The 57,671-nt window shown below is 64.4% G+C and carries 40 protein-coding genes, 1 other RNA gene and 2 pseudogenes (2 of these 43 cut by a window edge); 20 read left to right on the top strand and 23 right to left on the bottom strand.

Going from position 1 to position 57,671, the window contains the following annotated elements; genetic code table 11:
* On the bottom strand, positions 1 to 1,226 hold the 5' portion of the coding sequence (gene egtB / locus XalbCFBP2523_RS12290) for an ergothioneine biosynthesis protein EgtB (protein WP_045766624.1). The gene continues 64 nt to the left of window position 1, outside the view; only the first 1,226 of its 1,290 coding nucleotides appear in the window; it begins with the start codon at positions 1,224 to 1,226; its stop codon lies off the left edge, out of view.
* Between the two features lie 70 nt (positions 1,227 to 1,296).
* Between egtB and XalbCFBP2523_RS12285 the strand changes: the two genes are divergently transcribed.
* Complete coding sequence (locus XalbCFBP2523_RS12285) at positions 1,297 to 2,505, top strand: aminotransferase class V-fold PLP-dependent enzyme (protein WP_045765334.1); 1,209 nt, start codon at positions 1,297 to 1,299, stop codon at positions 2,503 to 2,505.
* A gap of 18 nt (positions 2,506 to 2,523) precedes the next feature.
* On the opposite strand, the gene XalbCFBP2523_RS12280 is transcribed toward XalbCFBP2523_RS12285, so the two are convergent.
* The 3 genes from XalbCFBP2523_RS12280 to XalbCFBP2523_RS12270 form a co-directional block, all read right to left on the bottom strand.
* Entirely contained in the window at positions 2,524 to 3,975 is a 1,452-nt protein-coding gene (locus XalbCFBP2523_RS12280) for an ABC transporter permease/substrate-binding protein (protein WP_104629968.1), read from the bottom strand.
* Between the two features lie 35 nt (positions 3,976 to 4,010).
* Positions 4,011 to 4,748, bottom strand: a complete 738-nt coding sequence (locus tag XalbCFBP2523_RS12275) for an ATP-binding cassette domain-containing protein (RefSeq protein WP_045765336.1) — start codon at positions 4,746 to 4,748, stop codon at positions 4,011 to 4,013.
* Positions 4,749 to 4,933: 185 nt separating this feature from the next.
* The gene (locus XalbCFBP2523_RS12270) at positions 4,934 to 5,809 is read right to left on the bottom strand and encodes an outer membrane protein assembly factor BamD (protein WP_045765337.1); all 876 of its coding nucleotides are present in this window, start codon (positions 5,807 to 5,809) and stop codon (positions 4,934 to 4,936) included.
* 118 nt (positions 5,810 to 5,927) lie between these two features.
* On the opposite strand from XalbCFBP2523_RS12270, the gene rluD reads away from it, so the two are divergent.
* From rluD to XalbCFBP2523_RS17190, 3 genes are all read left to right on the top strand, one after another.
* Positions 5,928 to 6,935 carry a 23S rRNA pseudouridine(1911/1915/1917) synthase RluD gene (gene rluD, locus XalbCFBP2523_RS12265; RefSeq protein WP_045760454.1) on the top strand — a complete coding sequence of 336 codons (1,008 nt, stop codon included), beginning with the start codon at positions 5,928 to 5,930 and terminating at the stop codon, positions 6,933 to 6,935.
* Between the two features lie 64 nt (positions 6,936 to 6,999).
* Entirely contained in the window at positions 7,000 to 7,773 is a 774-nt protein-coding gene (gene pgeF, locus XalbCFBP2523_RS12260; protein WP_045765338.1) for a peptidoglycan editing factor PgeF, read from the top strand.
* Positions 7,758 to 7,910, top strand: coding sequence for a hypothetical protein (locus tag XalbCFBP2523_RS17190; RefSeq protein ID WP_249027727.1), 153 nt, complete (start codon positions 7,758 to 7,760; stop codon positions 7,908 to 7,910). Before pgeF ends, XalbCFBP2523_RS17190 begins: the two co-directional genes overlap by 16 nt.
* Here the strand turns inward: XalbCFBP2523_RS17190 and otsA are convergent.
* The 5 genes from otsA to XalbCFBP2523_RS12230 all read right to left on the bottom strand — a co-directional run bounded on the left by otsA (position 7,886) and on the right by XalbCFBP2523_RS12230 (position 14,536).
* Entirely contained in the window at positions 7,886 to 9,250 is a 1,365-nt protein-coding gene (otsA, locus tag XalbCFBP2523_RS12250; RefSeq protein ID WP_045765339.1) for an alpha,alpha-trehalose-phosphate synthase (UDP-forming), read from the bottom strand. The genes XalbCFBP2523_RS17190 and otsA overlap by 25 nt on opposite strands.
* A complete protein-coding gene (locus XalbCFBP2523_RS12245) occupies positions 9,247 to 11,028 on the bottom strand; it encodes a glycoside hydrolase family 15 protein (RefSeq protein ID WP_045765340.1) in 1,782 nt (593 codons plus the stop codon). Before XalbCFBP2523_RS12245 ends, otsA begins: the two co-directional genes overlap by 4 nt.
* Before the next feature lie 84 nt (positions 11,029 to 11,112).
* Positions 11,113 to 11,865: a trehalose-phosphatase gene (otsB, locus tag XalbCFBP2523_RS12240; protein ID WP_045765341.1), complete on the bottom strand. Its 753-nt coding sequence runs from the start codon at positions 11,863 to 11,865 to the stop codon at positions 11,113 to 11,115.
* 99 nt (positions 11,866 to 11,964) lie between these two features.
* Positions 11,965 to 12,039: non-coding RNA, sX9 sRNA (locus XalbCFBP2523_RS12235), on the bottom strand.
* A gap of 61 nt (positions 12,040 to 12,100) precedes the next feature.
* Entirely contained in the window at positions 12,101 to 14,536 is a 2,436-nt protein-coding gene (locus XalbCFBP2523_RS12230) for a TonB-dependent receptor plug domain-containing protein (RefSeq protein WP_045765342.1), read from the bottom strand.
* A gap of 233 nt (positions 14,537 to 14,769) precedes the next feature.
* On the opposite strand from XalbCFBP2523_RS12230, the pseudogene XalbCFBP2523_RS12225 reads away from it, so the two are divergent.
* From XalbCFBP2523_RS12225 to XalbCFBP2523_RS12175, 13 genes and pseudogenes are all read left to right on the top strand, one after another.
* A pseudogene (locus XalbCFBP2523_RS12225) lies at positions 14,770 to 14,910 on the top strand (IS5/IS1182 family transposase); the annotation flags it as partial.
* Positions 14,911 to 15,234: 324 nt separating this feature from the next.
* Positions 15,235 to 16,491: an efflux RND transporter periplasmic adaptor subunit gene (locus XalbCFBP2523_RS12220; RefSeq protein ID WP_045765343.1), complete on the top strand. Its 1,257-nt coding sequence runs from the start codon at positions 15,235 to 15,237 to the stop codon at positions 16,489 to 16,491.
* Positions 16,492 to 16,672: 181 nt separating this feature from the next.
* Entirely contained in the window at positions 16,673 to 17,362 is a 690-nt protein-coding gene (locus tag XalbCFBP2523_RS12215) for an ABC transporter ATP-binding protein (RefSeq protein ID WP_012915234.1), read from the top strand.
* 15 nt (positions 17,363 to 17,377) lie between these two features.
* Complete coding sequence (locus tag XalbCFBP2523_RS12210) at positions 17,378 to 18,544, top strand: ABC transporter permease (protein WP_045765344.1); 1,167 nt, start codon at positions 17,378 to 17,380, stop codon at positions 18,542 to 18,544.
* A gap of 12 nt (positions 18,545 to 18,556) precedes the next feature.
* Positions 18,557 to 19,882, top strand: a complete 1,326-nt coding sequence (locus tag XalbCFBP2523_RS12205; protein ID WP_104629966.1) for an ABC transporter permease — start codon at positions 18,557 to 18,559, stop codon at positions 19,880 to 19,882.
* Positions 19,883 to 20,238: 356 nt separating this feature from the next.
* Positions 20,239 to 20,721, top strand: a complete 483-nt coding sequence (locus XalbCFBP2523_RS12200) for a DUF3574 domain-containing protein (protein ID WP_045765345.1) — start codon at positions 20,239 to 20,241, stop codon at positions 20,719 to 20,721.
* A gap of 112 nt (positions 20,722 to 20,833) precedes the next feature.
* Positions 20,834 to 22,438, top strand: coding sequence for a hypothetical protein (locus tag XalbCFBP2523_RS12195; RefSeq protein ID WP_045765346.1), 1,605 nt, complete (start codon positions 20,834 to 20,836; stop codon positions 22,436 to 22,438).
* Between the two features lie 185 nt (positions 22,439 to 22,623).
* A complete protein-coding gene (locus tag XalbCFBP2523_RS12190) occupies positions 22,624 to 23,463 on the top strand; it encodes a DUF3014 domain-containing protein (protein WP_045766626.1) in 840 nt (279 codons plus the stop codon).
* A 259-nt stretch (positions 23,464 to 23,722) separates the two neighbouring features.
* On the top strand, positions 23,723 to 26,308 hold the full coding sequence (gene clpB / locus XalbCFBP2523_RS12185; protein WP_045765347.1) for an ATP-dependent chaperone ClpB: 2,586 nt from the start codon (positions 23,723 to 23,725) through the stop codon (positions 26,306 to 26,308).
* 334 nt (positions 26,309 to 26,642) lie between these two features.
* A complete protein-coding gene (locus XalbCFBP2523_RS12180) occupies positions 26,643 to 29,441 on the top strand; it encodes a TonB-dependent receptor (protein WP_045765348.1) in 2,799 nt (932 codons plus the stop codon).
* A 302-nt stretch (positions 29,442 to 29,743) separates the two neighbouring features.
* Positions 29,744 to 29,908 carry a hypothetical protein gene (locus tag XalbCFBP2523_RS16585; protein WP_155394542.1) on the top strand — a complete coding sequence of 55 codons (165 nt, stop codon included), beginning with the start codon at positions 29,744 to 29,746 and terminating at the stop codon, positions 29,906 to 29,908.
* A complete protein-coding gene (locus XalbCFBP2523_RS16845) occupies positions 29,883 to 30,242 on the top strand; it encodes a hypothetical protein (RefSeq protein WP_146084080.1) in 360 nt (119 codons plus the stop codon). The genes XalbCFBP2523_RS16585 and XalbCFBP2523_RS16845 overlap by 26 nt, the downstream gene beginning before the upstream one ends.
* A gap of 271 nt (positions 30,243 to 30,513) precedes the next feature.
* Entirely contained in the window at positions 30,514 to 31,605 is a 1,092-nt protein-coding gene (locus XalbCFBP2523_RS12175) for a sterol desaturase family protein (RefSeq protein WP_045765349.1), read from the top strand.
* Positions 31,606 to 31,754: 149 nt separating this feature from the next.
* On the opposite strand, the gene XalbCFBP2523_RS12170 is transcribed toward XalbCFBP2523_RS12175, so the two are convergent.
* The 8 genes from XalbCFBP2523_RS12170 to ybaL form a co-directional block, all read right to left on the bottom strand.
* Positions 31,755 to 32,966: a type III PLP-dependent enzyme gene (locus XalbCFBP2523_RS12170; protein ID WP_045765350.1), complete on the bottom strand. Its 1,212-nt coding sequence runs from the start codon at positions 32,964 to 32,966 to the stop codon at positions 31,755 to 31,757.
* Positions 32,963 to 34,717 (bottom strand): IucA/IucC family protein, encoded by a 1,755-nt coding sequence (locus tag XalbCFBP2523_RS12165; protein ID WP_045765351.1) that lies wholly within the window; start codon positions 34,715 to 34,717, stop codon positions 32,963 to 32,965. Before XalbCFBP2523_RS12165 ends, XalbCFBP2523_RS12170 begins: the two co-directional genes overlap by 4 nt.
* Complete coding sequence (locus XalbCFBP2523_RS12160; RefSeq protein ID WP_045765352.1) at positions 34,695 to 35,861, bottom strand: MFS transporter; 1,167 nt, start codon at positions 35,859 to 35,861, stop codon at positions 34,695 to 34,697. Before XalbCFBP2523_RS12160 ends, XalbCFBP2523_RS12165 begins: the two co-directional genes overlap by 23 nt.
* Entirely contained in the window at positions 35,858 to 37,651 is a 1,794-nt protein-coding gene (locus XalbCFBP2523_RS12155; RefSeq protein WP_045765353.1) for an IucA/IucC family protein, read from the bottom strand. The genes XalbCFBP2523_RS12160 and XalbCFBP2523_RS12155 overlap by 4 nt, the downstream gene beginning before the upstream one ends.
* The gene (locus XalbCFBP2523_RS12150; protein ID WP_045765354.1) at positions 37,648 to 38,874 is read right to left on the bottom strand and encodes an ATP-grasp domain-containing protein; all 1,227 of its coding nucleotides are present in this window, start codon (positions 38,872 to 38,874) and stop codon (positions 37,648 to 37,650) included. The genes XalbCFBP2523_RS12155 and XalbCFBP2523_RS12150 overlap by 4 nt, the downstream gene beginning before the upstream one ends.
* Positions 38,875 to 39,120: 246 nt before the next feature.
* Complete coding sequence (locus XalbCFBP2523_RS12145; protein WP_230599247.1) at positions 39,121 to 41,151, bottom strand: TonB-dependent receptor family protein; 2,031 nt, start codon at positions 41,149 to 41,151, stop codon at positions 39,121 to 39,123.
* A 121-nt stretch (positions 41,152 to 41,272) separates the two neighbouring features.
* Positions 41,273 to 42,004: an HpcH/HpaI aldolase family protein gene (locus XalbCFBP2523_RS12140; RefSeq protein WP_045765356.1), complete on the bottom strand. Its 732-nt coding sequence runs from the start codon at positions 42,002 to 42,004 to the stop codon at positions 41,273 to 41,275.
* 256 nt (positions 42,005 to 42,260) lie between these two features.
* A complete protein-coding gene (gene ybaL / locus XalbCFBP2523_RS12135) occupies positions 42,261 to 43,940 on the bottom strand; it encodes a YbaL family putative K(+) efflux transporter (protein WP_012915253.1) in 1,680 nt (559 codons plus the stop codon).
* Between the two features lie 441 nt (positions 43,941 to 44,381).
* On the opposite strand from ybaL, the gene XalbCFBP2523_RS12130 reads away from it, so the two are divergent.
* Positions 44,382 to 45,893: an MASE1 domain-containing protein gene (locus XalbCFBP2523_RS12130; RefSeq protein WP_080928044.1), complete on the top strand. Its 1,512-nt coding sequence runs from the start codon at positions 44,382 to 44,384 to the stop codon at positions 45,891 to 45,893.
* Here XalbCFBP2523_RS12130 and XalbCFBP2523_RS12125 read toward each other — a convergent pair whose 3' ends face one another.
* On the bottom strand, positions 45,894 to 46,328 hold the full coding sequence (locus XalbCFBP2523_RS12125) for a hypothetical protein (protein ID WP_045757788.1): 435 nt from the start codon (positions 46,326 to 46,328) through the stop codon (positions 45,894 to 45,896).
* Positions 46,329 to 46,702: 374 nt separating this feature from the next.
* On the opposite strand from XalbCFBP2523_RS12125, the pseudogene XalbCFBP2523_RS12120 reads away from it, so the two are divergent.
* Positions 46,703 to 47,405, top strand: a pseudogene (locus XalbCFBP2523_RS12120) (transposase).
* A 222-nt stretch (positions 47,406 to 47,627) separates the two neighbouring features.
* Here the strand turns inward: XalbCFBP2523_RS12120 and XalbCFBP2523_RS12115 are convergent.
* The 3 genes from XalbCFBP2523_RS12115 to XalbCFBP2523_RS16580 all read right to left on the bottom strand — a co-directional run bounded on the left by XalbCFBP2523_RS12115 (position 47,628) and on the right by XalbCFBP2523_RS16580 (position 52,351).
* On the bottom strand, positions 47,628 to 49,547 hold the full coding sequence (locus XalbCFBP2523_RS12115; protein ID WP_080928045.1) for an alpha-amylase family glycosyl hydrolase: 1,920 nt from the start codon (positions 49,545 to 49,547) through the stop codon (positions 47,628 to 47,630).
* 47 nt (positions 49,548 to 49,594) lie between these two features.
* A complete protein-coding gene (locus XalbCFBP2523_RS12110; protein ID WP_045765358.1) occupies positions 49,595 to 52,060 on the bottom strand; it encodes a TonB-dependent receptor domain-containing protein in 2,466 nt (821 codons plus the stop codon).
* 153 nt (positions 52,061 to 52,213) lie between these two features.
* Positions 52,214 to 52,351, bottom strand: a complete 138-nt coding sequence (locus XalbCFBP2523_RS16580; protein ID WP_155392934.1) for a hypothetical protein — start codon at positions 52,349 to 52,351, stop codon at positions 52,214 to 52,216.
* Here XalbCFBP2523_RS16580 and XalbCFBP2523_RS12105 point away from each other — a divergent pair.
* Positions 52,350 to 53,654 carry an MFS transporter gene (locus XalbCFBP2523_RS12105; RefSeq protein WP_045766629.1) on the top strand — a complete coding sequence of 435 codons (1,305 nt, stop codon included), beginning with the start codon at positions 52,350 to 52,352 and terminating at the stop codon, positions 53,652 to 53,654. The two genes, XalbCFBP2523_RS16580 and XalbCFBP2523_RS12105, sit on opposite strands and share 2 nt — an antisense overlap.
* An 88-nt stretch (positions 53,655 to 53,742) precedes the next feature.
* On the opposite strand, the gene XalbCFBP2523_RS12100 is transcribed toward XalbCFBP2523_RS12105, so the two are convergent.
* Together XalbCFBP2523_RS12100 and XalbCFBP2523_RS12095 are read right to left on the bottom strand one after the other, a co-directional pair.
* Positions 53,743 to 54,774, bottom strand: a complete 1,032-nt coding sequence (locus XalbCFBP2523_RS12100; RefSeq protein ID WP_045765359.1) for a LacI family DNA-binding transcriptional regulator — start codon at positions 54,772 to 54,774, stop codon at positions 53,743 to 53,745.
* 188 nt (positions 54,775 to 54,962) lie between these two features.
* A protein-coding gene (locus XalbCFBP2523_RS12095) for a ligand-binding sensor domain-containing diguanylate cyclase (protein WP_080928046.1) crosses the window boundary here: on the bottom strand, positions 54,963 to 57,671 show its 3' portion. Its footprint extends 405 nt past the window's final position; 2,709 of the gene's 3,114 nt are visible here — the last part of the coding sequence; its start codon lies off the right edge, out of view; its stop codon occupies positions 54,963 to 54,965.

Raw genomic sequence — 57,671 nt, 5'->3', positions numbered from 1 at the left:
TTGCGGTAGCTGGCGCGGATGTGGTCGTGCGGCGTGGCGCAGCTACCGCCACGCAACACCCATTGCGCGTTCATGAACTTGCCGTTGTATTCGCCCAGCGCGCCTGACCACGGGCGAAACCCCGGATACGGCAGATAGGCACTGCCGGTCCACTCCCAGACGTCGCCGAACAACTGTTGCAGCCCGGTTTCCGTCGGCGTCGATGGTTGCGGGTGTAGCGCATCGGCATCGGCGAAGTTGCCCGCAATGGCGATGCCGGCGGCGGCCTGTTCCCACTCCGCCTCGGTCGGCAGGCGTGCGCCGGCCCAGCGTGCGTAGGCATCGGCCTCGAACAGACTCAGGTGGCACACCGGCGCGTGCGGATCGCGCTCGCGCCAGCCGCCCAGGGTGAACTCGCGCATGCCGTCGGTGTGCCAGTACAGCGGCCGCTGCCAGTCCTCGGCGTCGCGTCGCGCCCAGCCGTCGTTGAGCCACAGGCCGACGCTGCGATAACCCCCGTCGGCGATGAACTCGGCGTACTCGGCATTGCTCACCGGACGGCTTGCCAGCGCATGCGCTGGCACCAGCACGCGGTGCCTCGGCGACTCGTTATCGTAGGCGAAGTCCACATGCGTCGGCCAGGCGTCGGCGCCGATCGTGCAGAGCTGCTCGTCGCGTTGGAGCCAGCGCAAACGGGTGGCCGGTGCGCGGTGTACGCGCAAGTCCGAGCGGTATGCCGGACCCAGTGGGTTACGCCAGAACGCATGCTTGATGTCGGTCAGCAGCAATTCCTGGTGCTGTTGTTCGTGCTGCAGCCCCAATTCCAGCGCCTGCAGCGTCTGCGGCGGCAGGGTGCCCTGCTGTAACCGCGCCAGCACGTGCGTTTCGATTTCGCTGCGATAGTCCAGCACCTGCGCCAGCGATGGACGCGACAGCAGGCCGCGGTGCGGCCGTGCGTGCGCCGGGCCGAGGCTTTGGTAGTAGCTGTTGAACAGGTAGTCCCACTGCGGGTCCAGCGGGCGGTAGGCGGGGTCGGCCGCCAATACGAAGCGTTCGAAGAACCAGGTGGTGTGTGCCAGATGCCATTTGGCCGGACTGGCGTCCTCCATGCTCTGCACCATGGCATCTTCGTCGCTCAACGGTGCGGCCAGTTGCCAGCTGCGTTGGCGCACCTTGAGCAGGCGTGCCGTCAGTGTGGCGGTGGAGAGCGTGGTCGAAGTTGATGCCGCCGGAGAGGTTGCTTGCATCGACGCAGTCTTGGGGGACTGCTGTGAATATTTCGTCACGCATGGCGGATTCTGGCGATACGCTTGCACGATGTCTACAGCGGCTTCCAGCATCGAGACGCGCGATCTGCGCACGGCGTGCGTGGTCGATTTGCCTGCGGCGCCGGGTGCTTTCGTGTTGCCGGCCGGGGTGCGCTATCTGGACACGGCCAGCAAGGGGCCGCGCTTGGCTAGCGTGCTGGCGGCGGGTCAGGTGGCGCTGGCCGATTCGATTGCGTCGTGGCGCTTGTCTTTCGACGATTGGCGCGCGCAGATCGAGCAATTGCGTGTGCTGGCCGCGGTCACGGTGTTCGAACACGATCATGATGGTGTGGCGATGGTGCCATCGGCGGCCTACGGCCTGGCCATCGCCGCGCGACAGGTACCGTTAGCCAAGGGCGATGCGGTGTTGCTGCTCGATGGTCAGTTTCCATCGAATCTGTTGGTGTGGCAGCAGCGTTGCACCGAGACCGGCGCGCATCTGGCGGTGGTAAGGCGCGCGCCGGGGCAGGACTGGAACGAGGCGGTGCTGGCAATGCTGGATGCGCAGCCGCGTGTGCGTGTGGCTGCGTTACCTAACGCATACTGGCGCGATGGCGCGCTGCTGGATCTGGACCGGATCGCGCCGCGCGTGCATGCGACGGGGGCGATGCTGGTGCTGGATCTGAGTCAAAGCCTGGGTGTGCTGCCGGCGCGGCTGGCGGCGTGGCGACCGGACTTCGTCGTGGCGGTTGGGCATAAATGGTTGCTCGGGCCGATGGGCTTGGCCTGGCTGTGGGTCTCGCCGCACTGGCGGGCGCACGGCGTGCCGTTCGAACAGCATTGGCAAGCGCGCGATCCTGGTGGCGACTGGGATTTCCCGACTGACGCGCCGCCACGCTACCGTGCCGGCGCGCGTCGCTTCGATGCCGGTGGGGTCGCCGATCCACTGCGTCTGGCGATGGCGCACGCGGCCATGCAGCAAGTGCAGCATTGGCAGCCGACGCGCATCGCCAAGCGGCTGGGCGAACTGAGCGCGGCGTTCGCAGGCGCGTTGTTGGCGCAGGGACTGGGCGACTGGATCGCGCCCGGGCACGCGCCGCATGTGTTCGCACTGCGACCGCCGGCGGCGGCCTTGCAGCGCTTGTTGCCGTGGCGAGAGCGTGCGCAGGTGATCTGCACCTATCGTCACGGCGCTTTGCGCATCGCGCCGTATCTGCACTTGGAGATCGCAACGATGCACGACCTCGCTGTCGAGATGCGCATGGTCGCACGCGCCTGAGTGCGGCCACGCGCGGTTTCAGTGTCGTGCGGCCAGCCGCAGACCGCGTGGGGTCAGCCAGCGTTCCAGTCCTTCGAACAGACCCTGCACCAACAGCGCCAGAGCGGCGGCCGGCACTGCGCCTTCCAGAATCAGGCCGAGGTCGTCCAGGCGGATGCCGGTGAGAATCGGCTGGCCGTAGCCACCGGCGCCGATCAGGGCGCCCAGCGTGGCGGTGCCGACATTGATCACCGCGGCGGTCTTGATCCCGGCCAGGACGGTGCGCAGGGCCAGCGGCAGTTCGATCCGCCACAGCCGTGTGCTCGGTGGCAAGCCGATCGCCGCGGCGGTTTCGCGCAATTCGCGGGCGATGCCGGTCAGGCCGGCGTGGGTATTGCGCACGATCGGCAGCAGGCTGTAGAGGAACAGTGCGGCGATTGCCGGTTTCGCCCCGATGCCGAACAGCGGGATCATGAACACGAACACCGCCAGCGACGGTAAGGTTTGCAAGACGCCGGTCAGTGCCAGCAGCGCCTGACCGAGCCGCGGTCGTTGTGCGGCGAGGATGCCCAGCGGCAACGCCGCCAATAGCGCCAGCCCCAGCGATAATCCGACCAGGGTCAGATGCTCGTGGGTGCGTTGCAGCAGCCGCAACAGGCGCCCATCCTGCGCGGGTGCGGAAATCCCCAGCCAGTCCGCGGCGACCGCGCTCTCGGCGCGCTTGTGTAGTTTGACCTCGGCATTGAGCCGCTGCATCGTCGTCGCGTCGATGCGCCCGCCCAGCCTCTCCAGCGCCTGTACGAAGCGTGGTGCGCGTTGTGCCAGATCCTGGCGGTAAACGAAGACTGCGGCATAGCGCGGAAAGTAATGCCGGTCGTCCTGCAGCACCCGCAGGTCGTGCGCGGGGATGTCGGCGTCGGTGCTGTACAGGTCGGTGAGATCGATTGCGCCGCTGTCCAGTGCGCGGTAGGCCAGGTCGTGGTCCAGGCCGGTGGGGATCTGCGGCAACTGGTAGGCGGCGCGCATGCCGGGCCAGCCGTCTGCACGCGAAATGAACTCGTTGCTCAGGCCGAACTTCAGTGCCGGATGCGCGGGGAGGTCGGAAAGACGGGCGATGCCCAAGGCTTGCGCGCGCGCGCGGCGCATGCCCAAAGCATAGGTGTTGTCGAAGCCCAATGGCGCGCTCATCGCCAGGCCGCGCTGGGCCAGCGCGCGGCGCAGCGTGGCGTCGTCGGCAGCGGGTAACTGCAGCAGTTCCGTCGCCAGGGTGCCGGTGTATTCGGCGTAAGCGTCGATTGAGCCCTGTTGCAGCGCGCGCCACAGGATGCGGGTGCCGCCGAGTTGACGCCGATGCTCGACCTCCACCCCGGCCTGACGCCCGGCGCCGGCGGCGATTTCCCCCAGGATCACCGCTTCGGTGAAGTTCTTGGAGCCCACCACGACCCGTTCCGGCGTCGCCTGGGCCGGAACAGCCAGCCGTGCGAGCACCATGCCGAGCAGGGCGCCGCGGGCCAGCCACAGCGTGATCATCGCGCCTCCAACAGGGTGCGTTGCGCGTGCAGGAACTGGCCGACGAACGGATCGACTGGAGACTCCAGCAGGGTGCGTGCGCTGCCTTGTTGCAGCACGCGGCCGCTACGCATCAGCACCAGGGTGTCGCCCAGGTAGGCGGCCTCGGCGACGTCATGGGTGACCAGTACGACGGTCTTGCCGAGCAGTGCGAACAGCTCGCGCATTTGCGTTTGCAGTTCGTGGCGCACGATTGGGTCGAGCGCGCCCAGCGGTTCGTCCAATAGCAGCACTGGCGGATCCAGCAGCAACGCGCGCATCAGCCCCACACGTTGTCGCTGGCCGCCGGACAGTTCGGCTGGATAGCGTGCCAGCAGCGGTTCCGGCAGGCGACACAGGACCGCCAATTCGCGCAGGCGCGCCTCGATTCGAGGCCGTTTCCAGCCCAGCGTGCGCGCCAGCAACGCAGCGTTGTCGCGCGCGCTCAGGTGCGGAAACAGTCCGCCTTCCTGGATCACGTAGCCGATGCGCCGGCGTTGCGCCAGCAAGGTGGCGCGGCGTAGTGGTTCGCCCTGGAAGCGGACCTCGCCGCTATCGGGCCATTCCAGTCCGAGCAGCATCCGCAGCACGCTGGACTTGCCGGCACCGCTGGGGCCGATCAGGGCAGTGGTGCGGCCGGTGTCGATACGCAGATCGACCCGGTCCAGCGCCAGCGTGTCGCCGTAACGGCGGGTGACCCGATGCAGTTCGAACATGCTCGTAGCATAGCCGCTGGCGCTCGCGCCATGGCCGATCGCACAGGTTCGTGCCAAGGACAGCCAAGGCCGCCGTGCCGCAGTCGGGCACGATGGTGACGCGTGCGGCGGCAGTGCCACAACGCGACAGGGGCCTGGCGGCCCCTGTTGGTGGATGCGTTGCGGTATGGATCAGACGGCGTGGATCAGTTGGTCATCTGCGAGTTGGATTGCCCGGTCGCGGCGGATTTTTCGCCGGCGAACGGATTGAGCTTGCGGATCATCCACGGGTACTTCGGCCACTGACCGCTCAGCCAGGGATGCTTTGGATCGTTGAGTTCCAGTACCCGGCGCGCGTCGGCGGCCAGGGCCTTGTTGCCCAGGTGGGTATAGGCATCGGCCAATACCGCTACCGCGTCATATTGGAACGCGCTTTGCGGGTAGGTCTCCAACAGATAACTGGCGCGCGAGGCGGCCGACACCCAGGCGCCGCGCCGCAGGTAATACAGCGCATTGTCCAGTTCGTGCTGCGCGAATACGTTGCGCAGCGCGATCATGCGTTCGCGCGCGTCGGCGGCATAGCGGCTGTTAGGGTAGCGATCGGTGACGGTGTTGAAGTCGGCATAGGCCTGCTGCGGGGTGGACAGGTCGCGGCGGCTGGGGTCCAGCGACCACAGCCGCCGCAGGAACACCGTATCGCGGTTTGAATTGGACAACCCGCGCAAGTAATACATGTAGGCGATGTTGCGCTGGGTCGGGTACGTGCGGATGAAACGGTCGATGGTGGACACCGCGTCGTCGTGCTTGCCGGCCTTGTACTGGGCGTAGGCGCTTTCGATCATCGCCTGCTCGGTGTACTGACCATAGGGGTATTGCGCGATCAGACGCTTGAAGCTGTGATCGGCGCCGGACCAGTTGCCGCTTTCCATTTGTGCGTGCCCCCTCTGGTACAACTGCTCCACCGGCATCCCTTCTTCGGGGTCCTTCTTGTGGCGGTGGCAACCCGTTGCCACGACCAACGTGACCAGCAGCAGGGCGATGAAACGGACGTGCGCGGACAGCGGGACGGAGCGTCGGATCATGGGTTCGGGCGGGACACGGCAGGAATACGAGGGGGCGATGATAGCCTAGTGGCCTGTCCTGCGACTGACTACGGCCGTCGCGCCCCCCCTGTTCCCCGACCGATCCGTCTCCCTACCAATGCCCAATACCCTCCCGGACTTCCCCGAGGATGCCGCCAGCGACGGCCCGCGCCAGGCGCGCGTGCCCGACCATGCCGCCGGCCGCCGCTTCGATGCGGTGCTGGCCGAATTGTTTCCCGAATACTCGCGCTCGCGCCTGGCCGAATGGATCAAATCCGGCGATGCCCTGCTCGACGGCGCCCCGGCGCGGCCGCGCGACCCGCTGCGCGGTGGCGAGATCGCCAGCCTGCACGCGGTGCTGGAGACACAGACCCATGCCTTGCCGGAGGACATTGCGCTGGAGGTGCTGTACGAGGACGATCAGGTCATCGTGCTGAACAAACCGGCCGGGCTGGTGGTGCATCCGGGCGCCGGTAATCCGGGCGGCACCCTGGTCAACGCGCTGTTGTACCGCGACCCTGGGTTGTCGGCGTTGCCGCGCGCCGGCATCGTGCACCGCCTGGACAAGGACACCAGCGGCGCCATGGTGGTGGCGCGGACCCTGCAGGCGCACACCGCGCTGGTGGCGCAACTGGCCGCGCGCCAAGTGCATCGGCAGTATCTGGCGCTGGTGGTCGGAGCGCTGGTTTCCGGTGGTACCGCCAACGCGCCGATCGACCGCCATCCGCGCGACCGTCTGCGCATGGCGGTGCGCGAGGATGGCCGCGACGCAGTCACCCATTACCGGTTGCGCGAACGCTTCCGCGCACACACGGCGCTGGAATGCCGCCTGGAGACCGGGCGCACTCACCAGATCCGCGTGCATATGGCCCACCTCAAGCACCCGATCATCGGCGATCCGTTGTACGGCGGTCCGCTGAAACTGCCCAAGGGGGCCGCCGATCCACTGATCGCCGAATTGCGCGGTTTCAAACGTCAGGCGCTGCATGCCGAGATCCTGGAGTTCAAGCATCCGTTGCATGGCGAACCGGTGCGTGTCACGGCCGCGGTACCGGCCGACCTGCAGCGCTTGCTGGCGGCGCTGCGTGCCGATGCGCAGTTGGCCGCCGAGCAGGCGCGGCGCTGACCATGGCGCGGCTGTCTGCATGCACAGGCGGTGAGGCCGCCTGCATCTGCGCAGAGCGGCGCCGATGACCGACTTTGCCTTGCCTGCCGATTGGCCGGCCCCGCCTGGAGTGCGCGCGTTCACCACGCTGCGTGGCGGTGCCGGCGCCTCGCTGCCGCCGTTCGACCGTTTCAACCTGGGCAATCGCAGTGCCGCCGACGGCGACGATCCGACCACCGTGCAGCGCAACCGCGAGGCATTGATCGCGGGCTTGGCGCTGCCGTCGCCGCCGCACTGGCTGCGGCAAGTGCATGGCGTACAGGTACGGCGTTTCGAGCAGCCGCCGACGGCGCATGGCATCGATGCCGAACCCAGCGCCGACGCCGCAGTGACCGCCGAACCCGGCGTGGTATTGGCGATCCTGACCGCCGATTGCTTGCCGGTAGTGTTCGCCGCGTGCAATGGTAGCGAAATCGGCGCCGCGCACGCCGGCTGGCAAGGCCTGGCCGGCGGCGTGCTCGAAGCGACCGTCGCCGCGTTGCGCACGCCGCCGTCGCGATTGCAGGCCTGGCTGGGGCCGGCCGCCGGCCCGCAGCGCTACGAGGTCGGCGTCAACGTGCGCGAGGCGTTTCTGCAGCACGATGCGGCGGCGGCTAGCGCCTTCGTCGCCACCCGTCCAGGACATTGGAACGTGGATCTGTATGCGCTGGCGCGGCAACGCCTGGCCGCGGCCGGACTGGACCCGGCGCAGGTGTACGGCGGCGGCCTGTGTACCATCGCCGATGTGTTGCGCTTCTATTCCTATCGTCGCGACGGTCGCACCGGGCGCATGGCGACGTTGGCGTGGATCGCGGACTGAGCGCGTCGCTGTTCGCACAGGTGCTGGGGCTGGCGTTCGCGCAGTTGCCGCCGGTGCTGCGTGCGCTGCGGCAGAACGTCCATCGTTTGGCAGCGCAAGGCCGCCGCTGGCGTCAGCGTTCCAGCGCTTGCAAATAGCGCTGGCGCCAGACGCCGATATCGTGCTTGCGCAGGTGGTCCATCATCGCCTGCCAGCGTTCGATGCGCTGCGCCTTAGGCAGCGATGCGGCGGTGGCGATGGCGTCGGCGACGCCGTCCAGATCGTGCGGATTCACCAGCAGCGCATCCTTCAGTTCGTTGGCCGCACCCGCCAGCAGCGACAGGATCAGCACGCCGGGATTTTCCGGGTCCTGTGCGGCCACATATTCCTTGGCGACCAGATTCATGCCGTCGCGCAGCGGCGTCACCAGGCCGATCTGCGCGGCGCGGTAGAAACCGGTGAGTGTGGTGTGGGTGAAGTTGCGGTTGACGTAGCGCAGCGGGGTCCATTCCGGTTTGGCATGGCCACCGTTGATGTGGCCGGCGATCTGTTCGAGCTGGTTGCGCAGTTGCTTGTACTCGGGGACTTCGCCGCGCGAGACCGGGGCGATTTGCAGGTAGGTCAGGCTGCCGCACTGTTTCGGGTGCCGCTCGAGATAGCGTTCGAAACCGAGGAAGCGCTCCGGCAAGCCTTTCGAGTAGTCCAGCCGGTCCACGCCGATCGCCAGTTGGCGCTCGCGCAGGCTGTTGCGCAGATCGCGCACCGCGCGTTTGGACATCGCCGCGCGCGCCTGCTGCGCGATCAACGCAGTATCGATGCCGATCGGGAACATCGCGGCGCGAAAGCGGCGACTGCCGGGAGCTTCCAAGAGACCATCCTTGACTACTTTGCCACCGCCGAACAGGCGCACGTAGGCCTGAAAGCGGTCCACATCGCGTTGGGTCTGGAAGCCCACCAGATCGTAGGCGTAAAAGTCGGAGAACAACTGCGCGTGCTCGGGCAACGCCTGAATCAGGTCGGCAGAGGGAAAAGGCACGTGCAGAAAAAAGCCGATGCGACAACCGATGCCGCGTTCGCGGAGATAGGCGCCCAGCGGGATCAGGTGGTAGTCGTGGATCCACAGCGTATCGTCTTCGCGCAACAGCGGCGCCAGCTTCTCGGCGAATAGTGCGTTGACCCGGCGATAGCACGCGCGGGTGGCGCGGTCGTAATCGACCAGGTCCAGACGGAAGTGCAGCAACGGCCAGAGTGTGCGGTTGGCGAAGCCGTTGTAGTAGCCATCCAGGTCCGGACGGTTCAGATCCATTGTGACGAAGCGGATGGAGCCCTGGGTCTGTTCGTGCAATGCGCCACTGTCGCCGCGCACGGTCTTGCCACTCCAGCCGAACCACATGCCGCCGCGTTCCTTCAGTGCGGCGAGCAGGCCCACCGCCAGACCACCGGCGTGGTTTTCGCCCGGCACGGCCACGCGGTTGGACACCACCACCAATCGGCTCATGAAGCCTCCTGCCAGCTACGCGACAAGCGCATCGCGGCGATGATCAGGCCGACGTGCGAGTAGGTCTGCGGGAAATTGCCCCAGGCTTCGCCGTTGTCGAAGGCTAGGTCTTCCGAGAGCAGGCCCAGGTGGTTGCGTCGCGCGAGGATGCGTTCGAACAGTTCGCGTGCCTCGTCCGTGCGCCCGATCGCGGCCAGCGCGTCGATGTACCAGAACGTGCAGATGGTGAAGCTGGTTTCCGGTGCGCCGAAGTCATCCGGTGCCACGTAGCGGTATAGCGCGTCGCCGTGCTTGAGGTCGCGCCCGATCGCCTCGACCGTGGCGATGAAGCGCGGATCGTCCGCAGCGATCAAGCCGATGTCGGCCAACAGCAGCAGCGAAGCGTCCAGCCGATGGCCGTTGAAGGTATCGGTGAAGTGGCCCAGCTGCGGACTCCATGCGTCGGCCAAGACCCGTTCGCGGATGCGCTCGGCGCGCTCGTGCCAGTATGTCACTCGGTCTTCCAGTGCCAGGCGTGCCGCGATCTTGGCCAGGCGGTCGCAGGCGGCCCAGCACATCGCGCTGGTGTAGGTATGCACTTCGGCCCGGCCACGGAATTCCCACAGCCCCGCGTCGGGCACGTCGTGCAGGGCGAAGGCGTGCTCGCCCAGCGGCTCCAGACGCAGGAAGGTATGGATGTCGCCCTGATCTTTCAGGCGCAGGTCGAAGAACAGTTGCGTGGAGGCCAGCACCACGCTGCCGTACACGTCGTGCTGCTTCTGGATCCAGGCCAGATTGCCGCGCCGCACCGGGCCCATGCCGCGGTAGCCGGCCAGCGAGGTGACCTCGTGTTCTTCCAACGCCGCTTCGAAAGCAATGCCGTACAACGGTTGCAGGCTGCCGTCGGTGGTGGCGATGTTGAAGATGTAGCCCAGGAACTGCTCCATGGTGCGGGTGGCGCCGAGCCGGTTCAGCGCACGCACCACGAAGGCGGCATCGCGCAGCCAGCAGTAGCGGTAGTCCCAGTTGCGTGGCGTATCCGGCGCCTCCGGGATGGAGGTGGTCATCGCGGCGATGATCGCGCCACTGTCCTCGTACTGGCACAGTTTCAGCGTGATCGCGCTGCGGATCACCGCCTCCTGCCAATCCAGCGGCACCGACAGGTGGCGGACCCATTCGCGCCAGTATTCCTCGGTGCGTTCCTGCGCCTCCTGGACGTAGCCGGTCAGTGAGCGGGTCAAGGATTCGTCCACGCCCAGCACTAGATGGACGGGATGGCTGAGTACGAAAGCGCGTTCGTCGCGGATGAAGCGCACCGGGACGTCCGTGGTCAGGCGCAGGGTGAAATCCGGCAGCAGCCAGCGCACGTGGTTGCTGCGCCAGGTGCTTTCGGGTTTGTGCGCGCCCCAGTCGGCCAGTGGCCGTGCCAGCACCCGAATGCGCGGGTTGCCGGTCAGTGGTCGCACCTGACGGATGATGCTCACGGGACGGTAGAAGCGTCCGTTGTTGCGCCAGCGCGGCGCGAAATCGATCACTTCCACCGAACCGCCATGCGTATCGCGCAGAACGGTGCGCAGGATCGCGGTGTTGGTCAGATACTGCTGGTCGCTGTTGACGAAGTCTTCCAGTTCGATGCTGAAGTCGCCGCCAGGATGCGCGCGCGGCGCCAGCAGTGCGCAGAATGCGGGGTCCCCGTCGAATGCTGGCAGACAACTCCATACCACGCTGGCGCGCTTGTCGATCAGTGCGCCGAAGCTGCCGTTGCCGATGACGCCGAGGTCAAGGTTGGGGGAGTTCATGGAGTGGACGTGTCCTTGTGCGGAAAGCAGAGGGGAATCGGCGATGGCGGAAGGGCTAGGACGTGCGGGGCGTGGCCGCCTTCTTCATACGGCGTTATCGCGCAGCCAGGTGTGGACGCTGTGTGGATCTGGCAGTGCGTAGGTGGCGGCGCTGTCAGCGCGGTGGCCGACCAGCACGCTCCAGCCGCCGGCCTGGTTGGCGGCGGCGAAACCGAATTCGTCGGTGAGGTCGTCGCCGACGAAGACCGGGCGGCGTCCATGGAACGGCGGTTGCAGCAGCAGCGTGGTTACCGCGACGCCCTTGTCGCTGCCCTCGGGAACGAATTCGATCACATGGTCGCCGGGTTGCAGGCGATAGCCGGGGAGGGTGGCGATCTGTTCGCGGGCGAAGGCCAGTATTTGCTCGGCGGCGGCCGGTGTCGCGCGCCAGTGCAGTGCCAGGCTGGCGCCTTTGTCCTCGATCATCACGCCCGGATAGGTTTGGCGCAGCAGCGCGGCGCGCGTCTGCAGCATGCGCAGCCATGGTCCGGTGTCGGTGGGGATCGTGGCGCGCGCTGTGGCATCGGCGCGTAGTTCGTGGCCGTGCAGCCCGGCCGCAGGCAATCGCAACGGCGCGAACAAGGCATCCAGTTGCGTCAGCGGACGCCCGCTGACCAGTGCCACGGCACCGCCGAGCCATGCGTACAGGCGACCGATCGCCTCGCGCACCTCGGGTAGCAACTGCACCCGATCGGGGTGTTCGGCAAATGGGATGAGCGTGCCATCCACGTCCAGGAACAATGCGCAGGCATCGTCCAGGCGTGGCGGCGGCGGGCGGAGGGGGCGAGCGTCTGCCATTTGCCCATCATCGCCCAGCCGACGTTAGGGAGAAGTTGAGCGAGGCGGCGCCGTCGTCCTCCGCGTGGTATTCGGCTTGCCGATGCGCCGAGGTAGGGTAGCTGAAAAACGTCGCGAGCCGCTGTCGGGCGGCGCGGACAGTGCGCAGGAACCGTGGTGTACACCGGGGTACACGAGGATTCCGAGCACTGTTCGCGCTCGCCCGATCGCGACGCAGCCGTTTCGTTGGCGACGCTTAGAAGCTGTAGCGCACGCGCCCGTAGTAATACGCGCCATTGCTGCCGATCGGCGACAGCACGTCGTAGGGCAGGTTGCCGAAGTAGGAGATGTCGCTGTTGGAACGGTCGGCGTAGGCGTCGGTGAGATTTTGTCCGCCGATGGCAATGCTCCACTGTGGGGTGAGGTGGTATTCGACTTCGGCGTCGAGTTGCCACTTGGCGCTGTAGGTCTGCTGCGGCGCGAAGCCGCCACCGAAATCGAAGATGCGAGTGGCGCTGCCGTAACGGCTGAGCCGGGTCTGCAACGACCAGCGCGTATCGCTCCAGTTCGCGGCCAGTTGTGCGCGGGTACGCGGCGCTGCACCGGTCAGGGTGTTGCGTTCTTCGATGCCGAACAGCACGTAGTCCGGGTTCAGTGCCAGCAATGGCGCCGGCGTGGCGACCACGTTCTGCAATTGGGTCTTGGCATAGCTCCAGGTGCCGGTGAGTTGCAGCTGGCCGTCGCCCAACGCCTGCCGCCAGTTGCCGACCAGCTCGGCACCGCGGGTGCGGGTGTCGGCGGCGTTGACGAAGAAGCTGGTGCTTTGCAGGCCGGGAATGCCGAAACGTTGTGCGACGAAGTCGGTCAGCGCCGTGCCGTCGATGTTTTCCGACAGTGCGATACGCTTGTCGATGTCGATCTGGAACAGGTCCAGCGACAGGTCGAAGTGGGGATCGATGCGGCTGGTGAAGCCCAGGCTGTAGTTAACCGATTTCTCCGGTTGCAGCGTGCGTGCGCCGAGCGCTTGTGCGATCGGGTTGTTGACCGACAGCAGCCGGCCCTGCAGCAGCCGGCCGGCGGCGTCGTAACCGCTGGAGCTGGCCTCGTAGCCGATCTGGCTCAGCGATGGCGCGTGGAAGTTGTTGGAAATCGCACCGCGCAGCGCGAAGGCGGGCGCGAATTCGTAGCGCGCGGCAAGCTTGCCGGTGAGTTCGCTGCCGAAGTCTTGGTAATGCTCGTAGCGCGCGGCCAGATCGGTGGAGAGTTTTTCGCCGAACTGGCTGGACAGGCTGGCGTAGAGACTGGCGACATTGCGCGACAGGTCGGTTGCGTCCTGTGGCGTCAGTCCGCCGCCGGCTTGGGCGCCGGTAGGACGGTCGATGTAGGGGCCGGCGGCGTAGCTGGCCGGATCGCCGGGCCGGGTGCGGTAATGCTCGCGGCGCAGTTCCACGCCGGTGCCGAGCGTGTGGGTGGCGCCAGCGGCGTCGAGGCTACGGCTCAGGTCGAGGTTGGCCACGCTTTGCGCGAAAGCGTAGTCGCCGGTCTTGAAGCGGGTCGGGCTACCGGGGCCCAGCGAGGCATTGAGCGAGTGTTTCAGCCGGTAGGTGAAATCGTTGCGGCCATAGTCGAGGCTGGCATCGTAGGTCCAGTCGCCCCATTGTCCACGTGCGCCGCTGACGCCTTGCACGTCGCGGTTTTCGCCCAGCGACACCGGCCGGTAACCGGTGGGATAGACCTGGAGCCAGTTGGCGACGCTGTCGGGATAACGGAAATAGTTGGCGCCCTGGGTATCGCGCTGGTTGTAGGTGCCGAAGAAATAGACCTCGCCGCCCTGGCCGAATGGCACCTTGCCGTTAATCCAGCCATTGAGGTCCTTGCTGGCGCCATCGCCGAGCACGTAGTTGCGCTTGCCGGCCAGGGCAAGATTGGCTGGGGTTTGCGCTTCGAATGGCGGGATCTGATCGAAGCCGGCACGGTTGGTGCCGTCGTGGTGTTTGAGTTCCAGGCCGACCTTGAAGAAACCGCCATCCTCGCCCAGGCGGGTGCCGACCTTGCCGCTGGCATAACCGGTCTGGCCGTCGGTGAGGGTGCGGTGGATCGGCTTCACGTCGGTATGGTTGGCGCCGTAGCTGGTTTCCACTGCGCCGCTGTCCGGATCGTCGTCGAGGATCACGTTGATCACCCCGGCCACCGCGTCGGAACCGTACTGCGCGCCGGCGCCGTCGCGCAGCACTTCGATGCGCTTGATCGCGCTGATCGGGATGGAATTGAAATCCACCGGCGTGGTGCCCTTGCCGATCTTGCTGTCGGTATTGACCAGGGCCGAGGTATGGCGGCGCTTGCCGTTGACCAGCACCAGCACCTGATCGGGCGAGAGCCCGCGCAACTGCGCGGCGCGGACGTGGTCGGCGCCGCCGGAGTTGGATTGGCGCGGGAAATTGAACGACGGCAGCAGCGCTTGCAGCGCGCTGCCGAGTTCGCCGTTGACCACGCCGGCGCGGCGGATGTCCTCGGCGCTGAGCACGTCCACCGGCGCGGTGGATTCGAGCACGGTGCGACCGCTGGCGCGGGTGCCGGTGACGATGACCGTGTCTAGGTTGGTGGCGGCCGGATCGGCCTGCTGCGCCAGGGCGGGGGCCGACAGGGCCAGGGCGATGGCCAGGCTCAGCGGCGTGGCGAACGCATACGACATGGGGACTCTCCTGAAACGATGACCGTGAAGACCAGCGGTGCGTCGTTTCGGGGGCGTCGCTGGTTGGGCTTGCTGCATCCATCCGGATGGAGCGATATATTATCGCAATTTTAACGCGATGGGCGCGTCGTGCCTCCATGCCACCGGGCATGCGTCGTGGTGGTTGGTGATTGGCCCATGCCAGGGCAAGCGCAGCAATGGAACGTACGTTTCGACCAGCGATGCCGACGAACACGGCCAGTGAGTTGCGCTGTATCGGACACACCTTGAGCGACAACCGGCATGGGCTGATCGTCAACGCGTGCGTGACGCGGGCCGATGGCGACGCAGAACGCGAGGCGGCCAAGGTCATGATCGCCGATGCACGGCAAGCAGCCGCTGCTGAAGCGGTTGTGACCTTGGTCTGAATCGCCCCGAGATTTGAGGAGGCCTGTTGGCTTGAGTCAGACCGCTATGATCTGACGGTGATCTGACGGTTCTTGGATTCTGTCTTTGTCTCTATCAGCCCTCCCCGCAGGGGCCGCCGGAGGCACCCAGGTTGGGCCATGTACTCATGGTTCAACCCTCCTGCGGCGCTGCCGTCGAAGCAGGATCGCCTGTAGAGTTCGAGTGGCGCTACACTCAACGAGGGTCATGAGTGTCTACAGGACTCTGGGCGATTCACTGGCTTTTTTCCTCAAAAGGATATTGATGTTTTCATGAACTCGTCTGCCGAATTGCTCAGGGAACTCCGCATCGACCGCAACAAGGCGCCACCGCCGTCCTCACGCAAAGGCGTGTGGATCGCGCTGCTCGTGGTGGTGGTGCTGTTACTGGCCGGTCTCGCCGTCTGGCGTGTCCTGGGCCGCGCCAAGCCGCTGGAAGTGCGTACCGCCACGGTGACGGCAATGGGAGGGAACAACCGCGCCGCGGCCTCGGTGCTGGATGCGACCGGCTACGTGATCGCGCGTCGCACCGCCACGGTCTCGGCGCAGATCACCGGCCGGGTGGAAGAAGTGATGATCGAGGAAGGCCAGCGTGTGGAAGAAGGCCAGATCCTCGCGCGCTTGGATCCGATCAACGCCGATGCCGAACGCAGCCTGGCGCAGTCGCAGCTGTCGGCTTCGCAGAGCCAGGTGCAGAACGTGCAGGCCCAGCTGACCCGTGCCGAAGCCGAAGCCAAGCGCCTGGAATTCCTGGCCAAGCAACAGCTGGTGTCGCGCTCGCAGTACGACCAGCAGGTCGCCGAGCGCGACGCGCTGCGCGCGCAGTTGGAAACCGCGCGCCGCAACGTGCAGGTCGCGCGAGACCAGCTCAAGCTCTCCACCATCGGCAAGGATTACACCGTGGTGCGCGCGCCGTTCGCGGGCGTGATCACCGCCAAGGCTGCCCAGCCCGGCGAGATCGTCTCGCCGCTGTCGGCTGGCGGCGGCTTCACCCGCACCGGCATCGGCACCATCGTCGATATGGATTCGCTGGAAGTGGAAGTGGATGTCGGCGAGGCCTATATCGGCCGCGTGCAGCCGAGGATGCCGGTCGAGGCCACGCTCAATGCTTATCCGGACTGGAAGATCCCGGCCGAGGTCATCGCCGTGATCCCCACCGCCGATCGCGGCAAGGCCACGGTCAAGGTGCGTATCGCGCTGAAGTCCAGGGACCCGCGCATCGTCCCGGAGATGGGTGTCAACGTCAGCTTCCTCGAACCGTCAGTCGATGATCACGCCAGGACGCCAGACACCACGCTGAAGGGCGTGCGCGTGCCGGCCGCGGCGGTGACCGAGCGCGATGGCGCGCCGGCGGCGTTCGTGCTGGTCGAGGGCAAGCTGCAACAGCGCACACTCAAGGTAGGTGCCACGCTGGCCAACGACCGCCAGATTCTCGGTGGCCTGCAGGCCGGCGAAACCGTGGTGCTGGATCCGCCGCCGACGCTGAAGGACGGCGATGCGGTCATCACCGGCTCCACCGACAAGTCGTAGCGCTTCATCGCATTGCGGGAGTGGAGGTCGCATTTGAACACCTCCCCGCCCGATCGTCGCTTTCGCATGAATAAGGCCGGCGCCACGCGCGCCGGGTCACGCGCCGGAGCCGGACGTCCCTGCGCTTACCGCCGTCCCGTTCGGGCCGTCCACCCGAGTCGACCGTAAGAGAGGCATCGCCATGACGTCCCTGGTTTCCATCCGCAACCTCAGCAAGAGCTATCAGCGCGGCCCGGAGAACGTGCAGGTGCTGCACGGGCTGAACCTAGACATCGCCGCCGGTGACTTTGTCGCGCTGATGGGTCCATCCGGCTCTGGCAAGACCACGCTGCTCAACTTGATCGGCGGGCTGGACACGGCCAGCGACGGCCAGATCCAGATCGCCGGCCAGCACCTCGAATCGATGTCGGCCGGCCAGCTGGCGCAGTGGCGCAGCGACCATGTCGGCTTCGTGTTCCAGTTCTACAACCTGATGCCGATGCTGACGGCGCAGAAAAACGTCGAGCTGCCGCTGTTGCTGACGCGGCTGTCCGGCGCGCAGCGCAAGCGCAACGCCGAGATCGCGCTGACCTTGGTCGGCCTGGCCGAGCGTAAGTCGCACAAGCCCAACGAACTCTCCGGTGGTCAGCAGCAGCGCGTGGCCATCGCCCGCGCCATCGTCTCTGACCCGACCCTGTTGATCTGCGATGAACCCACCGGCGACTTGGATCGCAATAGCGCCGAGGAGATCCTGGGCCTGCTGCAGATGCTCAACCGCGAGCACGGCAAGACCATCGTGATGGTCACCCACGACCCGAAGGCGGCCGAGCACGCTAGCCACATCCTGCACCTGGACAAGGGCGTGCTGGTCGAACAGCCGGCCCACGCCTGACGCGAGGAGCCCGTGATGAAATACCTACATCTGATCTGGGCGGGGCTGTTCCGGCGCAAGACCCGCACGATTCTCACGCTGGTGTCGATTCTGGCCGCGTTCCTGCTGTTCGGTCTGCTCAACGGCGTGCGCGAAAGCTTCGCCCAGGCAGGCCAGAGCGCGCAGGGCGCCAAGCGCCTACAGACCGGCTCGCGTTTGTCCTTCAGCGACACCTTGCCGCTGTCGCTCAACGATCGCATCGCGCGTGTCGATGGCGTGACCAAGGTGACCTACGCCAACTGGTTTGGTGGCGCTTACCAGGATGCGCGCAACCAGGTCTTCAGCTTCGCCGTGGCGCCGAATTACCTCGACCTGTATCCGGAAATCGAGGTCGACCAGTCGCAGCGCGCCGCTTTCGCCAACACCCAAACCGGTGTGCTAGTCGGCGAGAAGCTGATGCGGCGTTTCGGCTGGAAGGTCGGGCAGAAGATCCCGCTGCTGTCGACTATCTTCCCCAACAGAAACGGCAGCAAGAACTGGTCTTTCGACATCGTTGGCGTGCTCAAAGTCAAGCCGGGCTCGGGAAGCGTATGGTTTGACCAGCAGATGTTGTTGCACTGGAAGTATTTCGACGAATCCTCCCCATACAACCGTGGCGCGGTGGGCTGGTATGTCTCCGGTGTGGCCGATGCCAACCAGGCCGACCGCGTGGCCAAGGCGATCGATGCGCTGTCGATGAACTCCGACCACGAGACCAAGACCCAGACCGAATCGTCCGCGATGGCCTCGGTGGTGAAGCAGGTCGTTGATATCGGCCTGATCGTCGGCTCGATCATGGGCGCGGTGTTCTTCACTCTGCTGCTGCTCACCGGCAACACCATGGCGCTGGCCGTGCGCGAGCGCACCTCCGAACTGGCGGTGATGAAGGTGATCGGTTTCCGCGATGGCGCGCTGCTGGGCCTGGTGCTGGCCGAGTCGGTGCTGCAGGTGGTGCTGGGCGGCGTGCTGGGGCTGGGCATCGCCGCGTTGATCGGGCCGATATTGACCACGGCCACTGGTGGCGCGATCACCATGCCGCCGGTCGGCTTGCATAGCTGGATGCTCGGCCTGTCGCTGATGTTGGGCATCGGTTTGCTGGTCGGCCTCCTGCCCGCGCTGCGTGCCGGGCGCCTGAACATCGTCGATGCCCTGGCCGGGCGCTAAGGAGAATTCACCATGCGATTCCTGAAATCCTTCGCACGCGGGCTTGGCTTGTTTGTGGTCGTGCTGGTCGGCCTGGTCGCTTGGTTGGCTTTGCCCTGGTACATCCTGTTGCTACTGGTGGCGGTGTTCTTGCTGTGGATGCTGTTCACCCGGCGTGGCCAGCAGGCGGGCTCGGTCACGCAGATCGGCCTGAGCACGTTGCGCCAGCGCATCGGCTCTTCGTCGGTGATCGTGATCGGCATCGCCGGCGTGGTCGCAGTGCTGGTGGCGCTGCTGGCGATGGCGCAGGGCTATCGTGCCACGTTGCGCGCCAGCGGCAGCGAGGACACCGCCATCGTGCTGCGCGGCGCGTCCTCGGCCGAGGTGATGTCCATTCTCCCGCATGAGGCGGTCAACCTGATCGCGCAGGCACCGGGCGTGGCGCACGATCTGGATAACCGCGCCCTGATCTCGCCGGAACTGGTGGTCGCCGCCAACCTGCCGCTGCGCGACGGCGCTCCTGACGAGACTGGTAGCGTGCAGCTGCGCGGCGTCGGCGCAGCGGCCTGGACCATACGCCCCAACGTCAAGGTCGTGCAGGGCGACAAGTTTGTTCCGGGGCGGCGCGAGCTGATGGCCGGCGTCGGAGCGCAGCGTCAGTTCAAGGGGTTGGAACCAGGCAAGCAGATCCGTCTGGGCAGCCAGCTATGGACTGTGACTGGCATCTTCCAGTCTGGCGATGCCACTGACTCGGAGCTGTGGGCCGATGCCGAAGTGGTCGCCACCACCTATCGCCGCGGCAGCTCGCGCACCTCGGTCATCGCCAAGCTGACCAATGCGCAGGCTCTCGCCAGCTTCAAGGCCGCGCTGGCCGCCAACCCGCAGCTGGACGTGGATGCCGAAACTACCCTGTCCTACTTCAGCAAGCAGTCCGAGCAGATGACCAAGATTATCCGCGCCATCGGCATGATGGTTGGTGCGATCATGGGGATTGGCGCGGTGTTCGGTGCGCTCAACACCATGTTCGCCACTGTCGCCGCCCGCGCCCGCGAGATTGCCACGTTGCGTGCGATTGGTTTCCGCGGCGTGCCGGTGGTGGTGGCGGTGATGTTGGAAACGATGCTGCTGGCGCTGCTTGGCGGGGTGCTTGGTGGTGTGTTGGCATGGGTGATCTTCAACGGCTTCACCGCCTCGACCCTGGTCGGCGGTGTCGGCCAGCTGACCTTCGCCTTCAAGGTCTCGCCCGACGTGCTGTGGACCGGAATCAAATGGTCCATGGCGATCGGCTTCGTCGGCGGTTTGTTCCCCGCCCTGCGCGCCGCCCGCCTGCCGATCACAGTAGCTCTGCGCGAGGTGTGAGGGGGGCATTTCACGGGCACTTACGAGAAGGCCGATCAAGGCCGTGAGGAGTGTTCATGTCGAAGCGAAATGAGCCGCCCGTTTTTCGTGGACAGGTCGATGTCCCCTCTGGTTGTTCGTCATCAAGCGGCCGCAGTTCTTCGCTGCTCGGTCATGCGATTGCCCTTTTCGTCCTTCATCTTCTCGTCCTTCAAATTGGTCATCAGATAGATCCGTTTTAGCCTGGCGAAAACTGGCAAGCGCAGCACGCCGGAGGATGCCTGTAATGCATTGGTCGATATGGCGTCACGGGTTTTTTCAGCGACGAAGCCTTAACATCGCGCGCTCTTACCCGTGTTTCGACCGAGATCCTGCCGATGCTGCACCGTGTCCCCTTGTTTGCCGTCCTCCTTGCTCTGACCGCCTGTACTGGCGTCGCGCCTTCTGCCTCCACCGCCGCGCCGGGCGCGGTCAGCGCCGCGTTACAGGGCGATGCCTCCCGCCCGGCGCAGGCCAAGGGGTGGGTGCGCAGCGAGTTGTATTTCGGCGTCGGCGAGGAACACGGCCCAGCCGATCGTCCGCAGGCCGAGACGATCAGCCAGGCGCGCTGGCGCGCGTTCCTGGACAAGGAGGTCACACCGCGCTTCCCCGATGGCCTGACCGTGTTCGATGCCTACGGCCAGTGGTTGTTCCGCGGCGCCAAGGAACCGAATCGGCTCAACACCAAGGTACTGGTGATCCTGCACGAAGACACGCCGCAGCGCCGCGCGGACATCGAGGCGATCCGGCTGGCGTGGAAGCAGGCCACCGGACACCAGTCGGTGCTGTGGGCACGGCAGGCGGTGGAGGTGTCGTTTTGATGGCCGTGATGCCTGCCTGTCGGGTTGGGAGCCAAGCATGCCGCAGCGCTGCGCGGCGGGCTGAGCGCGTGTGCGGCTCCGCGCGCACGCTCAGCGTTACGGTCGGTTTGCCATGACCCTGGCCTCGGTGTCCTCTGCCACGCGGCCGCGTTGGTTCGTCGTGGGCGATCTCAATGGCTTCTTCGGCCTGGTGGTCGACAATCTGTCGATCCTCGGTTTCATCACTCTGGCCCTGGTCGGCATGTTCCAGTTCCCCGCCGAGGTGATCTACACGCGGATGATGCCCGGTACCGCGTTCGGGGTGCTGATCGGCAATCTGCTGTACACCGCGATGGCGCGACAGTTGGCCGCGCGCAGTGGGCGTAGCGATGTCACCGCGATGCCCCTGGGCCTGGATGCGCCGACCAGCATCGGCATGGCTCTGTTGGTGCTCGGCCCGGCGTTCGTTCGCTACAAACAGCAGGGTCTGGATCCGCAGGCGGCGGCGCTGGCCACCTGGCGCCTGGGCATGGCCGCGCTGGTGCTGATGGGGGCGCTCAAGACCGTGCTCGCGTTCTTCGGCGAGGCGGTCACGCGGGCGCTGCCGCGTGCGGCGTTGCTCGGTTCCATCGCCGGCATCGCGCTGGTGTTGATGGGCTTCCTGCCACTGCTGGAGACCTTGCGCACCCCCGTGGTCGGTTTGGTGGTGCTTGGCCTGTTGCTGTACGTGCTGATCGCCAGGGGCCGCTTGCCGTTTGGCCTGCCTGGGGTGCCGCTGGCGTTGGTGCTGGGCACCGGCCTTTACTACGGATTGAATGCGGCAGGCATGGGCATTCCGGGCCATCAAGCGGCGCAGTGGATCGCACCGCATCTGGTGCTGCCATGGCCGAGCCTGGGCTTCGTCGCCGGGCTGGCCGATACGGTGCCGCTGCTACCGTTGCTGTTGCCGTTCGGTTTGCTGATGGTGGTCGGCGGCATCAACGTCAGCGAGAGCGCGCGCGCTGCCGGCGACGACTACCGCACCCGCGATATTCTGCTGGTCGAGGCGTGTTCGACCCTGATTGCCGGGGTCTGCGGCGGTGTCGCCCAGACCACGCCCTACATCGGCCAGCCGGCCTACAAGCACATGGGCGCGCGCAGCGGCTATACGTTGTTGACCGGGATGTTCATCGGCCTGGGCGGCATGTTGGGATTGGTCGCCGGGCTGGTGCAGTGGCTGCCGTTGGCGGTGCTGGCGCCGATCATCGTGTACGTGTCTATTGATATCACTACCCAGGCATTTCAGGCCACCCCCAAACGCCATGCTGGCGCGATGGTGTTGGGTTTTCTACCGTCGGTGGCGTATCTGCTGGCGATCAAGGCGCCGGGTTGGATCGCGCCGGACCATCTGGCCGCGCTGACCACCACGCTGGACGGCAATGGGTTGCCGGAACTGGCGGTGATTCTGACCCTGGGCAACGGTTTCATCATCACCGCCATGCTGTGGATTGCCACGGTGGCGGCGATGGTGGACGGGCGCTTGCGTCGCGCTGCGGGGTTTCTGTTGGTGGCGGCGGGACTGACGCTGTTCGGCCTGATCCATTCGGTGGATCCGCGTGGCGGCATTTATCTGCCTTGGACGTTGCGCGGCGTGCCTCAGTTGATGGCGTGGCAGTTTGCCGGTGGTTATCTGCTGCTGGCCGCGTTGATCGGTCTGTTGTCGCTGCACAGGCCGCGTGCGCTGCGGGTCGTGGACTGAGCGCGATTGCGCCCGCACGCGGTGGAACGCTAGCGGAAAGAGGCGATGTGTTTGCAATGGTCGTCGCGGTTGCATCCCGTTCGATGCTGAACACCGACCGTGTCGCATCGGAACCTAGTGGCCGTTGTCGCTGTCAGAATGAAGTTCTATCAACGGAGCCCGATTCCATGCCGCCGCGTCCTGCCATGCCGCCACGTCCTTCCCTTTGGCCCTGGATGCTGGTCGCGGTGCTGGTGGTTGCCGCCGCAGCATGGTTGTTCCGCGACGCCCTGGGCGGTTTGCTGCAGCGTGTGGCCCCACCATCGCCACCGCCGCCGAGTGCTCCCGCCGCGCCTGCGGTGCCGTCTGCGCCAGCCGCGGCGGATGCTGCATCGGCACCACCGATCCAGCATCCGATCGACGCCGCCGCCGCGGATGCGGCCGATGCGGCGATTCCGTCCTTGGCCGATAGCGATGCCGCCGCCTGGACGGAACTGACCAAGCTGGCCGGTGGCGATGCGCCACTGGCGTTGCTGTTGCGCGATCATCTGATCCAGCGCCTGGTGACGATGGTCGACAACCTGACGCAGCACCGCGTCACCACGCGCGCGCTGGCGCTCACCGCGGTCCCCGGCGCATTGCAACTGAGCAAAGATGCCAGTGGCATCCAGGTCATCGCCGAAGCCAATGCGCAGCGCTATGCGCTCTACGTGCAGGCCTTCACCCATGCCGATCCCAAGGCGCTGGTAGCGGCCTACCGACGTTTCTATCCGCTGTTTCAGCAGGCCTATGTGGAGCTGGGGTATCCGCACGGATATTTCAACGACCGCTTGGTGCAGGTGATCGACCATCTGCTGCAGACCCCGCTGCCGTCGGTGCCGTTGGCGGTGGTGAACGATCCGGTGCACGGTAAGTTCCGTTTCGTCGATCCGGCGCTGGAGTCGCTCTCGGTCGGGCAGAAGGCCTTGCTGCGACTGGGGCCGACGCAGGCCGCTGCGGTAAAGGTGCAATTGCGTGCGTTGCGCGCGGGCTTGACGCAGACATGAGGGACAGCAAGGACGATCGGCGATAGACCTTGCGAGCCGTCTTCGCCATCGCGTTCCATGGAGTGGCGGAAGATCGCATTCGTATTGAACGAGGACCACCGTCGCATCACTGCGCTGTAGACGGTGAGCGTCGCAGGTTCATGCACGCCCTGCGTTGCGTGGGTTGTACGCGTGCAGAGGCATGGGCTTGAAACAGGTGCAGTCAACCGCATCTGATTAGGCATGCCGGCATGGCCGGCCCCAGTCAGAGGATTTCCCGATGCGGATGGACAAGCTCACCTCGCGTTTCCAGCAGGCGCTGGCTGACGCGCAGTCGCTGGCCGTAGGCCGCGACCACACCATCATCGAGCCGGTGCATGTGTTCACGGCGCTGCTCGATCAGGCCGGCGGTAGCACCCGGCCACTGCTGGCGCAGGCCGGCGTCAACGTGCCCGCGCTGCGCGAGCGCTTGGGCGAGGCGCTGGAAAAGTTGCCCAAGGTCAGTGGCCAGCCGGGCAATCTATCGATGGGCAACGACCTCGGTCGCTTGCTCAACCAGACCGACAAACTGGCACAGCAGCACAACGATCAGTTCATCCCCAGCGAATGGTTCGTGCTGGCCGCCGTCGACGATGCCGGTGTGTTGGGTCTGGCGTTGCGTGCGGCCGGTGCCGACAAGAAGAAACTGGAAGCGGCCATCGACACGTTGCGCGGCGGCGAAACCGTGCAGTCGGAAAACGCCGAAGACCAACGCCAGGCGCTAGGAAAATACACCATTGACCTCACCGCGCGCGCCGAGAGCGGCAAGCTCGATCCGGTGATCGGCCGTGACGAGGAAATCCGCCGCACCGTGCAGGTGCTGCAACGGCGCACCAAGAATAATCCCGTGCTGATCGGCGAACCCGGTGTCGGCAAGACCGCCATCGTTGAGGGCCTGGCGCAGCGCATCGTCAACGGCGAAGTGCCGGAAGGATTGCGCGGCAAGCGCGTGCTGTCGCTGGACATGGGCGCGTTGATCGCCGGGGCTAAGTTCCGCGGCGAGTTCGAGGAGCGGCTCAAGGGCGTGCTCAACGATCTGTCCAAAAACGAAGGCCAGATCATCCTGTTCATCGACGAGCTGCACACCATGGTCGGCGCTGGTAAGGCCGATGGCGCGATGGACGCGGGCAATATGCTCAAGCCAGCGCTGGCGCGCGGCGAACTGCACTGCATCGGCGCCACCACGCTGGACGAGTACCGCAAGTACATCGAGAAGGATGCGGCGCTGGAACGGCGCTTCCAGAAGGTATTCGTCGGCGAGCCCACGGTGGAGGACACCATCGCCATCCTGCGCGGGCTCAAGGAGCGTTACGCGGTGCATCACGGCGTGGAGATCACTGACCCGGCGATCGTCGCCGCGGCCACGTTGTCCAACCGCTACATCACCGATCGTCAGTTGCCGGACAAGGCCATCGATTTGATGGACGAGGCCGCCAGCCGCATCCGCATGGAGATCGATTCCAAGCCGGAGGAGCTCGATCGCCTGGAGCGGCGTCTGATCCAGTTGAAGATCCAGCGCGAAATGCTGAAGAAAGAGAAGGATGACGCCTCGCGGCAGCGTCTGTCCGATCTGGAAGCGGACATCGACAAGCTCGAGCGCGAGTTCTACGACCTGGACGAGGTGTGGAAATCCGAGAAAGCCGCGTTGCAGGGTGCGACCAAAATCAAGGAGCAGATCGAGCAGGCGCGGGTGGAACTGGAAGCGGCGCAGCGGCGTCAGGATTACGCCAAGATGAGCGAGATCCAGTACGGTCTGCTACCGAATCTGGAGAAGCAGCTCGCGGCCGCCAACGAGGCCGAGCAGCATGAGTTCAAGCTGGTGCAAGACCGCGTCACCGCCGAGGAAATTGCCGAAGTGGTGTCGCGTTGGACCGGTATTCCGGTCAACAAAATGCTGGAGGGCGAGCGCGACAAGTTGTTGCGCATGGAAGACGAACTGCATCAACGCGTGGTCGGCCAGCATGAAGCGATCAAGGTAGTGTCCGATGCGGTGCGCCGTTCGCGTGCGGGGTTGTCCGATCCGAATCGCCCCAGCGGCTCGTTCCTGTTCCTGGGGCCGACCGGCGTCGGCAAGACCGAATTGTGCAAGGCGCTGGCCGAGTTTCTATTCGACAGCAGCGACGCGATGATCCGCATCGACATGAGCGAGTTCATGGAAAAGCATTCGGTGGCGCGGCTGATCGGCGCGCCTCCGGGCTATGTTGGCTACGAGGAAGGTGGTTATCTCACCGAATCGGTGCGGCGGCGGCCGTATTCCCTGATCCTGCTCGACGAGGTGGAGAAGGCGCATAGCGATGTATTCAACATCCTGCTGCAAGTACTCGACGACGGTCGCCTGACCGATGGACAGGGCCGTACCGTGGACTTCCGTAACACCGTCATCGTGATGACGTCCAACCTGGGCTCGCACCAGATTCAGGAGCTCAGCGGCGACGACAGCGCCGAGGCCTACACACAGATGAAGGCGGCGGTGATGGGCGTGGTGCAGGCGCATTTCCGCCCCGAGTTCATCAATCGGCTGGACGATATCGTGGTGTTCCATCCGTTGGACAAGGCGCAGATCAAGGCGATTGCGCGCATCCAGTTGCATGGCCTGGAAAAGCGCCTGGCCGAGCGCGGCTTGAAGATCGAACTCGGCGATCGCGCACTGGAGCTGCTCGGTAACGTCGGATTCGATCCAGTGTACGGCGCGCGTCCGCTCAAGCGTGCGATTCAGGCGCAACTGGAGAACCCGCTGGCGCAGCAGATCCTGTCCGGTCAGTTCCTCAGTGGCGACACCATCAAGGTCGATGCCGAGGGCGGGCATCTGCTGTTCGCCAAAGCTTGAGGCCGACCGCTCCGGCATCGACCGTGCTGCCGGAGCGGGTCGCGGCTTGCCGATGGCCCCGCGCGTGCCACGGCGACGCGCTTGGACAGTCAGATATCGCGATCCTGCACGTGCGCCACGCAGTGTGCTGGTGTTGGCATTGTTGCGATGCGACGTGCGTTCTTTAAATGATCATATAAATATCGGTAGCAGAAAGTCAGTGCTGCTGTTGCAGCTATGAGCGTTGCCGATGCCATGGAGGCCGATGCGTGGCTGTTTTCTCGTGTGCCGTTCTGCGCTTGCAGTGTCAGCATCGATTCGAAGACCAATTCCGCTAGTTTCGGAGAGCGTGCGAATGCCGAATCGTCCACTGTGGAGCCGCATGCATCCGCTTGCCAGCGCCCTGGGTCTGGCCATGTTGACCCCGGTGTTGGCGTGGGCACAGGCCGCGCCGCCGCCGCCGACCGAGCGTCCTGCGCAGGATGCGGCGACCACGTCGACGGCGGATGTCAAAACGCTGGATGGTCTGGTCGTGACCGGCGTGCGCGAAAGTCTGCGCTCGGCGCAGGCGATCAAGCAGGACGCCACTCAGATCGTCGATTCGGTACAGGCCCAGGACATCGGCAAGCTACCGGATGCGAACACGGTGGAAGCCTTGCAGCGCATCACCGGTGTGCAGATCCAGCGCCGTTATGGTGAAGGTGCGACCGACTTCGATCATCGCACGCAGCCGGCTGTCACCGTGCGCGGCCTGACCCAGGTGCGTAACTTTCTAGACGGCCGCGATACGTTTTCCGCCAGTGGTGGGCGCACGCTGGATCTGGAAGCCATTCCGCCGGAATTGCTGTCCGGCATCGACGTTTACAAAAGCCCGCCTGCCAACATCATCGAGGGCGGTGTGGGAGGCGTGGTGAATCTGCGCACGCGGCTTCCGTTCGATGCCCCGGGTCGCGTGCTGAGCGCGACGCTCAAGGGAAATTATTACGATCGCGCGGACAAGACCGGGGGATCGGCTTCCGGTCTGTACAGCGACCGCTTCCAGACCGACCTCGGCGAAGTCGGGGTGCTGTTCAATGTCGGTGCGGGGCGATCCAGCTACCGCCAGGACGCCATTTTGTCCGGTCCGTTCGGCCCGGTGCAGCCAGGTGCCATCGCGGGCGCACCGGACACTGCACAGATTCCCTACGGGTTCCAGATTTACGACGACGGCGGTGATCGCAAACGCCTGGGGACGGCGGCGACGTTGCAGTGGAAGCCTTCCGACAGCGTGCTGGTCACCGGACAATTCCTGCGCACGCAGTACGATTTTTTCCGCCAAGGCAAGTATTTTTATGCGAGTAACCGACGTAACGCGACCTCGCCCTTGCCCGGCGCCGCATTTACCTTCAACAACCAAGGCTACGCCACCTCTGGCGCGCTGGAGAATCAGGTCTTCGAGTCGGCGCGCTTCGATCAGGACCTGACATCGGCAAACACCAACTACAGCCTCAACCTGCGCTGGAATGCCAGCGACAAGCTGGCGATGACGTTCGATGCGCAGTATCTGGATACATTCTACGATGCCGACCGCAATGGCTTCGTCGTCTCCCTGTACGACCGTGGCGATGAGGACGGCACCACCGGCCCGCATCAATCGATCGTCGATTTCGATCTCAACGGCCCCAGGCCACGCTTCAACGTGCGCAATCCCGCTCTGCTCAGCGATCCACGCAATTACGGTTTCAGCTACATTGCCGATGCGCTGCAGCGTAATGACGCCGATCAGCTGGCCCTGCAATCGGATCTGGAATATTTCACCGAGGGTGGCTTTTTCACCAAACTCACCGGTGGGGTGCGCTACGCCGATACCAGCATCGATCTGCGCGGCACCTGGAATGCGGCCTGCCTGGGCGTCAGCGGCGCCGATCGCGATTGTGCGGCGAATCTGGTTTATCCGAACGTCGCGCAGCATCCGGAGTTGGTACGGCGCGGCCCGTCGCCGCACTTCTTCGACGGCAACACCCTGGCCGGCGGCGTTCTCTACCCGGAATTCGCCAACGGCAACGGTTTGTTCGATCGTACGGCGCGGACCGAGGCGCTGTTCGGCTTCGCGCCGCAGACCGTGTTCCGGCCAGATAACCTCAACCACCAGACCGAAAAGACCTGGGCCGGCTATGTCAACGCCGACTACGAGGCCGAGATCGCCGGCCTGCGTATGGACGGCAATGCCGGCGTACGCCTGGTCAAGACCACGACGGGTTCGGATGGCGCGCTGTTCATGGACGATGGCACGATTGCACCGCTCTCGGTGCGCCGCAGTTATCACGATGTCCTGCCCAGCCTCAACCTGCGCGTGCATCTGAGCGACACGCTGCAAGCGCGCTTGGCGTATTCGCAGGCGATTGCACGGCCCAATTTCGATCAGATGTCGACCAATGTGTCGCTAGGCGCGCCCGGTCAGGTGAATCCGGTGACCGGCCGGCCTAGCGGTTCTTCCGGCAACCCGTTGCTCAATCCGATTCACTCGGATAACTACGATGCGACGCTGGAATGGTATTTCGCGCCCACCGGCTCGCTCACCGCGGGCGTGTTTTACAAGCGGGTGGATGGCTTCCTGGCCAGCGGCACGGTGGTGCGCAACTACAATGGCCTGGATTACGACATCGGCACCACCCTCAACACCGGCGATGGCACCATCCGTGGCGCCGAGTTCGGTTACCAACAGTTCTACGATTTCCTGCCCGGTTGGCTGAGTGGTTTGGGTTTCCAGTTCAATTACACCTACGTGGACAGTAGCGTTTCCAATCCCTTCGCGACGCCTGGCTCCAATTTCCCGACCCGGGTACCGCTGGAGAAATTGTCCAAGCATAGCTACAACGCGGTGGCACTCTACGAAAAAGGCCGCCTGACCGCACGCCTGGCCTGGAGTTGGCGGGGCGCGTATCTGGATACCACCTATGGCAGCGGCGCCAACGGCATTCCGCAGTTCCAGAAACCGTATGCCTCGCTGGATGCCTCGCTCAGTTTCGATGTGAACAAGCATGTGGCGCTGTCGTTCGACGCGGTGAATCTGACCAACCGCATGAATCAGACCTACATCGGCACGCCAGCGGCACCATTGCAGTACCAGCTCAACGACCGCCGCTTCGGGGCCTCGATCCGGGTCACGTACTGACCGACATCATGCGTGCGCGTTTGTGGCTCCGTAGCGGGGTATGCGCGGCCATATCGGTATGGGCTGTGCGAGACGGCGCGATGCCGTCGGTGTGGTGATGCTGGTGGTGTGATGAGCGACGCCGGCCCGCTACGTCAGCACTTGCGCATATAATCAATTTGCCTACATATTTTTTGTGCTGTGTTAGAAGGGAAGAGTTGGTCGGGTTTTCCAAAAAAATGCTGCTGATATGAAAATTAGCAGTTGCCGATTCCAGTGCGGTCAAAATGACTCATGGACCATCTAAGGACAAGGAAATCGAGATGCAAGTATTGACAGTGGCAGAAGTAAATGCTGTCTCTGGGGGGGATGGTATCCCGGATATTTTGGGCGGAATTGGCATGGCTGGCGGTGGTGTTGCAACGGCGGTAGGTGGTTTGCTTGTAGAATCGGGTCTCGCTGGTGGCATTATTATTGGGGCGGCGTAGTGGCTGCAGTTGCCGGCGTTGGATTGATTGGCTGCGGCTTATACGAGTTGATGCATCAATAAGTAAAACTAAAGCAAAGGCGGGTATCATTCCGCTTTTGCTTTATTATTTAAATAAATCGCGAGTTAATATTGTGAATATACCCAGGGATCTGCGAGTATTTTTCTATATGTTGGCCATTCCTGCAATGTTTTTTATCATTTCTGGAATTACTATTAATCGTGGTGGTGTTGTGCATCTTGTTCTTGGGTTGATAATTGCATTCGCTGCTTTGTCTATATTGGTAGGTTTAATTATTCATCTCTTTGTGGAGTTTCGAAAAGCCAAATCATAAACGCGGTGATGCGGGCGCTGCCGCGCTCTGTGTTGCAGCGTGCTGTTGGTGAGTTTGCTGCCTGCCATGGCCGCGCATGCACAAGACAGCCATTTTGTCGCGGCCGTCGCTGATCGTCGTTGCGTTCGGCACGGGGTTGCGTTGTGTAAAAGCGCCGCCGCACGCCGATGGCGGGGCGGTGCGCTACGGTTCGAGACGGAAAGCTTTGCGAAAGATCGCACCTACATGCTGGAAGGCGTTTAAGCCGCAGTCCGGCTATGGTGTTGTCTGAATGTTTTCTTTCGCCATCGTTGAGTCCGTTGCGCATGTCTGGTCCACATCGGTCGATTTGTTTGCCGACCGTGGGGTAGCGCCGTTGCTGGCCGCGCTACACCTCACCGGCCTGAGCGATAATCCGCGCGACATCGCCGCGTCGCTGCTGATTGCCCTCTTGCAACTGAGCATCATCGGCGTGTTGTTCCGCCCGCTGGAGAGCCTGTGGCCGGCCGAGCGTTGGGAACACCGGCGCTTGGCGCGCATCGACTTCCACTACACCTGGGTGATGTTGGTCGGGGTGTTTCCGTTGTTCTCGTTCCTGATCCTGACCCCATTGTTCAATGCGCTGGGCGGGGCCGATGCGAGTGCCGCGTCCGCGCCGCAATGGGGTCTGCGCTACGCCTGGCCGTGGCTGGACCGGCATCCGCTGGCCCTGTTTGCGCTGTACTACCTGGCCTACGACTTCACTTATTACTGGATGCATCGGGTTCAGCACTGGATCCCATGGTGGTGGGCGATGCACAGCATGCACCACAGCCAACGTCAGCTCAGTTGCTGGAGCAACGATCGCAGCAATTATCTGGACGGGATGCTGCAGTCGTTCGTGCTGGCCGCAGTAGGTATCGTGTTCGGCATCGAGGCTGACGAATTCGCCTGGATGATGCTGCTCGGGGAACTGGTGCAGAACTTGTCGCATGCCAATGTGCGCTTCGGCTTCGGCCCGGTGCTGAACAAGATTCTGGTCGATCCACCGTTTCACCGTTTGCACCATATGCGCGTGGATCCGCAGCGGCCGAATCTGCACAACTGTAACTTCGGCCAGGTGTTCGCGTTCTGGGATGTGTTGTTCGGCACGTCGCTGTATGGCGAGCCGGTGCGGCCCACAGGTGTTGGCGACCCGATGGTCGATCGCGACAACGAGCTGGGATTGGTGGCGCTGCAACTGGAAGGGTTGAAGCGATTCTGGGGCGCTGTGCGCCGCCGCGTAGGCTGGGTGCCCGGCGAGGTGGCGTTCGGTGAGGATTACGTCCCGATCCCGGTGGACCATGCGGGCATGCCGTTGCATGCCGACCCGCATTCGGCGCCGATCACCGACACGGCGGCGTAATACGGCGGCACCCCAGTTGGCTTCAACGCACACGCGCCTCTGTGCGTGCCATCCTCATATGACGGTCGCTGCTGCTTGATCGGCGCTGGCTCGATCCGCAGGCCGGCGGACGTGCGGCGGTACGTGAGGATCGTGCATCGCGCTGACCTTCAGTTCGTCGGCGTCTGCGCGGTGCTGTCCAGGAACAGCATGTGTGGTGGTGGGTGCATCAGGAACTGCTGATGGGAGATATTCCACGCGTAGGCGCCGGCCAGCGAAAACGCCAGGCAGTCTCCCGGTGCCAGCGCGGCGACTGGCTGGGCGCGGGCCAGTACGTCCTTGGGTGTACACAATTGCCCGACCAATGTCACCTTGGCATCGCATAGCATCGGCGCCTGCGTACCGCGCAGCACCCGGAACGGGTGATCGTGGCCTTGCGCAGCGGGCGTGCGGAAGTGATGGGTGCCGCCGCGGCCGATGGCGAAATACGCGCCATGGCTGCGCTTGATGTCCAGTACTTCCATCAGGTACCAGCCGCAGGCGGCGCTGACGTAACGGCCCGGCTCCAGGCGCAGGCGCAGATCGGTGCCGTGCGCGCGCAGTAGTGGAGGGAGTCCGGCGCAGAACGCGGCCCAGTCGAACGAGGCTTCTGGCGCGGCATAGTCCACGCCGAAGCCGCCGCCGGCGTTCACTGTCAACGGTCCCAGCGCGTAGGTTTGGCGCCAGCCTTGCACGGTTTGCAAGTAGTGGGCGATCAGGCGCAGGTGTACCTGTGCATCGCGCTGGTGCGACATCAGGTGGAAGTGGAATCCGTCCAGGCGCAACGCCGGGCTGTCGCGCAGCAGGCGCAGTGCTGCATCCAGGTCGAGCAGGTCCAAGCCGAATGGCGACGGCCGTCCGCCCATGACCAGGCGCGTGTCCGGCATGTCAGGTACCGCAATATTCAGGCGCAGGAACACCGAGACCAGACGCGATGCTGACGCAGCGATGTGCGCCAGTCGCTGCAATTCGCTCAGGCTTTCCACATGCACGCTGCAGTGGGGCAGGATGGTGGCCAGTTGCAGTTCGGCGTCGAGCTTGCCGGGGCCGCCGAACAGCAGCGTCCGTCCTGGTTGGTGGTGATGCAGCCATTGCAGTTCCCCGCCGGAGGCAGCCTCGAAGCCGTCTACCCAGGGGGCCAAGGTGCGCAGCAGTGGCGGTTCGGCATTGGCCTTGGCGGCATAGAACAGTTCGCAACCTGCCGGCAGTTGCGTGCGTAATGTCGATGCGTGCGCATGCAGTGCGGCCAGGTCGTAGACATAGGCGCATACAGGGCCATCGGCCTGCGCGCGTAGCTGCCTCAGCGCAGCCGGCAGCGGTGTCGGGTCGATGTGCAGGCTCATGCGGCCACCTGCCGTCGCGTCGGCGTACCGATCGGATTGGGCAAGGCGCTGTAGTCGGCATGGCGGTCGGCGCGTTGCAGCAGACGGGTGCGCAGGTTGTTTTTGGCCGGCAATGGCGCGCCGTCCAGCAAGGCTTGCAACGCCGGCTGTGTGCCGTGGCGTTGTTGCCAGCGCTGGGCGATGTCGCCAACGATTCGCCAGAGCCGCCGTTCGCGACGCTCGTGGCCGTCGGCGAGATGGAAGATCGCTTCTGCCAGATTATTGACCAGCGCGCAGTAGGCGATGCGGTTCCAGCCGCGTTCGGCGTTGTAGTACAGCGATTGCCGCGCGGCTTCGGACAGGCCGTGCAGGCGCTCGGCCGGCCAGCGCGAGGGCAGCAGTTTGGTGCCTTCCAAGTCGCGTATCCAGAGCTGTGTCGGTAGACCATCGACGCTGCCGATCACGGTGTTCTGCAAATGCGGTTCCAGCACGATGCCGTAGGTGAACCATGCGCTCCATACACCGTCCAGCAGCAGCTGTGCGTAGCTTCGGAACCAGGCGGCGGTGGCCGTCTCCAGGCTATCGCCGTGGCGCTGCGCCAGCGCCCGCAGCAATGCAGCGCAGGCCGGCTGGCCGCGCGTGTCGCACGTGAACAGCGCGCCTGCCACTTGCGGATGCAAGCGTTGCCGTTGCGTGGCGGCAATCGCCTGTCGGTAGAGCACGCCGAAACTTTCGCCGAGTTCGCGGCAGGCCTGCACATCGGTGTCGAGCGCAGAAAAATCCAGATCGGTGGCGGCTGGTTCCAGCAGCACTTGGAATCCTGGTACGCGTTGCGCCAGCGCGCGCCAGGTCGGCGCCAGCAGGTGGGTCAGCGCCACCGCGCTTTCCAACTCGTACCACGCATTCTTGCGCACGCAGTTGGTCAGGCGCACATGTACTGACAGCTTGAGGAAGTAGTCCAGCTCGGCGTGGTAGAGCGTGCGCACCGATGATGTCGGACGCAACCTCAGGCCGCGTTCGCCAAGCGGCTCGATCCAGCCGCGCGCTTGTGCCTGGCGCAGGAGGGGATGCGCCAGCACGCGCTCGGCCTCCCATGGGTGGCAGGGGTACAGATCGACGCTGCCGCTGGCCTGTGCCAGGGTGGCGCGCACGTCCAGGCCCTGTGCTCGGTATAGGCGCGGATCAATGCGGAACCAGAACAGAGGAAACTGGCTGCGCGCTTCCGGCGAACAGGCCAGCACTTGCGCGAGCGGCACACCTTCGCGGCTCTTGGGTGTGGGATGAAACGCATGGCCCCACAGCATCGATTGCTCGGCATCGATCAGGGCATCGCCACTGGGCGCGGCGATCTCTGCGTTACGCAGCAATTGCGTGGTGATGGCGATGCTGTTGTCGCTCTGTGCGAGCAGCGTCAGGTTGGGCGCCTGGCCTTCGCTCAGTTCTTGCAGCAGCACACGCACCAGCGCGGCGGCATCGAGGCAGTGCCAGGGGCGGCCATCGGCCTTCAGATACGGTGCCGAGGCGAAGCGGCAGCGACCTAGTCCGTCTGCATGCGCCAGGCGCAGGCACAATGCGGCGCCTGAGGGAAGTTGCAGGCGCAGCCAACGTTCGTCAGTGCTACCGCTGCCAGGACGGTCCAAGCCGCGGTAATCCAGATCGGCCATGCCGCGTCCGAGCGCGACTTCGCGCAAATAGCAATTGAGCCAGCAGGTCATCGCATGCGCTTGCGCCAGGGTGTCGTACCACGGGTCATGTATCGTTGACAGGGACATGGAGGTTTCTCCGAACGGACGTGAGCAACAGGGCTGGTAGCAGCGCCAACAGCGCGGCGATGCCAGCGGCGAGGAATGGCAATGCCAAGCCATGGCCTTGCACCAGGGCGCCGGCCAGCACGCCACCGGCGACGCCGGCGAACTTGCCGGCCGCATCGAAGCGTCCGAACACGCGTCCGGCGTTGTGTCCGCCAGCGATCTCCGCGAGGCTGCGATTGAGGCCGCGCAGGGCCATCCACATGCCCAGGCCAAACAGCAGCCGCGCCACGATCAGCCAGCCGGGCGTGCGTGATGCGGTGTGCAGTAGGCAGGCCAGTGCGAATAACCCCAAGCCGGTCGGCAACGGCGAGGCATTGCGGTCGCGTCTACGCCAGCATGGCAGCAGTACCAGATAGACCAGGTGCGGCAGGCTGTACAGCAGGCCGGCGACGGCGCTGTTGCCGATGCCGTGCGTCTGCGCATACGGCAGGAAGTACGGAAACGTCACCACCATCGCGAAACAGAACAGGCATTGCGTGGTCCACAGCGTCCAGTGCTGGTATGGCGTGTCCGCGTGGGTTGCGCGCGCGATGGTGGTCGGCGCATTGCGTGGTCGCGCAGGATCGGCTGGCAGACCCCAACTCAGCGCGAACGCCAGCAGCGGCAGCAACGCTAGATCGCGGTACAGCGATTGTGCCGGTCCCAGTGCGGTGGCCAGACCGAGCAGGCCGGGGGCGGTGACCATCGCCAGACGCGCTGAGAACTGGGTCCAGTCCAGCGCGCGCGCCAGTGGTCCGTGCTGGGCTTGGGTCGTCAGATAGGCATTGGTCGCCGCCAGCGAGCCGCCGCAGGTGCCTTGTACGATCAAACCGGCGATCAGCCAGCCCAGGTTCGGGGCAAAGCCCGCCATGGCGAAGCCCAGCGCCAGCCCCAGTTGCGCGCGTAGCAGTGAGCGTTTGCGTCCATAGCGATCGGCCAGCCAACCCCAGGTGCTGGCGGTGAGTGCGGTACACAGGGTGGGCAGCACGTACAGCACCCCACTCCAGCCGATCGCCGCGCCGGGTGCCAGTTGCCGCAGCACTTGCGGCAGGAACAGCGGCATGCCCAGTGCGGTGAAAGCAGCCAGATAGTGTGCGGCCAGCACGGGACCGAGGATGCGTTTCACGGTGTGGTCTCCGTCGCTGTCGTCGGCGCGGGTACATCCAGCGCGTCGCATAGCAGATTGGGTGCGCTATCGCCGTAGAACTTGTTGATATCGGTGGCGCCTGTGAGCTGCTTGCCGAGCAGGCTGCCGGCGCTGAGCAGATACTTGACCGGCAGTCGTGGCGCGGCCAGCAGCGCTTGTGCCGGCGCGGTGTCGATGCCGTCGGCGCGTAGTGCACGCAGGGTGTCGTACAGGCATGCACGCAAGCGGGTGTACAGTGGCGCGCGCAGCGCCGACCGCCATTCGGCTAATCCTTCCAGCACGGCTTGCAGGTTCAGTTGCAGGATGATGGTGCAGAACATCCGTGCCAGCGCGTTGTCGTCGTCCACCGCGATCCGCGCATCGCGTGGTGCCCCCAGCGCGGCCAACGTTGGGCGTTGCGCATGCAGCCGCGATAGCATCACCCGCGCCGCGTCGTTGTCCTTGAACAGCAAGCGCGGCGAATGCCCGGGGGCGTAGATCAGCACGCTGTTCTGTTGATTGGCTTCCAGCGCGATGCCGTAACGCAGCCACAGCCGCAGATGGACCTGACATATCAGCGCCGTATAACTGTCCCACCACGTTGTCAGGTCGCCGCCATGGAAGCGTTCGGCCAGGTGCATCGCCAGCGGGCGCCCATCCGGCATCGGCGCGCACAGTGCGGCCACTGGAACCAGTGTCGCTTCCGGCAGTGTTGGATAGCGGCGCAGCAGATAGGCCAGATGGCGTGCATCGCCGACATGCCCTGCGTGCGCTTCGTCCACGTGCAGGTAGCGTGGAGCCAGCGCCGCATCGTGCGCGGCGATGTCGCGCAGCACGCATTCGAACCAGTGTCCGTCGTATAGCGTGGATGGTTTGATCAGCCGCAGGTTGAGTGCGCCGAGGGTGCGCATCGGCACCGGCAGCTTCAGATGGTGGTCCGGAAACTCCAGCGGGATCACCGTGCGCAGCGATAGCGATGGACGCACCTGCAGCCAGGGGTGTGGCGCGACGATTGCGCTTGCAGGCAAGGTGAAATCCGTTTCGCCCAGGCGTGCGTAGAGCAGTGGATGCAGTGGCCAGGCGACATGACTGGCATTCAGTGCTGGATCCAACCCGAGCAGGCTCGGCTGTGGCCAGAACGCCGGCGGCGGCGTGGTCTGCACCACCTGCGCGGACGGCAGCACCAGCCAGCGCAGCATGAAACTGGGACCGAACTCCGGCGCGTAACGTGGCAGGTCGGCATCGTCCAGGCCGACTTTGGCACGCGCGGTCGGATAGAAGGGATGGTCGCGGTGGCTGGCCAGTTGTTCGCAGCGGTAGGCGCGTTCGTGCGCGTCGCTGGCATCCAGCGCGGCGGCCAGCAGCGGCTGCTGTTGCAGATAGGCTTGTCGCGCCAGGCGACGCTGACGTACCGCGCAATCCGCCTCCTCGGCATAGGCACGATGCAGCGTCTGCGTTTGCGCGTCGCATCCCGCGCTCATCCGCGCCAGCCATTGGGTCGTGCCGGATTCGAACACGCTGCGTTGCGCCGTGTGCAGGATCCAGCCGTCGCATCCCGCGCTGAGTTCCTGCAGATAGCCCTGGCGTCGCAGCGGGAGCCATAGCTCGCCGTCGGGTAGGTGCGCGATGCGCCACCAGATGGCGTCGGCGATCGGCTGCGGCCATGCGGCGAGGACCGCGGGTGGAGGCGATGCGCTGCGGCCGTGGCTGGTGATGCCGTGCAGATCCTCGCGCAGGCAGGCGTCGATGACCCGCACGGCGATGTAGTAACGGTCGGCGTCGTGATTCATTGCCGTGCTCCAGCGGTGGCATCGATGTGCCATTGCAGCGGTGCCTCGGCGCTGGCGAGTGCATGCTGCAGGTCGGTCGCGGCATCGGCGAGCACGTGCAGCGCGCCCAGATAGTCCTTGTTGGAATGGCTCAGGCGGATGTCCTGGCCTGGTTGTCGCAGACAGCGATAGTGCGCTTCCCATCGCGTGTCGCTGCAGGATTGGTCGGCACTAGCCAGGGTCAGAATGCCCTCGCGTTGTGCGACGTAGTAGCGCACCAGCGCATGTTCGCGGTGCGCGCGCAGCGTCGGCAGCGGTTGTCCCAGGTGCAGGCCGAGCACGCTATTGAACCAGTGTCCGCCGAACATGCGATCTAGCAGGAATTCGCGCCCGTCGCCGATACTGCGATAGTTGATCTCCACCAGGATCGGGCCGTCGGCGGTGAGGATGAATTCGCTGTGGCAGGCGCCGAAGCCGACGCCGAAGGTCTGCAATTGCACCAACGCTTGCTGCACGACCGGGCTATCGACCGCGCCGCGCCAGTGCGCCTCGCATTCGACGAAGTACGGCGGTGACGACAGGCGCACATCGAAGCCGCCGAGCGCTTGCAATTGCTGTCCGTCACCGAGCGTTTCCAGGGTGAATAACGGGCCGTCCAGCATGCTTTCCAGCAAGACGCTGCGCTGTGGTTGACGTTGCCAGAGCTCGTCCAGATATGCTTGCAGCGCAGCGGCATCGGCGCAATGGCGTACGTCCAGGCTGGCCACGCCTTCGCGCGGCTTGGCGATCAGCGGCCATGGTGCTTGCGTCGGTGGCGCCGCGCCCGGTGGCAGACAGAAGAACCAAGGTGTCGGTAATCCGTGCGCGCGCAGGCGCTGTCGCATCGCGGCCTTGTTCTTGGCCGCGTAGCAGATTCGCCAGTCCTTGCCGGGGACGCCAAGTGCGGTGGCGACCAGCGCGGTGCTGGTTTGCAGGTGATCGCTGTTGCTGAATACCGCGCGTGGTTGCAATGGCATGGTGTCGAGCAGGTCGAGCACGCTGAGCGGATTGAATACGTCGCATTCCATCACTTGCACTGGCGCGGCCGGTGGGTGATGGCGGAAGTGCTCCAGGTGAGCGTGGCGGTGGTCGGTCAGCAGCAAGACCGGCACGCCCAGGCGTTGTGCGGCGGGGAGGAAGCCATCGGTCACCGCGGGATGGCAGATGTGGCTGAGGATCAGTAAGGGAGAGGCGTGTGATGTCATGCGGGTTGCTCGTCGAACGCAGGCGTGCGCACGCCATTGGCGTGGCCGCGAGCGGGCGGACACGGCAGGCGCGCCGCGGCTGCGGCGGGTTGCGAGGTTGCCTGGCGCACGCATCGGGCGTGTGCTGGGTCGGGAGAGGACGCGGTGGCGTCCGTTACATCCACCCGCGTCTTTAGCGGGCGGCACCGCGCCGTTACGGCGCGCGGTGTTGCCGTTGCTGGTGTCGTGGTGTCCCGCCGGCGGCGCTCAGAAGCGGTATTCCAGACCGAGGGTGATGCTGCGGCCCGGCGCAGGCTGGCGTCCCCACGGACTGGTATCGATGCCGCGATACCAGTAATTGCAATCGAAGAGGTTGTTCACCGCGAGCGAAGCGCTGAGCTTGCCGCCATCGCCCTTGATGAGCGCCTGGCTCACTTGTGCATTCCACACCCAATACGTGGGCAGTGCGCCGACCGAGGCAATCGCGTTTTCCTGCACGCTGTTGGCGGCATCGCTGAAGGCGCGGCTGAAGTAGTCGCTGGACATCGCGACCGTGGTGCGACCGGATTGGTAAGCGGCGCCGAGCGTCAATTGGTTGCGCGAGGTGTAAGGCACGCGCTTGCCGTCGTAGAGGCCCGTTTCCTGGCGTGCGTCCAGATACGCGTAGCCGGCGTTGAAGGTCAGTGCGGGCAAGCGTGTCGGACTCCAGTGCAGCTCCACTTCACCGCCCTGGTGGCGGGTCTTGCCGAGGTTGCGGTAGCTGCGGCTGGTGTTGTCGAGCTGGATCTGTTGGTCGAAGTCGATCAGGTAGCCGCCAAACTGCACGTAGGTATGCGCGTTGGGTTGGTAGCGTGCGCCTATTTCGTAGTTCCAGGCTAGTTCGGCGTCGAGGTTGTCGCCGAAGATGATCTGAGTGACTTGCGGAGCGCGCAGCGAGCGTTGTGCGTCGGTGTACACATACCACTGCGGGCTTGCCTGCACCCCCAGGGTTAAGCCGGGGAGGACGTCGCTGGTCTTGTTGCGCGTGCGCGCACCGTTGGCGAGGTTGTCGTAATGTGCATCCACCTGTTCGTAGCGCAGCCCCGGGGAGAGGGTGATGCGGCCATCGGCCAGCGCGATGGCATCGCTGACGTAGGCGGCGGCACCATGGTCCTTGAAGCGCCAGTCGCGCATCACGCGATAGACGCCATCGCGCAGACGGGTAGCGCCGACCAGGAAGTCGATGTCTTCGTTGATCGCTCGCGCACCGAGCGTCCAGTGTTGGCGCAGCGCGCCGTCGCCCATGCTCCAGCGTAGTTGCGGCTCGCTCCCGTAGACGCGGAAGTCGCGTGGTGCGCTCTGCCGCAATTGCGGCGGCAGGTCTGCGCGCCAGGTCTCGGAGGCGTCCTGGCGTAGGCCGATCACGAAGTTGCGGCTGCTGCGTGCGCTGAAGTTGCTCCAGTCCAGACGCAAATCCTGCAACGCTCCCAGGTCGCCGAAGTCCTGTTGATAGACCAGCGAGATACGGGTGGTGCGCCCGCTGAAGGTATCCAGCGGGCGTGTGGATTGGCGTGGGTTGCGGCGGTAGTCGGCCGGTGCCAGCGCGCCGGCGAGATCCATGTCGGCGACGTAGCGCTGCACGCTGGCCTTGAGCAGTTTGTCCGGCGCCAGCCGCCATTGCGTGCGCAGGCGCAGGTTCTTGATGTCGGTGGCGCTGTGGTCGCGCCAGTAATCGCCCTTGGTCCAGTTTGCGTCCAGTTGCAGGCCGAAGCGGTCGTTGGCGTAGCCGCCGGTGCTGATCGCACTGTTGCCGAGGAAGTGTCCAGCACCGCCAGCAGTGACGTTTTGTCTCAGCAAGGTGGTCCATGTGCTGGGGATGTCTGGACTGATCAGATTGATGACGCCGCCGACGTTGTTGGGGCCGTACTGCACGGCCGCGCCGCCGCGCACGATATCGATCCGGTCGATCTGGTTCAGGTCGACCGGGAACAGCGATAGGCTGGTCTGCCCGTAGGGCGCCAGTGCCAACGGAATGCCATCCTCCAGCACCTGCACCCGACCGCTGCGGCTTTCGTACAGGCCGCGCAGCATGATCTGCGGCAACGCACCGGTTCCGGTCTCGTCGAATATCTTGATGCCCGGAACCCGTTGTAGCGCGTCGTCCAGCGAGCGATTGGCGCCGCCGCGCAGTTGCGCGTTGTCGATCACCTGACGGCTGCCGGCATAGTGTTGCACGTCCTCGACGGTGGAGCGGCCGAGCAGGTTGCCCTGCACCTGTACGGCGTCGAGCTGACGGATCTGCGTCTGGGCATCGTGCATCTCGCCGACGTTCTGTGCCTGCTGCGCGTACCCGCTCGATGGGGCGAACACGGCGGCGATGGCGGCGGACAGAAACGTGGGAGGAAACGCGGTGCTCATGACGAAGACTCCAGGAAAACGCTCAGTGATTGCGTAGATCGGTCGCGTGCTGCCGTAATGCGTTTTGCAGCAGCGCGCGATCTTCGCCAGCGAACAGCCATTGCAGATCCGTTTGCGCCAGCCAGTGTCGGCGTTGCGTTGCATCGCGCGGATTGGGGCAGAACGGCACGTTGGCGTCGCGGCAGGCGGCGGCAATCGCCAGCAGCTGCGCCCAGACCTGCGGATGGGTTGGCTGCGGACCAAGCCCCAAATCCAGCGCCAGGTCCAGCGCGCCTTCCATCACCAGCGACACGCCAGGTACTTGCAAGATCTGCGGTAGTGCATGCACGCCCGCCGCGCTTTCGATCATCGGCACTACACGCACGCTGTTGTGGGTACGTTGGAGATAATCGGTCAAGGAGACGCTGCCGAAGCCGGTGACGCGCCCGCCGCTGATGCCGCGTCGGCCATGCGGCGGAAAGTGCGCAGCGGCGACGGCGCGCTCGGCCTGTTCGGCGTTCTCCAGGCCGGCCAACACCACGCCTCGGGCGCCGGCATCGAGCACCCGGCCGATCAGCTTGGCATCGACCTCCGGTACCCGTACCCACGCTTCGCAGCCGCCCAATTCGCAGGCGCGGATCGCGTGTTCCAGTTCCGTCGGCGAGCGCAGGACGTGCTCCAGGTCGAGCACGGCGAAGTCGTAGCCGATATGGCCGAACATCTCGCAAAGCAGGGGGCTGGGGACGGAATTGAGCAACCCGATCTTGCAGGCCATGGGGGCGAGCCGCATTGAGACAGGAACCTCATCGTCTCATAAATGATAACGCTTATCAATACGATTCGCTTTTTATAAGTCCCGTCGGCGATTTCTGCGCGCCACGGCCGTCTGTCTCCGCAGGCGGACATCCGCGTTGTGGCAGATTGAGCGCGCCGCAGTGCATTCGTGTGCGATGGTGCGACGCTTTGAAGGTTCCGGCGCAGGCGTCTCCGAACGCCGGTCCTGCTCGTCCAGGCGGTCTCTGCCCAAGGCTTCAGTGCGCCGCCTTGCGCAATGCCCGATATGGCGGTGTCGCCATCACCATTTCCGCTAGCGAGTGGGCCAGCTCGCGTTCTGCCATCACGGTGCCGTCGGCGCCATGGTCGAGCAGGTGCTTGACCTCGGCATCGCTGTGGGCGCGCGCCAGTAGTGTCAGCTCCGGGTTCAATGCGCGCAGCTTGACCAGTGCTTCGCCGGCTTCTAACGGCTGTGGAATCGCCAGGATCGCGATCGTGGCCTTTTCCGGGTGTGCCTCGGCCAGAACACGGTCGGCGGTGGCGCTACCGCGGATGCCAGGGAGGCCGTCGGCATGGGCGCGCTCCACATGTTCGCGGTTGTCGTCGATCACCAGTACCGGTACGCCATATGTGCGCAGTACTGCGGCCAGCGTGCTGCCGACCCGGCCGTAGCCGATGACGATGGCATGCCCTGCCACGTCCAGAGATGGGCCTGGTGGTAACTCCGGTTCCAGCGTTACCTGTGCCTCCGCCGCCTGTCGTGCCTGCCAGCGGTCCAGCCAGGTGAACAGCAGCGGATTGGCGATGATCGATAACAGTGCCCCGGCCAAAATCAGGTCGCGTCCGGTTTCCGGCAGGATTGCCAGGCTCATCCCCAGGCCGGTGAGGATGAAAGAGAATTCGCCGATCTGCGCCAGGCTAGTGGAGATGGTCAGGGCAGTCCGGATGGGATGGCCGAATGCGCGCACGATTAGGAAGGCGGCCAGCGACTTTCCCACGGTGATGATCAAGAATGTCACCAGCACCTGCCATGGGTGGTCGAGCAGGATGTGCGGATTGAACAGCATGCCGACCGAGACGAAGAACAGCACTGCGAACGCGTCGCGCAGCGGCAGCGAATCGTTGGCGGCCTTGTGGCTGAGTTCGGACTCCTTCAGCAGCATGCCGGCGAAGAAGGCCCCCAGCGCGAACGAGACCCCGAATAGAGTGGCCGAACCGAATGCCACGCCCAAGGCGATTGCAAGCACCGACAGCGTGAACAGTTCGCGCGAGCCGGTCGCGGCTACTTTTTCCAATGCCCATGGAATGGCGCGGCGGCCCACCAGCAGCATCACCGCCACGAACGCGGCCATCTTCAGCAGTGTCACGCCCAGTGTGCCGAGGATCGAACCGATGTCGGCGCCTTTGTCGCCCAGTGCATCGGCCAGTGCAGGCAACAGCACCAGTGCCAGCACCATCACCACATCCTCCACGATCAGCCAGCCGACCGCGATACGCCCGCGCTGCGTCTCCAGCAGGCGCCGTTCCTCCATCGCTCGCAACAGCACCACCGTACTTGCCACCGACAGCGCCAGGCCAAACACCAGGCCGTGCAGCGTCGGCCAATGCATGCTGTAGGCCATGCCCCAGCCGAGCAGGGTCGCGACCGCGATCTGCGCTAGCGCGCCGGGGATCGCGATCCACTTCACTTCCAGAAGGTCTTCCAGCGAGAAGTGCAGGCCAACCCCGAACATCAGTAAGATCACTCCCAGTTCCGACAACTGATGCGCCAGCTCCTGGTTGGCGACGAAGCCGGGAGTGAATGGCCCCACACAGATGCCGGCCAGCAAATAGCCGACCAGCGGCGAGAGTCTGAGGCGGTGGGCGAGCGTGCCTAGCAGGAAGGCCAAGCCGAGCCCGACCGCGATGATGTCGATGAGGCTGGTGTCGTGGTTCATTCATATTTTTGCAACAGAGAGTGCCATCGAGTGTCGCTGATACGGCTGTTGTCGGCAAATTGGCAGGTAGCGGGGCGCTGCCGCACGCGTCGCGTCGCACCGCGTGGCGTGTTGAATGGCGGATCTTTTCGGGTATTCATGGCCCGACTTTGGGCGGTAGCGCTGGAGGCGCGGCTTGACGCATGAGTGCCGTGTGCGTTGCTGGCAGTGGTTGGTGCGGCAGTGTGTGGTGTGCTGGCGCCACCTACGGCGATCGTGGCTCCACTGGGATGGCCGCGGCGTTAAGGCTGAGAACCTCATCGCATGCACCTGCCGGCCTTCTGCAACTCCCTGTCAGGAAAGACATTACAGGGTTTTGCAAGGGGTGAAATGTCTACTGTTTTGCGCCATGCTGTCGTGTATGTTTGCGCCAATTCGGGGGACCGCCAGGACCAAGGTGGCATGGCTAGATTGAAGACTTTCGCGAATGGAATCTTACTGAGCGTCATTTACTGCGCCGTCTATTTGGGGGTGTGGAATCTGTCGTTGGACCAGTGGTTTCTACCGGCCGGCTTGCGCGCGGCTACGCTGCTGTTCGCCCCGCTGCGACTGTGGCCCTATCTGCTGCTCGGCGATGCGGCGGCGTTGCTGGTCTTGCGTGCGCCAATGATCGATCAGGGCGAGAGCGCGACATGGGTCTTTCTCAGCCCATTCCTGCTGATGCCGATGTCGGCGCTACTGCCGCTGTGGTTTCGTCGGCGCGTCCCCGATATGTTGGTATGGCAGGAACGTCTGCTGTTGGTCGTCCTGGCCATGTCGCTGTGGGGCGTGTTGGTCAACAAGGCCTTGAACTGGTTCTTCGATGGGCCTGCTAACTACATCAATCTGGAGAATGCCCTCAAATTCTGGATAGGTAACTATCTGGGCATTCTGGTGTTCGTGCTGCCAGCGCTGCTGTGGGTGCGACGCGAAGGCCCCATGCTGGTGCCGCGCCGTCTCGTCCACGATGGATTGATCGCGGCGGCCCTGATCGCCGCTCTGTATGGTCTTGCGATGAATACGACGGCCGGCGTTGTAAGGCAATTCTTGCTGGTGCTGATGATCGTTCCCGGCTTCTGGCTGACGCTTTCGCATCATTGGCGCGGCGCCGCGATCGGTATCGTTCTGGCCGACATCGCGGTCGCCATGTCTTTGCCCAAGGTGCATCGTCTTGGCGCCTTCGATTTGGATACGTTCTACGTCCAGATGCTGGTCGCATTCGGCAGCACCACGCTGTTCATTCTCGGGACCAGGATCTCCGGCGTGCTGGATCAGGCCCGGCGTCTCGGGTTCGCAGAGCAGCAGGCGCTGCAGGTCGCCCAGGCCAGTTACATGTCGGCCGAACGGACTCTGCGTAATCGGGTGATCGAATACACCGACATCCACGTCCATATCAACAAGCTGCGCCGCGACATCGCGACATCGCTGAAACAGCACGGCCACTATGCCGCGGCAATGGAAATGAACCGCACCGGTGTCATCCAGGCGCAGTTGCTGGACGACTATGTTGCCGCTCTATATCCGCTGGAAATTGAAACGCATGGCCTTTACGGTGCGCTGGGTTCTATCGCGTTCGCCAATTCGTGCGATACCGAAGTGGAGACATACTTGCGTGGCGACTCGCGTAGGCTGTCGATCGGCCTGCAACTGGCCGCCTACCGTTGCGTGTTCAACGCACTGGATATTCTGCCTAGCGCCGGGCGTCATCGGATCGCCGCCCGTGTGTGGACTGCCAATGGCCGGCGTGGGGTGCTGCTGAGCATCGAGGCCGACCCAAGCATGCCGGGTGGCAAAACAGGCCGAGATGATGGCGATGTCGATGATGAACTGGCTAGTCGGCTGAAGGCTCATGACGGCGCCTGCCGGCGCCGTCATGAGCGGAAACTCAGTTTTCTGGTGTCCGAGCCTCTGGAGAGGCTGACGCTTCTTGATTGATTACTTATTGAGAGTGATGGTCCAGGCATCGCCGTTGACGCCTTTGGCGAGCTGGACGGTGAAGTAAGCGGTATTGCTGACCACCGTGCCATTTCGGCTGTCGAAGTTATCGACGGTTTTCACCCGATACATGTCCTTACCTATCGGCATGACCTTCGCGGTGTCGCCGACACGCCTGATCGTGCCGCGCACCTGACCTGTGATGTCTCTGATCTGCAGATAGGTCGCGCCATTAATCTCGGACTGATAGACGCCCACGTATGGGTTCGTCGAGAGGTTGCGCATCGGCGATATGCTTTCGCCCAAACTATTGGTGGAGATCGGAGAACCATTTCCGCCTCCAGGGCAGCAACTTTGCGCATCGGCGGCGGCGATCAACGCCGAGCACAGGACGATGCTCGAGGCCACGAGGGCGGTTTTCGAAATTTTCAACATAGCCATTCCTTATCCCATTGGGGAGTTTTTGCCTGCCTTTCAGGCGGTTGCACATTACGCGAATCGCAACAAAAGGCCGTCGACAATTAATTTATGGCGTGATACTTGTGATATGAGTCATAATTTATTGATGATGTGCATCTATTCATGCCTCATGTATTGCGGGATATTGCATAAAAATCGTCGGGCGTATCAGTTCTGAAAATATCGGTGCTGGCTTGCGGCAAGGTGAGAGACAGCTGGTGTTTGCCGTAGGAGGAATTCATGGGGCCTCTGAAAAAATATCGAGAATTAACGATTGAATCGTGCGGTGATACGTCCATGGTTTCCTGGACATCTGATGCCCATGGAAAATGGCTGATTCGGAGGTGTCCATGAGCAGCATGCGGTATACGGATGCGTTCAAAGTCGAGGCGGTCCGGCAAGTGATCGATCGAGGGTTCAAGGTGGCGGAAGTCGCCGAGCGGCTGGGTGTCGCCACGCACAGCCTGTATGCTTGGCTGCGCAAATTTGGCAAGCCTAGCGTCGTGCAGCGTGCCGAGTTGGAACAGAGCGTCGAGGTTCGGCGCCTGAAGGCCGAGTTGCGCCGTGTGACCGAGGAGTGCGACATTCTAAAAAAGGATGTGCTTGGCCGTTGTGCTCGACCTGTTTTCCAGGCAAGTCATCGGCTGGGCGATGCGTGATCGGGTCGATACCAAGTTGGTCGTGCAGGCTTTGCTGTCGGCGCAAGCCCAGATCGGGTTGCCTGTTTCACTCGGACCAAGGCTCGGTCTACACCAGCGATGACGGGCAGAGTTTCCTGGCATCCCATGGCTTGGTGTGCAGCATGAATTGGCGCGGTAACTGCCACGAGTGCGAAGCCTGCCCTTGGGGCGCAATGCCCCCGTGGAGAGCTTCTTCGGCCTGCTTAAACGCGAGCGGATCAGGCAGCGGATCTATCCCAACAAAAAAGACGCCGCACGCACCGAGGTGTTCGACTATATCGAGATGTTCTACAACCCCAAACGCCGCCATGGTTCCAATGGCGATCTGTCGCTTGTACAGTTCGAGCGGCGCTACGCGCAACGAGGGTTCTGAGTGTTTGCGGAACCCTGGGCGATTCAATCCAGGAATGCTTTCTGGGTTGCAAAATGCATGGTATAGCAGGGGATGTGGTGTTATTTAAGATTGACGAATTACTTTGGGCACTAATCCAGTTGAGTCGATATTTTCTTGCAGGGAGTGCTTGGTTGCCAATGGTGAGAGCAAAGCTTTGGGTACATTGCTTGTGCACATTGCTGGAGGAGACGGTGATTGCGCTCAACCGCGCCGCCACCAGCGCAGGCCGTATGCGGGCAGGGTGCCATCCCAGTCCGCCAGCGTCGCGGGATCGCCGCTGCCATCGGCGATAGCCTGCCATATTCCCTCGCCGGTGATCGCCGTCAGTTCCACAGTCACAGGTTGTGCGCTGAAGTTGTAGATGGCGAAAAAATCCTCGCCGCGGGCGAGGCCGAGCAAGGCCGGATTGTGCAGCGGCACAGCGCGTAGCGGCTGGTCGGCGGCCAGCGCTGCAGTGCCTGCACGCGCATCGATCAGGCGGCGCAGCCGGGAATAAACCTGCCCAGCAAGTTGATTGCTGTCGTGGCGTTGCGCGGCGCGCGCCCAGTCCATCATCGGACGATGCAACCAGCGGCCTTCGTGGTGGCGCAGCGGATCGTCGCGGTAAGCCGTGTCGTTACCCAACGCCAGTTCGTCGCCCATGTAAAGCAGTGGAATGCCAGGCATCGCCAGCGCGACTGCATAGAGCAGCAGCAGGCGGCGCACGGCCAGTTCCAGTGCAGCGATATCGTTGGCGGCCAGGGCGGCTTCGATGCCGACCAACGCCGCACTCATGCCGTTGCTGCCGTGCACGCCTTCGCCGCTGCTCTGGAACGCTTCGCCGCGCGCATAGCTGCCGGGGAGTTTGCCTGCGTAGAACTGCGCCACGCGCGCCAAGGCGAACGGTGCCACGCCATCGTCGCCAGCGGCTTCGTTCTGCAGCACATTCCAGCCGATGTCGTCGTGGCAACGCACGTAGCTCAGCCAGCCGCAGGCTGACGGTAGTGCGGGCGTATGCACGATCGCGTTGTGTACGATGTCGCCGCGTTGCTCGGCTAGCGCCACCCAGCCAGCGGCCATCAGCGTGCTGTGGTAGGCCAGATGGCACTCATGGCCGCCTGCCGCGGCGGTGCCGAAGTAGGGCGGGAGTTGCGCCATCGGCACGATGGCTTCGGCCTTCAGCAGCACAGCCGGAGCGAGAATGTCGGTGAGCGCGCGCAACGTTTGCAGAATCGTGTGCGCTTCCGGTTGGTTCATGCAGTCGGTTTCCGGGCGCTTCCACAGGTAGGCGGTGGAATCCAGGCGGAACACTTCCACGCCCAGGTTGGCCAGGTGCAGCAGCGCCAATGCCATTTCGCCGAAGACTGCCGGGTTGCTCCAGTCCAGATCCCACTGGTAAGGATAGAACGTGGTCCACAGCCAAGCATTGGCTTCTTCCACCCAGGTGAAGTTGCCTGGCGCGGTATGCGGGAATACCTGGGCCAGGGTGCGCTCGTAGCGGTCGGGCGTGCTGCGGTCGGGGAAGTGGTGGTAGTAGTCCAGGTAGCGAGTGTCGCCGCGCTTGGCCGCCAGTGCCCAGGGATGGTCGTCGGCGGTGTGGTTGAGGACGAAGTCGGCGCATAGGCTGATGCCGGCCAGGCGCAGGCGCGTGGTGAGTGCGATCAGGTCGATGTTGTCGCCGAGTCGCGGCTCGACCTGGCCATAGTCGCTGACCGCGAAGCCGCCATCGTTGTCGCCGGCGCGCGCGCGCAGGAACGGCAGCAGATGCAGGTAGCGCACGCCTAGTTCCTGCAGATACGGCACGCGTTCGCCGACTCCGGCCAAGGTGCCGGCGAAGCGATCCACATAGGCGCTATAGCCGAGCATGGCCGGCGTGCCGAACCAATTGGGTGCGCGCTCGACATCCAGCCGGCGCAGGTCCAGTGGACGTGCATTGGCGGCGTTGGCGAGTTGTTCGAGCCACTGTGGCAACCATTGCGCGAACGCTGGGTGCGTGCCGTATAGCGCCTGTAATGGCGCCAGCAGGCGCTCGCCGTGCAGTTGCAGGCGCGGTAGTACTGTCGCGGCGATATCCGCGTCGAGGCGTTGCTGCCACAGGCTGCGGGCGAGAAGAGGAAGCGTGTCGGGAGAGGAAACGGTCATGGGGGGGAGGCCGCGCCCCGGTCGGGGCGCGGACGTCGAGTCCTTGGTCAGAAGTCGTAGCGCAGGCTGATGCTGGAGGTGCGCCCCGGGATCGAGCGCGCACGGATAATGTTGGAGGACGCATCGGCGATCGAGGCTTCCTCGGCTTCGGTGAGGCCGAAGGTGTTGAACACGTTGTTGACGTTGAGCGAAACGGTTAGCGCATCGGTGATGCGGTAGTCGGCGAAAAGATTGACCTGCGTGTAGCCGGGCATTTTCAGTTGGTTGCTGTCCTGGGTGTAGGCCGAGGTTGTGCCGATCGCGTTGACGCCGACCTCGTAGCGCTCGCCGCGGTAACTCGGCGTCAGTTGCCAGACGAATCGGGCCTGCCGGCGCGGCGTGTTGCCGGCGTTGGCCGGAGTGATCTGGTCCTTGTCGATGGTGGCGTCGGTCCAGGTCAGCCCGCCGTTGAGGCCGAAGCCGTCGACCCGGTAAGCGGCCTCCAGTTCCAGGCCATGCGCTTTGTAGGTGCGGTCGAAGAAGCGTAGGGTGGTTGCTTCGTAGTTCTGTTCCTGGGTGCGCGCAGCGAAGGCGGTGGCGAACAGGCTCAGGCCGCTGCCGCTGCGCCATTTCAGGCCGCCTTCGAGTTGTTTGACCACGTTCACCGCTTCGTTGGAAGAAACGGAGCCATCGTCGCGGACCACCCCGAACAGCAGACGGTCGGCGTTGGCGCGCGCGCCGCGGCTATAACGCGCGAACGCGGCCAGGTCGTCGTTGATCAGGTAATTGCCGCCGAACGAGTAAGACAGGTAATTCCAGTCGTAGTGCACTGGCTTGCGATTGGCGTAGTCGATGGTCGCCACACTGCGCTCCGGCGCCTCGATCACGCCGTCGCCATTGACGTCGACGTTGCTGACCAACGCGCCACCGGACGTGTTGCCGCGCGCACGGCCCATGTCGTAACGCAGGCTGCCGTCCACGCTCAGCGGTCCCTGATCCCAACTCAGCGCCAGATAGGGCGCGTTGATGTCGTAACGCACGTCGTAGTGGCGGGTGTTGTCCAGGCCCCAGTACGGCACGCCGTACGCGTAGAGGCCATTTTGCGAGAGCAGACTGCCGTCGGCGGCGACCACGTCCAGCAGTCGCGCGCGGTGCGCCAGCGATAGCACGTAGGAATTCCAGGTCCAGTCCGCGTTGATGGTCTGCCGCGAGGTATACCAGCCGGCCTTGAGGTTGAGGCTGCCGCCGTTGCCGTTGCCGAAGTCGCGCGCCAAGCTGAAGTCGTTGACCGCATTGTCCAAGTTGTTGAGATGGACGTTGAACAGATGCGTGCGCAGTGCCAGTCCGCTGTAGGCCTGGCCGGCATTCGGCCCGTCGACGTAGCGCAGGCCGGCGCCAGCGCCGCCGATGCTGGTGGCCAGCGCGCCGGCATCGGCGACTTGTGCGGGGAACGGCGAGACGAAACCGCCGGAGGTGTCGGCGATGCGGAACTTGTCGGTCAGGGTCCAACCGCTACCGACATCGAATTGCGCCTCGGCGCCGAACGCGCGCGACAGCGGATGCATGCCGTCGCCCAGTTCTACCCGCGATGGCCGATTTTTGCCGTCGAGCGTGGCGCTGCTGCGGAAGTACGGGCTGTACAGCGTATCGGTGCCGGGATCGAAGCCGTTGATGCTGCCGAAGTGCGGCGAGCCATCGCTGCCGCTGACCATGGTCGGTACGGGCAGGTAACCGGCTGCACGGTCGTTGAGGTATTTGGCGTAGACGCGCACGTAGCCGTTGTCGAACAACCGGGTCAGGTTGGCCTTGAGTTGGCCGCCCTTGTCGGTGGTGTAGCCGGCATCACGCACGCCGTCGCCGCGGCGGTAGAAGCCGCCGATGTTGAATTGCCAGTGTTCGGCGAACGGCGCGCCGTAGTCGAAGTCCAGGCGTGTGTTGTCGTAGCCGCCGAGGCCGCGGGTGAGGCCGACGCTGCCGCCGGCGGTGTCGCCGGTCTTGCTGATGAAATTGATGATGCCGCCGGGCGAGTTACTGGCGAAGGTCGAGGCGGAACCACCACGGATCGCTTCGATGCGTTCCAGGCTGTAGTCCGAGCGCAGGAAGATATCGGCGTTGCCGAAGGTGATGTCGCCGAATTCCAGTACCGGTAGCCCGTCCTCCTGCAGTTGCAGGAACTTGGCGCCGCCGGATGCGACCGGCAGGCCGCGCACGGCGATGTTGGCGTTGCCTTCGCCGCCGCTGGATTCGGAACGGATGCCGGGGATGTTGCGGAAGATCTCGGCGGTGCTGCGCGGCGCGGACTGTTCGATCGCCTCGGCGCCGACGGTGCTGACCGAGACGCTGGATTTGAGTTTGCTCTTGGCGGTGGCGATCCCGGTGACGAATACCGAGTCGAGGCTGATCACATCGCCTTTTGCCTGGGTCGTGTCGGTCGTGGCAGGTGTGGCCTGTTGCGCCAGGGCGGCAGTTGGTGCGGACAGCGCTGCGGCGACGGCCAGGGCCAGGCTTTGCAGGCGGATTGAAGAGGGATGCATCGCGTTCTCTCCCGAAGCAAGTGATGACGATGGGACGGGGCGTGCTCGCGACAGCGTTGGCGTGCACGCCCCGTGCGAAAGGTGCGGCCGCTGACAGATACGCGGACTTGCAATCGATTGCAACTTGCATTGCAGCAAATTCCGCCATTTTACCTAAGCATGTTCTCTGTTTGATTTTTGAATGATGCAGATGTTGCGGTGCAGCGTTACAAACGATTGCAAGAAAATCACCATCCGCTCGCCGCTGCGGTGCGCTTCCCGTGCACTTGGCTCTTCCAGGCTGATGCTCATGCGTTCCCATCGCTCCTTGCTTCCGCTCTCGCGTGTGCTGGCGCTCAACGCTGGTTTCTTCGGCGTGCAGTACAGCTTCGGATTGCAGCAGAGCAACATGAGTCCGATCTACAACTACCTGGGTGCCGATCCGGCCAATTTGCCGTACCTGTGGTTGGCCGGCCCCATTACCGGGCTGGTATTGCAGCCGGTCGTCGGTGTGCTCAGCGACCGCACCATGACCCGTTGGGGCCGGCGCATGCCGTATATGGTGGTGGGGGCACTGGTTTGCAGCGTATGCCTGCTGACCATGCCTTTCAGTGTTGCGTTGTGGATGGCGGTGCTCTTGTTGTGGTTGCTGGATGGGGCCAACAACGTGGCGATGGAGCCTTACCGTGCCTTGGTCAGCGACGTGCTGACCCCGCCTCAGCGTCCGTTGGGCTATCTGACCCAGAGTGCATTCACCGGCCTTGGCCAGACCTTGGCCTATGTCACGCCACCGCTGTTGGTGTGGTTGGGCATGAACCAGGATGCGGCCAATGCGCATCACATTCCCTATGTCACCATCGCCGCGTTCGCCATCGGCGCGGGTTTTTCCGCCGTTTCGATCCTGCTCACCGCGCGTAGCGTGCGCGAGCCGGCGTTGTCGCCGCAAGAATTGGAATGCTTGCGCCACAAGGGGGTCGGTCCACTGGCCACAGTGCGCGAGATCGTCGATGCGGTCCGGCAGATGCCGCCGACGATGCGGCAGATGGCGTTGGTGATGCTGTTTCAATGGTATGCGATGTTTTGCTACTGGCAGTACATTGTCTTGTCCTTGTCGACCACGCTGTTCGGTACTACGGCGGCCGATTCGCATGGTTTCCGCGAGGCGGGCCTAGTCAATGGCCAGATCGGCGGCTTCTACAACTTCGTTGCGTTCCTGGCCGCGTTCGCCATGGTGCCGGTGGCGCGCCGCTTCGGCCCCAAGATCACGCATGCCGCGTGCCTGGTTGCCGCGGGCGTCGGCATGTGGTTGCTGCCGTCCATCCACGATCGATGGCTGTTGTTGCTGCCGATGGTCGGTATCGGCCTGGCGTGGGCCAGCATGATGGGCAATCCCTATTTGATGCTGGCCAACAGCATTCCGCCTGAGCGCACGGGCGTCTACATGGGTCTGTTCAACCTGTTCATCGTGCTGCCGATGTTGATTCAGATCGTGACCCTGCCGCTGTATTACGACGCCCTGCTGCAGAGCGATCCACGTAATGTGATCCGTCTGGCGGGTGGTCTGATGCTGGCGGCGGCGGTGGCGATGTCGTTGGTGAAGAGCCAGCGGGCGTGATGGCGAATGCGCGACGCGAACGACATCAGTGACTGACGTCTCGTGCCGCGACGCGGCACGCGTGCGAATCGTCAGGTGTTCCCGCCGCTCATGCCGAGTCGCGCACTATCAGGCTCACCGGCAATTCCACCGATGCCACTGCTTGGCCGGCGATCAGGCTCAGCACGCCGTCCACCAGCACGGTGGCGGCGCGAGCGAGATCCTGGCGCACGGTGGTCAGCGGTGGTTGGCTGTAGGTGGCCAGGGGAATGTCGTCGAAACCGATCAGCGCGATGTCCTGCGGGACGCGATGTCCTGCTTCGATCAGGGCATGGATCGCGCCCAGGGCGATGATGTCCGACGCGGCGAACACTGCATCCGGTGGCGCGGTTTTTTTGAGCATTGCGCGGGTCAGCCGGTAGGCGTCCTCGCTGAGAAAATAGCTGCGTGCGTGCAGGCGCGGGTCGAAGGTCAGGCCGTGAGTGTCGAGCATGCGCCGGTAGCCGGCGAAACGCGGCGCCACCTCCGGCAGTTCCTCGTCGCCGAGGAAGGCGATGCGGCGGCGGCCGTGTTCGATCAGGTGCGTGGTGGCCAGTTCGCCGCCACGCAGGTTGTCGCTGCCGACGCTGACATAGGACTGGCCGTCGATGCGGCTGCCCCACACGATCATCGGCAGGCCACCGCGCGCGGCGGCGTCGAGTGCGGCATGTTCGTGGCTTTGGCCGAGCATGATGATGCCGTCGGCGCGGCTGTTGCGCGCCAGATCTTCGACCCAATGGTCCTGGTGCTGATGCAGTTTTGACAGCAGCATGCTGTAGCCGCGCGCGGTCAATGCATCGGCGAGCAGTGCCAGCATGGTCATCATGAAGGGATCGGACAGCGGTTGCTCGTGCGCGTGCATCAGCGGCACGGCCACGCAGACGATGTTCGAGCGTCGCGCACGCAAACTGCGCGCGATCGGATCGACACGGTAGCCCGCTTCGTTGGCCAGTTGCTTGATGTAGGCACGGGTTCGCTCGGCGACGACCGGGTTGTCGGCCAGCGCACGCGAGACGGTCGACTCGGAGACGCCGGCCATGCGCGCGATGTCGGCCATCTGCAGGCGCGAGCCGGGCGTACCGGGTTCGGGTTTGTCGGGCATGCGATTGATCGAAGCGAGAGGCGAGGCGGAAGTTGCAGTGTATGCCAGCCGGGTCGTGCAGCGCTGTCATGACCGTCACCCGGGACGATTCAATCTGGACGCGTCGCAAGCGTGTCCGGTTTCTGCGGACTCGTCGTGGTCGCATGCCGCGCATGTCGCCCGTGCTGAATCCGACCATGTATGGTCGCTCAGCGCGCGAAGCGCGGCAGTCGCCCGGGGGAATGCAGGATACGCACGTTGTCGCCGATTTCTTCCGGAGCGCCGCCGGCCAACAGCGCATGCACGCGCGGTCGCTCCGGTGCTGGTCCAGGGGCCAGACCGACCCATCCGTTTTTGCCCGCGCCCTTGGCCGCGTAGAGGCAGCGATCGGCCAGGCCCACGCTTTGTTCCCAGTCGCCCAGTGTCGGCCAGGCGGCGACGAATGGCCAAGGCGCGTAGCCGATCGAGCAGGTCATCGCCAGTTCGCGTTCGGGTAGTGTGAGGCGGTGCGTTGCCACCGCCTCACGCAGTTGTTCGGCCAGCGTTTCGGCAGCGCCGTTGCGGGGTAGACGGGTGACGAGCATGAACTCCTCGCCGCCCCAACGCACCAGCAGATCGTGCTGGCCACAGCGCGTGCGTAGGCTGTCGGCGCAATGCACGAGTGCGGCATCGCCGACCTGGTGGCCGTAGTCGTCGTTGATGCGCTTGAAGTTATCCATGTCGATCATGAAGAAATACAAGGCGTCGCCGCTGTTGCCGTCTTCCAGTGCGGTCAGTAGGGCGGGGCATTGGCGTGCCAGCCAGTCCTGCAGTTCGCGGCGGTTGGACACGCGTGTTAACGGGTCCAGGCGGGTGACGGCCTCCAGTTGGGAATTGCTTTGCAGTAACTGCTGGTTGGCGCGTTCGAGCTGACGCGTGCGCTCGGCCACAGTGAGGTTGAGGCGTTCCACCATGTCGCGTTCGCGGTTGACGGTACGGCGGAACCGTTGCAGCCCGAGGCCGATCAAGATTAGCCCCAGCAGCACGTATGCGGCATAGGCTAACGGGTGACGCCATGGAGGCGGTAGCACTTCGATCTGCAGTGCGCGTGATGCGCCGAACTGGCCGTCGCGACCGGCGGCCTGCACCACCAGCGTGTAACGATCCGGCGGTAGGTGACTGACTGAGAATTCGCTGTACGCGCCCTGCGGATACACCCATCCCTTTTGCAGGCCATCCACACGATAGCGCAGGCGCGCGTTGCCTGGCGCGGAGAAGTCGATCGCGGTCATCCCCACGGTGAACACGTTGTCGCGGTAATCCAGTGCGATGTGCTGCGCATAGACCACGTTGATCTCGGTTTGATTCGCGCCGTTATGATGGCCTTCGCTGGCATCGAGTATGCGCAGATCGGTCAGCGCCGCGCGTGCCTGTGGGCTGCGCAGTGGCAGCAGGCTGGGATCGATCACGTCCACACCCTGGGTGCCGCCGAAGTACAGCATGCCCTGCGGATCGCAGTAGCCACGGCCGCTGTTGTGTTCCTGATTCGGCAGCCCGTCGCGTCCGCCCAGATTCTGAATGATTCCGGTGGCGGGATCGAGCACACTCAAGCCGCTATTGGTACTCAGCCACAGTCGTCCCTTCAGGTCCGGCAGGATGGTGTAAACGACATTGCTGCTCAGTCCTTCGCGGTCGCTGTAGCGGATCGCGGTGTCGCGTTTCAGGTCTATCTGGTATAGACCGCCGGAGAATGTGCCTACCCATAGCGTCCTGTTGCGTGCGTACAGTGACCAGACCGAGGGGTAGATGCCTGCACCCTGCGGACGATAGGCCGTGGCGGGGAGGTCGCCGCGCATCCGCCATAGGCCACAGTCGTTGCAGCCGATCCACAGCGTATTGTCGTCATCGCGATAAATCCGGGTCAGGGGATGGCCTGCCAGTGGGGCCCAGCGTTGGTCGTCCTGCACGCGGCCGGCGACTACGCGATTCAGCCCGCGGCGGGAGGCGACCCACAAGGTATTACCTTCGAGCAGCAGATCGTTGATGTGGTCGTCGGCCAGTCCGTTCAACTGCCGCAACTCACCTCCGTGATCCAGGTGCCAGAGCCCGTGGCGCGTGCCCAGCCACCATCCGTCACGATCGGCCACGATCGCGCGGATCGCCGCGCTCGCCAGTTCTGGCGGAATGCGCCAGGCGGCATCCTTGCTGTCGCGTATCAGCAAGCCTTGGTCGGTGCCGATGAGCATGCGCGCATCGTCGCGCCAGATGCTGCGCACGCTGGTGCTGGGCCAGTTGCTGGTGTCGTTCAGATGTTCCTCGTCGTTACGGATCATCGCCGACAATGGCCGCACTCGATACAAACCCTCCGTATAGGTGCCGATCCACAATGTGTCGTCGGGGGACTGATAGAAGCGAGTGATGGTGCTGTGGACAGGGTTGTCGAAGATCAGCCGTTGTGGCCCGCCGCCATCTGCACGCAATTGCGTGACGATCGCATTGCTGGTGCCGACCAGTATGCGTCCGTCATTGAGTCGAAGCAGCGCGGTGAGATCGCCGCCCTCGGTCAGCAGTTGCGCGACGGTCCAGTGTCCCAACACCGCACCGTGTGTGTCGAGCTTGAACAGCCCGCCTCTGGACGAGGCGATCCACAGCCCTTCCGGGCCGGTCTTTAACGCCACGCACTCGTCGATGCCGCGTGGCGCGGGCAGTTCATGAAGGGTGTCGCGACCCAGTTGCCACAGCCGGCAACTTCGGTCCAGCGCGACGGCATGTTTGCCATCCGGCATCCAGTTCAGCCCCACCACAGATGTATCGCTGCCCAGTCGCCGTACCTGGCGGACGCTGGCATCCACGTGATTGATGCCGCGTTCGGTGCCGAGCCATGCGCCGCCCTGGGCATCGAGCAGGATGCGGGTGATGCGGTTGTGCGACAGTCCATC

The organism is Xanthomonas albilineans (genome assembly GCF_002939705.1).
Lineage (GTDB): Bacteria > Pseudomonadota > Gammaproteobacteria > Xanthomonadales > Xanthomonadaceae > Xanthomonas_A > Xanthomonas_A albilineans.
The sequence above is the reverse complement of the archived record's forward strand: the minus strand, read 5'-3'. Positions and strand labels throughout refer to the sequence as shown.

What these genes read in the sequence shown, in the direction of transcription:
- XalbCFBP2523_RS12285 (WP_045765334.1), top strand. Translation starts at nt 1,297, where the DNA reads ATGTCTACAGCGGCTTCCAGCATCGAGACGCGCGATCTGCGCACGGCG.
- XalbCFBP2523_RS12280 (WP_104629968.1), bottom strand. Translation starts at nt 3,975, where the DNA reads ATGGTGCTCGCACGGCTGGCTGTTCCGGCCCAGGCGACGCCGGAACGG.
- XalbCFBP2523_RS12275 (WP_045765336.1), bottom strand. Translation starts at nt 4,748, where the DNA reads ATGTTCGAACTGCATCGGGTCACCCGCCGTTACGGCGACACGCTGGCG.
- XalbCFBP2523_RS12270 (WP_045765337.1), bottom strand. Translation starts at nt 5,809, where the DNA reads ATGATCCGACGCTCCGTCCCGCTGTCCGCGCACGTCCGTTTCATCGCC.
- rluD (WP_045760454.1), top strand. Translation starts at nt 5,928, where the DNA reads ATGCCCAATACCCTCCCGGACTTCCCCGAGGATGCCGCCAGCGACGGC.
- pgeF (WP_045765338.1), top strand. Translation starts at nt 7,000, where the DNA reads ATGACCGACTTTGCCTTGCCTGCCGATTGGCCGGCCCCGCCTGGAGTG.
- otsA (WP_045765339.1), bottom strand. Translation starts at nt 9,250, where the DNA reads ATGAGCCGATTGGTGGTGGTGTCCAACCGCGTGGCCGTGCCGGGCGAA.
- XalbCFBP2523_RS12245 (WP_045765340.1), bottom strand. Translation starts at nt 11,028, where the DNA reads ATGAACTCCCCCAACCTTGACCTCGGCGTCATCGGCAACGGCAGCTTC.
- otsB (WP_045765341.1), bottom strand. Translation starts at nt 11,865, where the DNA reads ATGGCAGACGCTCGCCCCCTCCGCCCGCCGCCGCCACGCCTGGACGAT.
- XalbCFBP2523_RS12230 (WP_045765342.1), bottom strand. Translation starts at nt 14,536, where the DNA reads ATGTCGTATGCGTTCGCCACGCCGCTGAGCCTGGCCATCGCCCTGGCC.
- XalbCFBP2523_RS12220 (WP_045765343.1), top strand. Translation starts at nt 15,235, where the DNA reads ATGAACTCGTCTGCCGAATTGCTCAGGGAACTCCGCATCGACCGCAAC.
- XalbCFBP2523_RS12215 (WP_012915234.1), top strand. Translation starts at nt 16,673, where the DNA reads ATGACGTCCCTGGTTTCCATCCGCAACCTCAGCAAGAGCTATCAGCGC.
- XalbCFBP2523_RS12210 (WP_045765344.1), top strand. Translation starts at nt 17,378, where the DNA reads ATGAAATACCTACATCTGATCTGGGCGGGGCTGTTCCGGCGCAAGACC.
- XalbCFBP2523_RS12205 (WP_104629966.1), top strand. Translation starts at nt 18,557, where the DNA reads ATGCGATTCCTGAAATCCTTCGCACGCGGGCTTGGCTTGTTTGTGGTC.
- XalbCFBP2523_RS12200 (WP_045765345.1), top strand. Translation starts at nt 20,239, where the DNA reads ATGCTGCACCGTGTCCCCTTGTTTGCCGTCCTCCTTGCTCTGACCGCC.
- XalbCFBP2523_RS12195 (WP_045765346.1), top strand. Translation starts at nt 20,834, where the DNA reads ATGACCCTGGCCTCGGTGTCCTCTGCCACGCGGCCGCGTTGGTTCGTC.
- XalbCFBP2523_RS12190 (WP_045766626.1), top strand. Translation starts at nt 22,624, where the DNA reads ATGCCGCCACGTCCTTCCCTTTGGCCCTGGATGCTGGTCGCGGTGCTG.
- clpB (WP_045765347.1), top strand. Translation starts at nt 23,723, where the DNA reads ATGCGGATGGACAAGCTCACCTCGCGTTTCCAGCAGGCGCTGGCTGAC.
- XalbCFBP2523_RS12180 (WP_045765348.1), top strand. Translation starts at nt 26,643, where the DNA reads ATGCCGAATCGTCCACTGTGGAGCCGCATGCATCCGCTTGCCAGCGCC.
- XalbCFBP2523_RS16585 (WP_155394542.1), top strand. Translation starts at nt 29,744, where the DNA reads ATGCAAGTATTGACAGTGGCAGAAGTAAATGCTGTCTCTGGGGGGGAT.
- XalbCFBP2523_RS12175 (WP_045765349.1), top strand. Translation starts at nt 30,514, where the DNA reads ATGTTTTCTTTCGCCATCGTTGAGTCCGTTGCGCATGTCTGGTCCACA.
- XalbCFBP2523_RS12170 (WP_045765350.1), bottom strand. Translation starts at nt 32,966, where the DNA reads ATGAGCCTGCACATCGACCCGACACCGCTGCCGGCTGCGCTGAGGCAG.
- XalbCFBP2523_RS12165 (WP_045765351.1), bottom strand. Translation starts at nt 34,717, where the DNA reads ATGTCCCTGTCAACGATACATGACCCGTGGTACGACACCCTGGCGCAA.
- XalbCFBP2523_RS12155 (WP_045765353.1), bottom strand. Translation starts at nt 37,651, where the DNA reads ATGAATCACGACGCCGACCGTTACTACATCGCCGTGCGGGTCATCGAC.
- XalbCFBP2523_RS12150 (WP_045765354.1), bottom strand. Translation starts at nt 38,874, where the DNA reads ATGACATCACACGCCTCTCCCTTACTGATCCTCAGCCACATCTGCCAT.
- XalbCFBP2523_RS12145 (WP_230599247.1), bottom strand. Translation starts at nt 41,151, where the DNA reads ATGCACGATGCCCAGACGCAGATCCGTCAGCTCGACGCCGTACAGGTG.
- XalbCFBP2523_RS12140 (WP_045765356.1), bottom strand. Translation starts at nt 42,004, where the DNA reads ATGGCCTGCAAGATCGGGTTGCTCAATTCCGTCCCCAGCCCCCTGCTT.
- ybaL (WP_012915253.1), bottom strand. Translation starts at nt 43,940, where the DNA reads ATGAACCACGACACCAGCCTCATCGACATCATCGCGGTCGGGCTCGGC.
- XalbCFBP2523_RS12130 (WP_080928044.1), top strand. Translation starts at nt 44,382, where the DNA reads ATGGCTAGATTGAAGACTTTCGCGAATGGAATCTTACTGAGCGTCATT.
- XalbCFBP2523_RS12125 (WP_045757788.1), bottom strand. Translation starts at nt 46,328, where the DNA reads ATGTTGAAAATTTCGAAAACCGCCCTCGTGGCCTCGAGCATCGTCCTG.
- XalbCFBP2523_RS12115 (WP_080928045.1), bottom strand. Translation starts at nt 49,547, where the DNA reads ATGACCGTTTCCTCTCCCGACACGCTTCCTCTTCTCGCCCGCAGCCTG.
- XalbCFBP2523_RS12110 (WP_045765358.1), bottom strand. Translation starts at nt 52,060, where the DNA reads ATGCATCCCTCTTCAATCCGCCTGCAAAGCCTGGCCCTGGCCGTCGCC.
- XalbCFBP2523_RS12105 (WP_045766629.1), top strand. Translation starts at nt 52,350, where the DNA reads ATGCGTTCCCATCGCTCCTTGCTTCCGCTCTCGCGTGTGCTGGCGCTC.
- XalbCFBP2523_RS16580 (WP_155392934.1), bottom strand. Translation starts at nt 52,351, where the DNA reads ATGAGCATCAGCCTGGAAGAGCCAAGTGCACGGGAAGCGCACCGCAGC.
- XalbCFBP2523_RS12100 (WP_045765359.1), bottom strand. Translation starts at nt 54,774, where the DNA reads ATGCCCGACAAACCCGAACCCGGTACGCCCGGCTCGCGCCTGCAGATG.